Source organism: Pantoea sp. V106_11 (genome assembly GCF_029967885.1).
In the GTDB taxonomy this organism is placed as follows: Bacteria; Pseudomonadota; Gammaproteobacteria; order Enterobacterales; family Enterobacteriaceae; genus Pantoea; species Pantoea ananatis.
The window spans coordinates 230,687-284,390 of record NZ_JASCAK010000023.1; the positions used below are offsets into that span (position 1 = coordinate 230,687).

Below are 53,704 nucleotides of genomic sequence, written 5' to 3' on the forward strand. Positions count from 1 at the left end.
TTAAGGTCATGACGCCGGACGTGACAGCGGCCAACATCCCCGTGCGTATCGGGTTCATTTTGCTACCCAATAATTATTCTTTTTATCAGGTACTTTCAGAAGAAATCAGTCGATGCGCAGAGGGAAAACTGGCGACGAAACCGGCGTTTATGTGGGCCGATATTCACGATGTGGAGAACGTCGTATCGTCTCTGGAAGCGCTGGCAGAACGCGTTGATATCATCGGGCTTGTTGCTCTGGATCATCCCCTTATACGACATACGATTAAGCAGCTTTCCGCCTCAGGTGTGCAAATTTTCACGTTGTTTTCTGATCTCTCCCCCTGTGGTCAGGCGGGCTATATCGGGCTGGATAACCTCAAAGCAGGACGTACGGCGGGATGGTTTGCTGAACGCATGACAGAAAAAGAAAGTGTGATTGGCGTCCTACTGGGTGACCACCGTTTCAACTGCCAGGAAAGCTGTGAAATAAGCTTTCGTTCATACCTGCGTGAAAACAGAAAAGATGCCGTGGTTCTGGAGCCTCTCCAGACGCTTGAATGTATCAATGGGGGCTATCTGGCCGCGACGCAACTGCTGAAAGACAACCCAATCATAACAATGATTTATGCGCCATGTGGTGGTGTGGAAGGGGTGATTAAAGCCGTTTCTGAAAGCCCGCGGGATGATATAAAAATTCTCTGTCATGGCCCCTTTATCGGCGATGAAATGGCGCTGATTGAGGGACAGATCGACATCATGATACGTCACCGCATTGATGCCGTGGCTGAAAAGATCGTCTCTGTTTTTATCAGCAGATATCAAGAGAACGATCGCAATCCGGTTTACGTTACCCTGCCTTTCGATCTCATCACTCGGGAAAATATCTGAATCACTCCGGCTTCTGCCGAAGGCTTGCGCAGACTGCATTTGATGTAAAACAATCAAATAAATGATATAAAAAAATCATGATCGCTATCAAATAACTCACTTCGAAGGGTTGCCGGTGTTAAAAAACCGGCGCAATACTGCGCGCATTGAGCCAGACGATTGCCGTCGGGGCGCTCAGTGTTCATCAGTGTTGCCGCATCCGGAGAAAAAACATCATGACGATTTCCATCGCGACTGCGCCCTGCAGCTGGGGAGTGGATGACCCGAAGAATCCTTTTCTTCCCCCCTGGCAGAGCGTGCTTAAAGAAGCCGCGCTTGCAGGTTATAAAAGCCTGGAACTGGGGCCGTGGGGATATTTGCCCGTCCAGCCGGATGCGCTAAAAGCTGCGCTTGCCGAATTCCAGCTGTCGATCGTTGCTGGCACCCTTTTCGATGATTTGGTGAGTGAAGAGAACTTTCCGGCCATGATCGCGCTGACCCATAAAATCTGTCACAACCTGAGCTTCCTTTCCGAACAGGGCAAACCTACGCCTTATCTCGTCATCATCGATTTCGGCGATCCTGAACGGGCAGCCACCGCAGGCCAGTCTGAAAAAGCGCCACGACTGAACGACAGCGACTGGCAGACCATGATGAGACATATCACCGTTCTGAGTGAGATCGCCTGGAAAGAGTACGGTGTCAGACCGGTCATTCATCCCCATGCAGGCGGCTGCATTGAGTTTGCCGATGAACTGGAAAGGCTGGTTCGCGATATTCCTCATAGCGTTGCCGGCCTTTGTCTGGATACCGGCCATTTGTATTACGCCGGCATGGATCCTGTTGCTGCGCTGGAACGTTACTGGGACCGGATTGATTACCTTCATTTCAAAGACGTCAACGAGGTTGTCTGGCGTCAGGCCATCAAACAAGGGCTGGATTTTTTCACCGCCTGTGCCCAGGGCGTCATGTGCCCACTTGGCAGCGGCGCTATCAACTATCCCGATGTCCACGCATTTCTGCGCCAGCGCCATTATCAAGGCTGGATCACTATTGAACAGGAAAGGGATCCGCGTGATGCAGACACCAGCCTGCGTGACGTCACAGCAAGTCTGCACTATCTGCACTCAGTCGGTTTTTAAGGAGAAAGGTCATGATTAACGGCATTAAACCGCTTAAAAATTCACTGCGGTGGGGCATGGTGGGCGGCGGCGGTACCAGTCAGATTGGCTACATTCACCGTTCATCAGCACTCCGCGATAACACATTTACCTTAGTTGCCGGGGCGTTCGATATTGATGCGGCACGTGGACGCGCCTTTGGTGAAGCTCTGGGCCTTTCCCCGGACCGGTGCTATGCCGACTATGAAACCCTGTTTGCATCAGAAGCAAAACGCGATGATGGCATTCAGGCTGTCTCAATCGCCACACCCAACAACACGCACTTTGCGGTCTGCTGCGCAGCGCTTGAAGCTGGTCTCCATGTGATATGTGAGAAACCGCTGTGCTTTACGGTGGAAGAAGCTGAACATCTGGCGAAGCTGAGCCGGGAGAAAAAGAAGATCGTCGGCGTGACCTACGGTTACACCGGTCATCAGCTCATCCTTCAGGCCAGAGAGATGATCGCGCAGGGATTACTGGGTGACATCCGCATCGTCAACATGCAGTTTGCACACGGTTTTCATCACGAAGCCGTTGAACAGAATAACGCCAGCACCAGCTGGCGCGTCGACCCGCGCTTTGTCGGACCCAGTTATGTTCTGGGTGATTTGGCGACCCATCCGCTGTGTATCGCTGAAACCATGGCACCCGAACTGAAAATCAGACGGCTGCTTTGCTCACGCCAGAGCTTTGTGAAAAGTCGGGCGCCTCTCGAAGACAACGCATTTGTTCTGATGGAATACGAGAACGGCGCAGTGGGAAATCTGTGGGCCTCTGCCGTCAACTGCGGATCAATGCATGGGCAGAAAGTCCGCATCGTGGGCTCCAGAGCCAGTATTGAGTGGTGGGATGAGCAGCCAAACCAGCTGCGTTTCGAAATTCAGGGTGAGCCGGTGCGCATTCTGGAGAGAGGCATGGACTATCTGCACCCGGCTGCTCGTGAAGATGACCGGATAGGCGGCGGTCATCCGGAAGGACTTTTCGAAGCCTGGTCGAATCTCTACCGACGTTTCGCGCTGGCAATGGATGCAACCGATCGGGGCGACGACGCATTCCTGAAAAACTTCTGGTATCCCGATGTCCATGCCGGCCTGGCTGGCGTCAGATGGGTGGAAAACTGTGTCCGTTCAGCCGACTCCGGCTCGGTGTGGGTGGAATGCTGAGGTCCTGGTCGTGAGAACCGGACTCAGCCTGTCACACAGGGTTGACAACGCCTGACATTCGATCCGTTTAATGATTTTCGCTGCCTGAACCCGACTCAGGCAGCAAGAGACAACGCAAAGGTGGCATCAATGAAAATCGCTTTCGATGTAGATGTAATCAAAGATCTGGGCATCACCAAAATGGTCCAACAGGTGTCGGAATGGGGATACAACTACATTGAGCAGTCTCCACATCCGGAAATTAACCCTTTCTATAAGCATCCTCGTGCCAGCCGCGAGATCATGGCTGAGTATAAAAAGGCGCTGCGCGAAACAGGTGTGGAAATTTCATCGTTTATCTGTGTTTATCGCTGGTCTGGTCCCGATGAACTGCGCCGACAGGCGGCCGTTAAAAACTGGAAACGTATGGTGGAGATCGCCGTCGAAATGGGCGTACAGGTCATCAATACCGAACTGGCGGGCGATCCTAATCAACCCGAAATCTGCGATGAAATGTTTTACCGCTCAATGGAAACGCTGCTTCCGCTGTTCGAACGTGAGGGTATCCGTGTTGAAATTCAGGCGCACCCGTGGGACTTCTGTGAAGAGAGCGATGAGACTGTCAATATGGTCAGGTCGTTCAGGAGTGATAACGTTAAATATGTCTACAGCGTTCCTCATACCTTTTTCTATGATAAAGGAAAAGGCGACGTAGAGAAGATGCTCCGTCATGCCGGACACGATCTGTCCCATGTTCTTATTGCCGATACCATGAACCACACGAAGCATTGCCGTTACATCGTTAACCCACCAGGCGTGGATGCCACTATTCATCAACACGTTGGCATCGGCGAAGGCGAAGTAGATTTTGACACGCTGTTCCGAACGTTGCGGGAAATGAAGTTTGCAGAGCAGACGTTCAAAGTAGGGGGAGAGCCTATTGTGGCCGCATCGCTTTTTGGTTATCCGGAAAAAATGAAGTATCAGGCCGTGGAAACCCGCGAGCGGATAGAGCGAGAATTGCTTACGCCTCATCCATGAGTGATGTGCCCGGTGAGATGTAAAATTGCTGCCGGGCTTTTTAAAATAGGCCTTCCCAGTATTTGCATGCCAGCGTCTTCCTGTAGAACAGGCCATAATCAGCACCGTCGGTGCCGCACAAAGGTCGGGTGCCCCTTTGTAGTACTCGCCTGCTTACCGCTGCGTCCATCGATTTTACGCCTTTCTCTCCGGTAATGACGGATGACTTTTTCTCTCACGCCTCACCACAGAAGGCTTAATCAGAATCAGGGAATGAGGGCTGATTTTTACACTGCGCAAATTAAGCTGGCTCAGAAGGGGGCAACCGCCCGGTAGATCACTAACAGATCGTCGCTATGTTGACGAGACAGGCCAATGCAGGCCATGCGCTTTCGCATAGCCTGTCTCTGTGGTCTGCACCGCTACATCATTTGTGGCTGGCGAATAACGTTACCTTTATCAAAGCGTGAGAGCCGGTAGGGGGCAAGGTCGGTATAAACGGGCTTATTCGTCATCATCTGTGCACACAGCAGTCCCGCACCCGGCCCGATGGCAAAACCATGACCACTAAAGCCAGAGGCAATAAACATGCCGGGGATCTGGTTCACTTCATCAATAACCGGCACCAAATCCGGTGTGGTATCAATCCAGCCCGCCCAGGCATAATCGACTTTTGTTCCCTCCAGCGCGGGGAACAAGCGGATTAATTCTGCCAGACCATCATTAACGATGCGTTTATCCGGCGTGGGATCGAGAACCCGGATTTTTTCAAAAGGGGAAGGCGTTTCATGAGACCAACTCCCCGAGGCTTCAGGGCCTGAAAAGAATGAGCCATTCAGCCGGATTTTCAGTTTCTTTGCCACTTTACTGCGGAACATAGGATAAAACTTTGCGGCATATCGGATGTTCTGCGGCGCCAAATCGATCTGGCCCAGGCCCGGAACGGCAACGGTATAACTGCCATCCAGACGGCGACGAACACAGAGTTGCGGCGTGCTCAGACAACCTTTTACAATTTCCGGGGCGGCGGTTGTTTTAAACACCGTGCCCAAAATATTGGCGGCAGGGAGTTCAATCCCATATTGCCTGCAGAAACGCGAATTCCATGCACCACCACAACAGATCACCCGGCTGGCTTTGACTAATCCGCGTTCTGTCCAGACGCCAGAAACACGACCGGCGCTGATATCCAGTGCCCGCACCGCGCAACGCTGAAAAATGCTGGCGCCCAGGTTTTGCGCACCTTTCGCGATGGCCGGTGCGGCCTGTGACGGTTCCGCGCGACCATCCGTCGGTGACCACACGCCGCCTCGCCATGCTGTTTTGTCACCAATGCGTTCCTGGGCCTCACGCGCGGACAACAACTGGCTGGTAAAGCCAATCTGCTTTGCCTGCTGGCCCCATTTTTCCCAACGCGCCAGGTCAGCGTCATTTAGCGTGCCATACAGGATGCCGCTGCGCCTGAAGCCCAGATCCATCCCGATTTCAGTACTGAGTTCATCCCAGCGCTGCAGGCTTCGTATCGCCATCGGCAACTCATGCAAATCACGGTTCTGTTGGCGCACCCAGCCCCAGTTTCTACCTGACTGCTCACCGGCAATCACGCCTTTTTCAAACAACGCAACAGAAACGCCTTGTTTCGCCAGTTCATATGCCGTTGACGTCCCAACAATGCCACCGCCTATCACAACAACATCGACAGAGGTGGGGAAGACGGAACTGTCATTAACGCTATCGACCTTAATTCGCATGAGTTAACCTTGTTTCAAATATGATGTCGGGGCGGAATATGCATAATCCACAACACACGGGCTTCGGTGTCGCTGTCGTTAAAAATGTTATGCGGCAGATGGCTTTTAAACTGAAAGCTGTCGCCCGCTTCGATGAAGGTCGTTTCACCATTCACCTCAAGCGCAAGCCGACCCTCCATGACCACACCTGCTTTTTCACCTTTCCCCGTCAGCATTTCTTCAGAGCGCGTGCGGGGAGGGATGCTGATATACATGAACTGGATATCGTGTTCGCCGGACGGCGATAACATCTCTTTGCTAATGCCCTGCTTGCCAACCTGAAAATGCGGTCGCTCACGCCAGCGACGAACATAGTGTTCAGCACCTGGCCGCATCACCTCATGTTGTTCAAGAAAAGCGGTCAAGGGGACATTCAAGACCACCCGAAGCTGCTCCAGTACCCGTACCGTCGGGTTAGCCAGATTACGTTCAATCTGGCTAATTGCCCCTGCCGACACATTTGCCTGTTGCGCCAGTTCTTTAATAGTCATATTGCGAGACTTGCGTATTAATTTTAACCGTACGCCAATATTGATCTCGACGGCACTCAGATCCTCAGAGTGCATTAACGCTGTTTTCATCACCATGTTCCTTAAGGTTTCGTGCCTCCGTGCATGAAAGCGCGATTAGGGCATTCCCCACTTAGCTTTGATTTTTTGCAAAGTGCCATCCGCTTTCATCGCCGTCAGGGCGGTATTGATATCGGCAAGCAGCTTATCGTTGCCTTTTTTCACACCAAAGGCCATGGGCGCGATATGCTCGGGCTTATAACCATCCACCACATGCATGCCTTTGTACGCACCTGATTTTTCCTGATATTTCATGATCGGGTAATCGTTCATGCCCGCCGCGATACGACCCAGCGACAGATCACGCATCATGTCTGCCGGACTGTCGTACACTTTCACCTCTTTCGGGATACCGCTCTTAATCAGAGCCTGCGTGTAATCGGTGCCTGTCATGGTGCCAACGATGTCACCTTTCAGATCCTGCTGAGAGCGATAGACTTTTTTGTTGTCATCACGCACGACCAACCCGGGTCCGAATGCGGTGACCGGCTGTGAGAACGAGATACGTTTTTCACGCTCGGGTGTTGGTGTCATCCCGGCCACGATCATGTCAATTTTGCCAGCAATCACAGACTGAATAAGCGTAGAGAAGGGCACAGCCGTAAAGTTAACATCCAGGTGCTGACGTTTAGCCACTTCGGCAGCCACATCCGGCATGAAGCCTTCAATCTTACCGGTTTTCGTATCCAGAAATGTCGTTGGCGCACTGGAGGGCGGCGAGCCTGCCGTTAATGTGGCAGCGTGCGCACTGTAAGTGACGCCGAGGGCAACAGACAATAAAGCCATAGTAACGTGCGATCGAATAGACATCACTCACTCCTGATTAACATGCGAACAATTAACTTCACTATAATGAAATTAAATCCCCACCTGTCAATCTTTTCTTTTTAAAAATGCCGCGCCTCACAAATTAACATAAAACCCTTTGATTTCGGGGCAAGGTGAGCCTTCAATCCATTTTATTACATGAATAAGTTAATGCTATGACGTCATCCGATGAAAAGTTTGACAATATTTACGGGTAGCCATATTCATTAAAATGAATTTTAGCCTCACACTCAACACCGGCGGGAGCGCATAATGGACTGGAGCAGTATTCACGTTTACCTTCCCTTTCTTTTGCAAGGGGCGGAAATGACAATTTATATCACGATCTTGTCCTTGCTCATCAGCACGCCGTTAGGTCTGGTGTTTGCTGCCGCAAAAATGTGTCCTTTTAAAATCATCTCCTGGCCCGTGAGCGTCATCATCAATATCACGCGTGCCTTACCGATGATTGTGGTGCTGTTTTATATTTATTTCGTTTTCCCCGATATCGGCATTACCCTGACATCGTTTCAGGCCAGCGTGGTCGGTATCGCTTTCTGCTTTTCTACCTTCCTCGCAGAGATTTTTCGCTCGGGTATTGAATCGGTCGATCGTGGTCAGCTTGAAGCGGCGCGCTCGATGGGCATGAGCTTCTTTAAAGCGATGCGGCGCGTCATCCTGCCTCAGGCTTTTCATGTCGCGCTGCCGCCGTATAGCAATACGCTGGTGATGATGCTGAAAGATTCTGCGCTGGCATCAACGATTGCGGTTACCGAAATGACCCGGCAGGGACAGCTTCTGGCCGCCTCAACCTTTGATAACACCACCGTATATACGCTGGTGGCGTTGCTTTATCTGACCTTGTGCATGCCACTGCTGGCTTTCACTAAGCACCTTGAAAATCGTCAGAAAAAAGGAGCCTGAGATGATTGAAATTCGCGATGTCCATAAGCGGTTCGGTGCTGTCGAAGTGCTGAAAGGGGTAAGTTTCCGCGTCGATGAGGGCGAAGTGGTGTGCCTGGTGGGGCCCTCCGGTTCCGGAAAATCGACTGTGCTGCGCTGTATTAACGGGCTTGAAACCTATGAAAGCGGCACCATTCGCGTGCTCGACCAGCATGTTGACAGTAAAAGTAAAAATATCAATTCGCTTCGTCGCCAGATAGGAATGGTTTTTCAACGATTTAACCTCTTTCCGCACCGTAGCGTGCTGGAAAACGTGATGGAAGGTCCGATTTACGTTAACGGTGAATCGCGCAGTAAAGCCGAAAAGATAGCCAAAGAGTTACTGGAAAGAGTAGGACTGGCCGACAAAGTTTCCGCCTGGCCGTCGCAGCTTTCCGGTGGTCAGCAGCAGCGCGTGGCCATCGCCCGAACGCTGGCATTGCAGCCGAAAGCCATTCTTTTCGACGAACCAACATCAGCACTGGATCCGGAGTTAGTCGGCGAGGTTCTGCAGGTCATGCGCAACCTGGCACAGCAGGGAATGACCATGATCGTGGTCACGCATGAGATGCAGTTTGCAAGAGAGGTCGCCGATCGCGTCTGTTTCCTGCACAGCGGACAAATTGTGGAGCAGGGCCACGCTGAACAGGTGCTGTTGCGCCCTCAGGAGGCGCGCACGCAAGATTTCCTACGGCGGGTTCTGGGAACATCTGCGTCCGAAACAGGATGAGACGGGAGCAATTCTGTCACTCCTGAGACTTTTTAGCGCCTCAAGAAAGGGCATGACGCGCAAACAGCGGATTGATGACGTTACCGTGCAGATACACCCGCCTTGCTGATGGCAACAATCAGCGCGGTTCCGCCGAATCCCCATCCCCAGAATGTTTTCGCAGACTTAATTTTCCTGTCACAAGCGCCTTTAGCATTGTCAGTTCCCTGTCTGAATCCGGTTATATTCGGTCAACGACAGGCTCAAACAGAAACTTTCCTGACATTCTCTTTGAAGACACGCTACCAGACCGAAAGGATGGCCGCGTGTGCGTGAGGCCCGTCAGGTACGGGGAAAGCGTGTCCGGAGAAGGATAACCGTGCAGCTTCCGGATGATGCATTTACCCGGCATCAGTCGTCGGACAAAAAAAGGCCCGTCAGCATGAACGCGACGGGCCAGCACGGAGGCGACGAGAATATTTCTGACAACAGACACATCACAGCGGAGTAACGTTGACCGGTGTTCTGTGAAAGACGTATTTCAGCTGCAGGGAGAGTTTATCGGGGCTTGCTGCCATTCTCTCTGGCCTGGTGCTCCAGGCATCTTATAAAATTCTCTATTATCTGCACAGAGTAAGTTATGGCCAGCAACTCTGCCGTGAGCCGGACATCCATACGCATCAGCGTCTCCATGACGCCGGGCTTGCTGAGGACCGGCTTCATATTTTTTACCCGGTCCATCAGATGTGTCCAGTTATTGATAAAGGTGTCCGGGTCAGCATAGGTTCCATCCCTCAGTTGCGTGTAAATCGCGTCAACATCCGCTTTCATTAGCCTGACGGCCTTAATCAGTCTTTCCTCGTAAGTGGGCTGGTTTTCATCAGACACGGAACGTTTCCACCATACCTCTCAGCGCATGCGCCTGCTCAGACAGTGACTGCGAAGCCGAGGATGACTCCTCGACCAGCGCCGCGTTGTTCTGCGTCACGCCGTCCATCTGACTCACGGCAACACTCACCTGCGAAATGCCCTGCATCTGCTCTGCGGACGCCAGGGAGATGTTATCCATCGCCTCAGCGAGCTCACCGACCAGGCCGACCACCTTCTGGATACTCTGTCCGGTCGATGAAGCTACGCCGACGCCGCTTTCAATCTGATCGACGGCCTGCTCAATCAGCGTCTTGATGTCCTTTGCGGCCGTCGCGCTGCGCTGTGCCAGCGTACGCACCTCTCCGGCTACCACGGCAAATCCGCGTCCCTCTTCACCTGCGCGGGCCGCTTCCACCGCGGCGTTCAGTGCCAGAATGTTGGTCTGGAACGCGATGCCCTCAATCACTGACGTGATGTCGCGGACTTTTGCGGCACTCGCTGAGATGTCCTGCATGGTCACTGACATGCGCTGTACGTCCGACCCTCCTGCGTGAGCCAGCTGCGCGGTCCCACGGGCGGACTCTGCTGTCTGCTGCGCACTGGCCGCGTTGCTCTTCACCGTGGCGGTCAGCTGCTCCATGCTGGCGGCCGTTTCCTGCAGCGCAGCCGCCTGCTGTTCGGTGCGGGATGACAGTTCAGTATTACCCTGCGCGATTTCGTCCGAGGCGAGGGCCACAGAGGCAGAGGTCTCTTTAATCTGCGACACCAGGCCGCGCAGGTTGGCCTGCATGCTGTCAAGCGACGCCAGCAGGCTGGTCGTGTCGTTGCGGCGAAGCACGACCGGCGATGTGAGGTCGCCGGCCGCAATGGTGGCGGCCAGTGCCTGCGCCTGGGCAGGCTCACCGCCCAGCTGGCGCATTAGTACACGGACAACCAATACACAGGCCCCGACACTGATGAAAATGGATGCACCGGCCAGAAGGATCAGGATGAGAGATGAGCGTGAAGTTGAAGTGCTGTTCTCCTTCACCTCAGCAAAGCTTGTCTTCTGCTGTATCCCTGTCACAACCTGCAAATCGCTGAGCATTTTATCCTGCACGGGCTGGACCTCTTTTGTCAGACACTCAAAGAAGTCTTTATCGCGATTGGCCAGGCCAAGCTGACTGGCCTTTGCAAAAATGGCAAAAAAAGAGGCCTCTGTATCGGTCAGTCTCTTGAAAGCGTTCCGTCCTGCCGGAAGAGAATCGATCTTCAGCAAGTCACCAAGAGCCTGGCGGTTAGCGCTATATTGCGCCTGAGTTTTCTGCATGCGCTCTGCTACGGGTTTCATTGCCACAGGATCGCTCAGCAGCCCAAGCGTTCTGACGTCTATGGACATCTCTCTCAGTTCACCGAGCATGTCCTGCGCAATTTGGTACTTTTTCATTTTGATGTTTACGATCCTGTCCATTCCTTCCCGGGCTTTATAGAGCGCATTCAGCGCAGTACCGGTGCAGATGATGAACAGGAAGATAAGCAGGCCGAAACCTGCAGCAAGGCGAGTCGATATTTTCATGTCTTTTCTCGTTATATAGGGCGTTCTGGTGTTGGTTAATCTTTGCCGGACGTCAAGAGCAGTCCGACCGAATTAATCCTAGATGGGTTTTTGCATTTAGTGCTTATTTCGCTCCAATATTACTGAGAATAATCTGAAAAAAATTGTTTCTGCGTACTTCAATTGCCTGCGCAACGGCTTTGCCTGACGTCGGAATCTGTCATCTCAGTCACGTCCTGCCCCACTGATGGGGTTGCCTTCAGAAAACCCTTATGATGAGAAATCCTTCACGCACAATAAGTTGATTGAGAGACTAAACATCCTTTTCCAACAAACATCTCTCCCCGATCGAAAAGCCGCGATTATCCGTGCCATTACTCGACTTACCTGAGTCCGTGACCAGACAATACCAGCTTGACGTGAAATGAATGCCCCTTTTTAGGAGGCGCAGGCCATCTGGGCTGATTGACAGGTGGTCAGTAAAAAGAGGCCTGTTGCATGGTCAACATGACACGTCGTCAGTATGTCAAATTGATTCCAGTGATAAATGATCGACCTGCGTCACAATTAAAGAAAGCAACTATCGTGACGATAACGTTAGGGCGTGATTTGCACGCTTTGACTACAGGGAGTCAACATGGCCGTTATCAACACAAATACGCTGTCACTGGTTACGCAGAATAACCTGACAAAGTCACAGTCTTCACTAGGCACGGCGATTGAGCGCCTGTCTTCCGGTCTGCGCATCAACAGCGCAAAAGATGATGCAGCCGGTGAGGCCATCGCTAACCGTTTCACCTCCAACATCAACGGGATGACCGTTGCCGCCCGCAATGCCAACGACGGTATTTCGCTGTCGCAGACCGCCGAGGGCGCGCTGACTGAAATTAACAATAATCTGCAGCGAGTTCGTGACCTGACCGTTCAGGCGCAGAACAGCTCTAACTCAGCCTCGGATGTCGACTCGATTCAGGCTGAAGTTAACCAGCGCATGCAGGAAATCGACCGCGTTACGAAACAGACTGATTTCAACGGTATCAAAGTGCTGAACACCGGCTCCGGCAGCACCACCTACAATTTCCAGGTGGGCGCAAAAGACGGCGAAACTATTGGTATTGCGCTGAGCTCAAGCGACGGTTTTGACCTGGCTGCAGCGGGCAACGCTTCTACAGGCACCACTCAGAATACCAGTTCTACGACAGGCCAGACGGTCAACGGCAATGCCCGCACCACGTCAGCCATCGGCTTCGACGTGCTGAAAGGGGCTGTCACCGGCGGTTCAGGCGGCACAGCGTCAGGTACCACGCCACTGGCCGACATTGATAAAGCCATCAAAGCGGTCGATAACCAGCGCAGCCTGCTGGGTGCCTCGCAAAACCGTTTCGAGTCCACCATCAGCAACCTGAACAATACCGTGACAAACCTGACCGCGGCCCGCAGCCGTATTCAGGATGCGGATTACGCGACGGAAGTGTCGAACATGTCCCGCGCGCAGATCCTGCAGCAGGCGGGCTCTTCTGTATTGGCCCAGGCCAACCAGGTGCCACAGACCATGCTGTCACTGCTCCGCTAATAAACGCTGAGGAACTGGATGCTGTCTGATGCAGTTCCTCACGATTTCGTCCCGCTCTGTAACCAGAAGCGGGCAAAACCCTGATTCTCGTCGCGGTGGAAATGTCAGGTTGAACATGGGATGTGGGGCGGAGTAGCACTCTGAACACGCCATCAAGATGCTTAAGCAGGGCTATGGACTGATTTAAGAACACCATCTTGCCAAACGCCCGTATTATCGGCTCCCGGCACGAAGCCGTTTTCTTTACTGTTTCATTTTCGAGTGTTAACCGAGGAAAGATAATGAACAATATTAAAATCGGCGTCCGTCTCGGTGCCGGATTTGGCTTTATCCTGCTTCTTCTCATCGTTATTACCCTGGCCGGTTTAATGCGTATCGACTCACTGGGCGACACCGTGGATAAACTGGCCGGCGATCGTTTTGACAAGGCTACCGCTGCCAGTAATCTTCGCTTTTACGTTACTGATATGAGTCGTATGGTTCGCAGCATCGCGCTTGTCGACGATCCGGCGCAAAAAGAAAGACTGAAACAAAATTATGAGCAGGCCCGCACCCGGCTTGAAACGGCTTTCAACAAAGTCGATCACATACTGCACGCTCCCAGAAGTCGCGAGCTGATTGACGTCATGAAAAAAGCAGGGAAACAGTATCTATCTTATTCTGAGCAGGCGGTAAAACTGGGTATGGAAGGCAAGCGGGATGAGGTGACGCAACTACTCACCGGGCCGGCTTATCAGGCTCAGGATGAATACACAACGGCCATCACGGACCTCGCCAACTTCCAGGGGGAGCAGATGAAGACCGCGGGAGCTAAAGCCGCGTCAGAGCAGCGCAACGCCGTAACGTTACTCGTTTCACTCAGCCTGGCTGCCATTGTACTGGCAGCAACGCTCGCCTGGTTTATTACCCGCAGTATCGTCAGGCCCGTCAATATCGCACTTGAAGCGGCGGTAAGGGTTGCTGAAGGTGATCTCACTGCAGAGGTGCCGGTGAGCGGACGAGACGAAACCGGGAAACTGCTTGAAGCTATTCGTGGCATGCAGCATTCCCTGGTGCAAACCGTGAGTGCCGTTCGGGCGAATGCGGAAAGCGTTGCCGCAGCAAGCCTTCAGATAGCTCAGGGAAACACCGATCTGTCACAGCGCACTGAAGAACAAGCCAGCGCGCTGGAACAGACCGCTGCCACGATGGGTGAACTGGGTGTCACGGTCAGGAATAACGCAGATAATGCCAGCCAGGCCGCCACGCTGGCCGTTACGGTACGTGAGATTGCCCGGCAGGGTAATGACATCACTTCAGATATCACCGATACCATGAAGGGCATAGGCGAAAGTTCAGGGCGCATTGCGGATATCACTTCAGTGATAGACAGCATCGCTTTCCAGACCAACATTCTGGCGCTCAATGCCGCCGTCGAAGCTGCCCGCGCGGGTGAGCAGGGTCGCGGCTTTGCCGTTGTCGCTGGTGAAGTTCGTTCACTGGCGCAGCGCAGTGCGACTGCTGCGGGTGAGATTCGTCAGCTCATTGAGGCCAACGCTCAGCGCGTCAGTGAAGGCTCAACGCTGGTAGCGCGCTCTGCTGGCACGATGTCTGCCGTTGTTTCTTCGGTGGGCCAACTCACTGACAGGGTAGAGGAAATTACCGCCGCTACTGCTGAACAGGCGCGCGGCATTGAACAGGTCAGCATAGCGGTGACAGAAATAGATGACGTCACGCAGCAGAATGCTTCACTTGTGGAAGAGTCTGCCTCTGCGGCAGCAAGCCTGCGTGAACAGGCCGATCTGCTAATGCAGTCTGTATCCGTTTTTACACTTTCAGATCATTCATCCTCCGCCGTTAAAACAGCACTTGTTGCGCCCGTAACGGTTACCGCATCCCCGACGACGCATGACAATTCCATGCGATCAAAAGAGACAACGCTGGAAGAAAACTGGACAACATTCTGAGCATGCCCCGATGTGAGGGGGTAAGCAGGCAACGCTACGTGAATTCTGCATAACCCGCAGGGGTTCTGTGCGCCAGTTTTCACGTAGCGCGCTTGGTGATCAACGGGCTTCAGGTCCAGAGGGGACGCAGGTGAGGTGCCGGTGCGTAACCGGGTACGTGTCGGGATGCCTTATTTAACATAATTAGTATTATGCGCACTTATCATGTAACGGCAAAGTTGTAATGTCCGCCTCTGGCTGTATTGAGATGTTTGCATTATCGTCCTTTTTCCAGGGTTACCTGCTGAGGACGTAACTGATGACGGCTTAGGATTCGGAGTGCTGAGAGCATGAACAGACTTTTGGCCCCCATACGTCTTGCCAGCCAACTGCTAAGCGGTATGACCAACATCAGGCCCAGGATATAGACATTACTTATCCATGCCAACTGGCTAACGGCTGGTTGGAGTACTTGCCTCCCCTGTGACATCTCTCACCCCCTGCCAAAACATTTCCGTTTAGTACTGGAAAAATACTCTCTGTATCCGGCCAGACATTGCTGATAATTTGTCCAGACTCTGGTTTAACATAGCTGACAAACGCTTAACGGACGCATCAGAAAACGAACAGCATCAACGTAAGGCTTCGTGCCACGAGGGGCCGTTTCTGACATTTCAAAAAGCGACACGACTAACAGCAAACGAATACCGCTCATCTCCCTTTTCTGGCAACCGTTTCGACGTGAAGAAAGAACGTATTACTGAAACGCGACGCTCTGCCCTTTTGCTTACTAAGTATTCATTGCCCGGATGTTCAGGCGACCGTAAAAATTAACGACACTGGCGAGTAGGGAAAAATGATGAATAAAACGATTCTGGCGCTAGCCGCCGTTGCAAGTGCTTCGGCCATTGTGCCGCTGATGGCTCAGGCATCTTACGCGTATGTGGGAACCTATAATCCCAATGGCGAAGGGGTTTATCGATTTATCCTCAATGCGCAGGGTGAACTGTCGGGAAAAACATTGGTGAGTCAACTGCCCAACCAGGCACAGATGGTGGCGTCAGCGGATGGTAAACATCTTTATGTGGCGAGTGAGACCGAGAAAGGCAGCATCACCGCTTATCAGATTGGTACGGACGGTTCGCTCACGGCATTAAATCAGGTCGACACGCAAGGCAAAGGACCGGTGTACCTGTCCCTGACACCCGATCAGCGTTACCTGATGGTCGCAAATTATGTCAGCGGCAGTATTACAGTGTTTGCGGTGACGCCAGAAGGCAAGCTGAGTGAGGCTGTCGATCATCATCAGGACAGCGGCCCGGCTGGCGCAGGCAAACCGGCCGCAGCGGTAGAAGGCAGCTTTGCCATCAGCGATCACAATGGTCCGCATGCTCATATGGTCGCCAGCGATCCCACGGGCCGGTTTGTTTACTCGACGGATTTGGGGCTGGACCGCATTTACCAATACCACCTGAATAAAGACGGTACGCTGACGCCCGGCAAACCCGCATGGATAAACGCCTCGTCTGCCGGTGCAGGTCCCCGCCATTTCGTTTTTAGCGCTGAGGGTCATGCGCTCTGGTTAGTGAATGAAGAAGCCTCCACGCTCACACATTACCTCATTAATCCGCAAAGCGGTGCTTTGCAGGAAAAGGCCACGGTTTCTACGCTGCCTTCCGGTTATAAAGGCACCAGTTTTGCAGCCGGGTTAGTCATTGATAAGGGCGGGAAAAATCTTTACGTCGCCAACCGTCTGCATGACAGCATTGCGCACTTTGAGGTCAATGCTAACGGCACACTGACGCATAAAGATGATGTGTGGACGCGCGGGGATTACCCCCGAACGCTGACATTATCCCCTGATGGCAGCATGATTTACGTGATGAATCAGCGCAGCGATAACATCACCAGCTTCAGGGTGGATAAAGCGAGTGGTGCCATCAGCTTTACCGGGAACTATGTTGCCGTAGGCGCGCCTTCACAGATGGTTATCGTTCCCTGAAACATTGATGCAGATAACATGCACGTCACGCTGTGGTGCGTGTTACCGACGCAGCGTGCAGGTGCACGAGAAGGTCAGTCTCGCGCACCTGCCCGTTCAAGATCACTAACGGGCATGATCGATAAGCACTCAGGCCCAGCGATTATCGCTGCCAGTGCCAACGCAAAATCAGGTGTTATCCTCCACAATCACCGCAACCCGCTGTCCGGCGCGCACGGCACTGCCTGGCTGTACGTTAACCTGCTGGATGATCCCATCGCAGGGTGCCAGCAACGGAATCTCCATTTTCATGGATTCCAGCACCACCAGAACATCCCCCGCCTGAACCCGACTTCCCACCGTGGTTTGCACTTGCCAAAGGTTGCCGGAAACCGGGCTTTCGACACCCTGCTCGCCCTGCTGTAGCGGTGCATCACCGCCCTCTTCTGCCACGTTCTCCTGGCTGTCGAAATGGGCCTTACCACTGGCGATCCAGCGATCGCGTTCCGCATTGAACGCCTGTTGCTGGTGGTCACGAAACGCCGCGATGCTTTGCGCCTCATGAGCGAGAAACTGCTGATAATCACTCAACCGCAGCGTACTGGGCTCAATGCGCAGCGGATAACGCCCCAGCGGGAAATCGCGGCGGATTTGCACCAGTTCCTCGGCGGATACAGGGTAGAACCGCAGTTGATCAAAGAAGCGCAGCAGCCAGGGTTTCCCCGCAAAATCAGCAACCTCTCGATAGCGATTCCACATCTGAAGCGTGCGCCCCACAAACTGATAGCCGCCAGGTCCTTCCATGCCGTAAACGCAGAGGTAAGCGCCGCCGATACCCACCGAGTTCTCTGCCGTCCAGGTGCGCGCCGGGTTGTATTTTGTGGTGACCAGGCGATGGCGCGGATCCAGCGGTGTCGCAACCGGCGCCCCCAGATAGACATCGCCCAGCCCCATAACCAGATAGCTGGCCTCAAACACCGTCTCCCAGACCGCCTGTTCGTCAGGCAGATCGTTAATGCGGCGAATGAATTCAAGGTTACTGGGGCACCACGGTGCATCAGGGCGTACCGTCGTCATGTACTTTTCAATCGCCTGGCGACAGGCGGGATCGTCCCAGGAAAGCGGCAGATGTACTACGCGAGTTGGCACCTGCAGATCATCACTCAGGCAAACCCTGAGCCACTCGCCGCGTACCCAGTCCAGCAGCGCGTCATGGGTGAGGATTTCAGGCTGAAAATGGATCTGCAACGAACGAATCCCGGGCGTGATATCAATCACCCCGTCTTTTGCATGCACTTCCAGCGCCTGCATCAGGGCATGAATGCGAAAACGCAGAACCAGATCCAGCTCCGGCTCCCCGGCTTCGAGTAGCAGATGCGTATCGCCAGAAAGTCGCGCGACCAGGCGCTTATCGGCCTCACCGCAGGTCATCACGATCGGCGAGGTCAGCGGCGCAGGTTGCCAGGCTGTCGCCTGGCCACAGAGCGTTGCCAGTTCCTGGCCTCGCGCTTTAGCCAACTGGCGCGCGGTGGTTAAATCCACCGAGGTAAAGCGCACTTTATCACCGGCTTTCAACTGCCCTAACTGCCAGAGATCGGCTTCGATGACTGTGACCGGACAAACGAATCCCCCGAGGCTGGGTCCATCCGGGCCCAGAATCACCGGCATATCGCCGGTAAAATCAACCGCACCTACCGCGTACGGATTGTCGTGAATGTTTGACGGATGCAGTCCGGCTTCGCCCCCGCTGTCTCGGCTCCAGATGGGCTTGGGCCCAATCAGGCGGACGCCCGTGCGGCTGGAGTTAAAATGCACTTCCCATTCCGTGGCAAAAAAAGTGGCGATATAGTCCGGCGCGAAGAACTCCGGCGCACCGTGTGGACCATAAATTACCCGTAGGGTGCGGATCTGCGGGAGATCCGTGCGCAATGCCTCAGGAAGTGCCGCGCCAGCTTCCGTTGCTGTCTGTGGGGCCAGGTGCAGCACATCGCCGCTACGCAGTGCGCGTCCGGCGTGGCCGCCAAACTGGCCAAGCGTAAAGGTGCTTTTACTGCCTAAATACGTTGGCACCTGAATGCCGCCGCTCAGGCAGAGATAGCTTCGCACGCCCGCCCCACTCACAGCACCCAGCTTTAACGTCGCCCCGGCGGGAATGGTAAAAACACAATCCATCGGCACGGGCTGGCCATCCAGGATAGCGCTCAGTGGTGCACCGCAGATGACGGCCTGGATGGCGGTATTGAATTTCAGAGTGGGTCCGGTGAGGGTCATTTCCAGTGCGGCTTCCCCCTCATCATTGCCCAGCAGCCGATTGCCTGAACGCAGAGCGCGGTCGTCCATCGGCCCCGATGGCGGTACGCCGACCGCCCAGTAGCCCAGACGGCCCGGATAATCCTGCACGCTGGTTTGCGTACCGGCGCCTAGCACCTCAACCGTCGCTGCCTGATAGCTCAGCTGTTCCAGACAACGGGTCCAGGGTTCTCCCTGAACAAAGGGCGCAAACGCTAAAATTTGCTGCAGATAGAGGCGGTTGGTTTCAACACCGTATAAACGCGTTTCTGCCAGCGCCTGCGCCAGTGTGGCAATGGCCTCCGGGCGGCTGGGCCGCCAGGCAATCGTTTTCGCCAGCAGCGGATCAAAAAAGGGCGGCACTTCGCAACCGGCTTCAATCCAGTGATCAATGCGCAGGCGAGCATCCTGTTGGTCGGGAAAGGCAACGTCTGTCAGCAGGCCCGGTGAAGGCTGAAACTGCCGTCCCGGATCTTCCGCATAAATGCGTGCCTGGATAGCATGGCCTTGTGGCGCAAGCCCGGCAACCAGCTCGCGCAGGGGCGGCAAGGTGTCCGCAGCCAGTTCAATCATCCATTTCACCAGGTCAACGCCCCAGACCTGTTCTGTTACGCCATGCTCGACCTGAAGGCGAGTGTTGACCTCCAGGAAGTAAAATTGTTGGTTCAGGCTGTCATAGACAAACTCCACGGTGCCCGCGCTGCGATAGTTCACTGCTTTACCCAGCGCAACTGCCGCCTCGCAGAGCGCCTGTGCCATGCCTTCAGGCAAATTGGGGGCAGGTGTTTCTTCGATGACCTTCTGGTTACGCCGCTGCACCGAGCAGTCACGCACACCCAGCGCGATAACGTCTCCTTGCCCGTCACCAAAGATTTGCACCTCAAGATGACGTGCGCGTTCGATATAGTTCTCGAGAAACACGCCGGCATCACTAAAGTTGTTCTGCCCCAGCCGCTGCACGGTATCAAACGCTTCCGTCAGTTCATGCGCATCGCGACAAACGCGCATGCCAATCCCGCCGCCACCCGCCGTACTTTTCAGCATCACCGGATAACCAACGGTCTCGGCGACGCGGCAGGCTTCGGCGGCATCGGCCAGTAATTCGCTGCCTTCCAGCAAGGGCACACCTTCAGCTTTCGCCAGAGCACGGGCCGTGTGCTTCAGACCAAAAGTCCGCAACTGCTGTGGCGTTGGGCCAACAAAAATCAGCCCTGCGGCCTCGCAGGCCTCAGCGAACCCGGCGTTTTCAGAGAGAAAACCGTAGCCCGGGTGAATCGCCTGTGCACCGCTTTGCTGCGCTGCGGCAATAATTTTTTCAGCGGCCAGATACGTTTGTGCCGCCGGGCCGTCGCCAAGGGATAACGCTTCATCGGCATCACGAATATGCAGGCTGCCCAGATCGGCCTCGGCATAGACAGCCACCCCCTTGACCTGCATGGCGCGCAGGGTTCGCAAGATGCGGCAGGCGATCGCACCGCGATTAGCAATCAGTAAGGTATCAAACATAAGCGGAACTCTCAGGAAAGCGGGTCGTCCCGCAGAAAGTCGACATGTCCCCTGGGGCCGTCCCCGGGGCTTCTCCTGTTCAGGCGTGCGTATTGTTCAGTCGCACCAGGCTCAGTTCCATACCAATACCTCGGCGGGCGTGGGATTCCAGCCGTTACAGGGGTTATTCAGCTGCGGACAGTTTGAGATTAAGACCACCGCATTACACTCGGCGCGCAGTTCAACATATTTGCCGGCGGCGGAAATACCGTCTTCAAAGGTCAGTCCACCCTGCGGCGTGACGGGAACGTTCATAAAAAAGTTGATGTTGGCGCCGATATCGCGTTTATGCAGGCGACCGTCATGCAGGCAGGCACAAAGAAAATTATCCCGGCAGCTGTGCATATAGCGCTTGTCGTGAGCATAACGTACCGTGTTACTTTCCTGCGCGCAGGCACCGCCCAACGTATCGTGGCGGCCACAGGTATCGGCGACAATGGTCAGCAGCGGATTGCCCATATTCGAGTAAAGTACGCTGCCGGTGGTCAGGTAAGCATTACCCTGACGGCGCAGCGTACGCTGGGGATCGTAACGCTCGCGCGGATTATCTGCGTTGTAGAACAGCGTATCGATCGCCTGATTCCCTTCCAGGTCGAGCAGACGCAATGTTTGCCCTTGTTTGACCTCAAACAGCCAGGGTTCGCCCGCCGGAATCACATGACGGTAAACCGCATCCTCTGGGCGGCGGTCGCTGGAAATAATCATCATCGCTGACTCCTTACAGGGCAAAAAGTTGGGTGTTCTGTATTGCGCGCTGATTTTCATCGCGGATGAACAGCGCTTCGGTGGTAGCCTGTGCGTCATCGGCCTGATACCAGCTCAGCTGGATGGGACGCGGTGCATAGTCAGGGGCAGGATCCATTGGATGGGGGAGCGCGGTCAGGACGATCAGCACGTCCATTGGGGCAAACAGCTCAACAACATCCCCTGCGCGGCTATGTTCGGTATCGAAGCGGAAGCGGCCATCTTCATCGACGGTGACTTTGCTAAAGAAGTTAACGACCATGAGCAGATCTTCAAGACCCAAATCCCATTTGCCCATCTCGACCAGCAGATTATCGACTCCATTGCGGTAAAACCCATTCCGCAGCTCCTGATAGCGCCCTGCGCCATATTTTTCGCGCGTTTCCGCCGCGTTAAGTACGCCACCAAACGGGTCGTGCCAGCCACAACTGTCCGCCACGATCCCGGCGAGTACGCGGCCCATATCGGAATAGAAACAGTGGCCGGTAGTGAGCCGGGCCGTATGCTGGCCCTTCAGCGTATCCGGTAGATTAAGGCGTTCACTTTTCTCATGCGGATTGAGCATCATCATGCTGACATTCGCGCCGCCATCAATATCGGTCAGGCGCAGGATGTGCCCTTTGCGCAGAATGAATGAGGTATGCGCCCCGCCGGGAAGCCGCTCTTCGCGCAGACTGGGGGCTGAGTGAAAACGTGCCGTCATTGCTGTCTCCTTAATGCATAAACGTTGTCTTTACTGTCTGTCATCAGCTGTGCCATTCGCGCCTCATTCAGCGGAATGTCATAGGTGATACGCGCGCCCCAGGCATGAGGGGCCTGGGGATCGTGGCGGACTTTGTCAAATACCAGTAGCCGTGTACCCAGGTTGAAGCCTTCGGTAAGATCGTGGGTGACCATAAAGACCGTCATTCGGGTTTCACTCCACAGTTGAAGCAGCAGCGCGTGCATGTCTTTGCGGATACCGGGATCCAGTGCGCCAAAGGGCTCATCCAACAACAGCACTCGCGGTTGCATGATAAAAGCCTGGGCAATTGCCAGCCTTTGCTGCATTCCGCCGGAGAGCTGTGCCGGATATTTATCCAGCGCATTTCCCAGCCCCACTTTGTCCAGCATCTGTCGTGCCTGCTGCCGGGCCGCGCGTTTTCGGGCACCGAACAGGCGACCCGACAAGGGCGAAGCAGGCAGTTCGAGCCCTATCGCGACGTTATCCAGTACATTGAGATGGGGAAACACGGAATAGCGTTGAAACACGACGCCGCGGCTGCGGTCGGGTTCTGTCGCCAGTGCCTTACCATCCAGGGTGATCTCTCCCCGGGTGGGTTTTTCCTGCCCCAGCAGCAGGCGCAAAAACGTCGACTTCCCGCAGCCCGATGCACCGACCATAGAGCAGAACTCGCCCGCCTTAACCTGCAAATTGATGCGTTCCAGCACCACGTGGTCGCCGTACTCCTGCCAGATATTGTTGATACTGATAAAACTCATTCCCGGCCTCCTTCCGCCCATGGGAAACAGGCGTTGTGCAGCTTGCGCAGGCCCAGATCCATCAGCCAGGCCAGCAGTGTGATCCAGATGACATAGGGGATAATCACATCCATCGCCATGTAGCGACGCACCAGGAAAATGCGATAGCCCAGCCCGGCGGTCGCCGAAATCGCTTCGGAGGAAATTAAAAACAGCCAGGCCGATCCCAGAAGCAGCCGTACCGAGGTGATAAGCCGTGATAACAGCTGCGGCAGCACGACCCGCAGCACGACCGTCCAGCTATTGGCTCCCAGGGTTTGCGCTTTGATTAACAGTTCCGCCGGAATTTCCCGTGCCCGCTGTTCAAGATCGCGTGCCAGCATCGGCGTAATGCCAATGACGATGAGCATGACCTTCGACAGCTCATCCAGGCCGAAAACAATAAACAGCACGGGCAGAATCGCCAGCGGCGGCACCATTGAGACAACCGTCATCAGGGGTGACAGTGCGGCGCGGGACATCGGAAAAACGCCCGCGGCAATGCCGAGGCACAGACCAATCAGCGAGGAGAGCGCCAGCCCCATGAGCAGACGGCTCAGGCTGATAAACGTATCGGCCCACAGCAGGTATTCACCACTGCGCTTATCTGGCGTGAAGGCCATCCGATCAATCGCCTCAATCATCTGCGACAGTCCGGGCAGCAGTTTGTCCTGCGGATTGGCCTCCAGCCGCACCGCTGATCCGATAAACCAGGCGGCGATGATCAGCACGAAGGGCAGCAGCATTAGCGTCAGGCGCATGCCCTGGCGGGGATAGCGGTTGATGTAGCGCATGACATGAACTCCCGTGGTCAGTGGTTACAACTTGCCCGCAGCGGCCAGCTTAAGATAGCTGTCGTCAAAGCGCAGTTTGCTGTTAGCCCTATCGCCAACGGTGACGTTGCCCGGGAATGTCATGCCGATAAAATCAGCGCTCTGTGCGCCCTGACCCAGCAGACCTTTGTCAAACGAGAAGTTCGCCACGCGTTGCATGGTCTTTGGCAGATCAGGCGAAGAAATAAAGGCCAATGTCTCAGCAGGCGTCCAGAACAGATGCGTTGTTTTAAGCTGAGCCTGATAGCCCGCGAGGTCGGTACCGGAATCTGCCGCCATTGCACTCAGCGCTTGTTTATCACCCGCCTGCATTTTTGCCATCATTTCAAACCACGCACCGGTCAGCGCTTTGCCGAGGGCGGGGTTATCTTTCAGCGTTTGGGTGTTCACGACCATCATGTCGATGAGTTCGCCGGGCACTTGGGTGGAGCTAAACACTTCGGTGGTTTGTGGCGTCTTTTTGATGACGGACAACTGCGGGTTCCAGGCTACCGCTGCCCGCACATTGCTGGTGCCAAAGGCCGAGACGATATCCGCATCGGAGGTATTAACCACTTTCACATCTTTTTCCTGCAGCCCGGCTTTTTCCAGTCCGCGAACCAGGAGATAGTGCGATACCGAGAGTTCGGGCAGATAAACCGACATACCTTTCAGATCGCTGAGTTTTTTATTCATCCCTTTTAGCACGACGCCGTCGTTGCCATCGGAATAGCTGCCGGTGATGAGTGCTGTCGAATCTACCCCACCTGCCGCCGGGATAGTCAGCGCATCCATGTTGGTCATGGTGCAGCCGTCAAACTGCCCTGCCGTGTACTGGTTGATGGATTCGATGTAGTCGTTGAGTTGAACAATATTGATTTTGATGCCGTATTTGCTGGCCCATTTATCAATAATTTTTTCATTGCTGATGGTGCCCCAGGGCATCCAGCCCGCATAGATCGTCCAGCAGATGTTGAATTCTTTTTTAACCGTGGCGAAGGAAGAAAAGCTGATCAGCAAGGTGAGTGACAGCAAAAGCGTGCGGATGAACGGCGTTGTTTTCATGGTTAACCTCTGGTTGGCACAAAAAAGGAGCAGCGCGACACCTGACGGTGCTGCTGTCTCCCGGGCTTTTGTCCCGCCGTGTAACCTCTCAGAGGTCGCCAGCTCTCGGACCAGACATTCACCTGCGTGAACCGGAACCCTAGCCAGCTATTTAATTCAGATTATGTGTTGCGCTGCTTACCGATCAGGTTTTTGCAATTGACGTGCCAGAATTAATGACGATAAAAATCAGTAATTTAGCATTATTCCTGGTGACGAAGCACCAGAATGATGAGTGACCGAGGGGCATTGCACACAATCAGTGCTGACTGGAACACGAAATATGCTGTGCAGTCCTTACATAATAAGCATAAGCGCGGTTTTCTGGGCGACGTTGCAGCGGTAGTGTCCATCCTGACGAGGCGTGACGGTATAACGCCTGACGCAATACCGCTGACGGCGCGAGGTGCTTTAATCCTGTAGATGTCGCGCGGCCAAAGGGGAGCCACTATTACGCGATAGCCATCCTTGTAGCTTAAGGGAACGTACACGCTTTTAACGGTGACCATCCGCACTTCTCGTTTGTTGACCCTCCATTACTGCTATAGATGCCCGCACGCGGGTATGGCAGTGGCGTGCTACACAGAGACTGGCTTCGCGTTCTGCCGGTTCTTTAACCCACCATAAACGTCGCGCGTTTTTTGCAGCAGGGTCATCCGGCCTGCACTACAGTTAACTGACTCAGTCACCAGCAAAAACATAACCATGTCCTCTTCCCTTCGCTCAAATCTGTTTGCCCGGTTGCGCCTGCTGATCTCTGTGGTGGCAGGTCTCGTCTGCTATGTTTTACTGCCTGAGCATCTGGGGCAAATGCAGAGACTGTTAATCAGTTGGAACGTGCTGGCATGGCTCTATCTGTGGTTTATCTGGTTTCGCATGTTGCGTACCGCGCCAGATGAGATTAAACGAATCGCCCAGATGCAGGATCAAAGTGCCGCGCTGGTGCTGGGCCTGGTCATCGTGGCCTGTATGATCAGTATGGTGGCCATCATGAGCGAGCTTCCCACGTTAAAAAGCCTGACGGGCTCGTCGCGGGCCCTGCATCTGCTTTTGACTGCCATGACGCTCATCGCCTCATGGGCCTTACTGCCCAGCGCATTTGCCATGCATTATGCCCATCAGCATTACCTGCTTCGCAGCAACAGTATCACGCCGATGATCTTTCCGGAGAAACCGACGCATCCGGGTTACTGGGATTTTCTCTACTTCTCTTTCACCATCGCGGTGGCATCCCAGACGGCGGATGTGGCGACGGGCACGACAGAAATGCGCAAGATCGCCTTGTTGCAGTCGGTTATCTCTTTTATTTTTAATCTGGCGATTCTGGGACTGTCCGTGAATGTGGCAGCCAGTTTGTTAAGTTGAGAGTTTGCCTGCGACGATAGCCAGCAGAGAAGCGCATTGACTGTTACGGGAATTTACCGCTTAAAGCCTGTGCGACGGGAAGCTGCACCCTCTTTGAGAGGGTGCAGAGACAGCGAGAAAAATTAACCGCCCTGCTGCTGTTGCCCTTGCTGTTGACTGGCCGCTTCTTTCTGTTTCTTTTTGGCCATATGATGTCCAACAGCGCAGCCTGCTGCGGCCCCAGCGACACCGTGATGTTTAACATGCCCTGCCACGCCGCCCACGGCCGCGCCCTTCAGACAGCCTTTGGCTTCAGCTTGTGAACTCATCGCCATGAGCAGACCCGCGATAACAAGAACAACTGACAATTTTTTCATCGAATGACTCCCTGATAAATAGCGAATACGCATTAATGTCTACTGAGCATAGTTAATCAGGACGCTTCTGCTGGGCGAAGTCAGTAAATCTTGAAACCGTTTACCCGCCGTTAAGCATTTAACGTTCCGGGAGTGATAGCGATATCATAACAGGCGCTTTTTAGCACAATATTCAGTCCTTAACGCTTATCGATAACGACGGGAAGGAGATGTAAGAGAATATAAAAAACTGCACCTTACTCAGTCAGACGTCCAGCTTTTGAGGTGCAGTTCGTTGAGGGGGTTGAGCATAATTAAAAGGCTAAACAATCAGTTCAGGATGTAAAACCGAGCAGGTTCAGGACATATCATCCTGAGTTTCATCGTGTGGGCAAGGTTCGCCGGTGTCATCACAGGCAGGGTTAATGCGCAAACCGCCTGAAGGCTTTCGATGAGCAGCAAGTTTGATGTTCCCCGCACTGCCCGCATTGTTCTTTTGCAGCGAAGAAGCTGACTGTTGTTGATGTACAGATACAGCCAGTGCTGCATTCTGAAAGGTAATCAAGGTCGCGATGGTGAACGCCGTTGTTTGCAGTGCCACTTTTACGGATAACATTTTCATAACTTGCCCTTTAGAGATTACGCCAGGAAGGACAGAACGGTTAGCCGTTCTGCTCTGTGCTGTATTCAAACTCAGCAGTGTGAAAATAGAATCTTTATATTTCCATTTTAATACGGACCTGATAAATCAGATTAACCCTTGCCAGCCTGATGCAGAGAGCTCCGGGCGTAGGGAAATAATAAAGATTAAAATCATTATCTTATTTACCTCATTCTGCTCGTTGATATTGCAACATCCCCCCTTACTTACACATTTTTCAGATCCTGACTGAGCAGAGCATTAACCAATGACGAGCGGATGAGCGGTAACTGGCTGCACTTTCTCTCAAACTGTCTAAACCTGGCATCGATAGCACCATACTCAAAAACCTGTGCAGGCCGCGGCCAGAAATTTCATGCTTTTAGGGCAATGTATTCTGCGCATAACTTTCATGCCGAAGCGTTTAAGACGTGCTTTGTTTTTCTGTTTTTGTATACGCTGAGGTATCAATTCAGACCACGCTGCATCGTTAACGACTGCTCAGGAAGCATGAAATGAAAGTACAAAAACTTGATCAACCCGCTTCAATCAAGACGCTGGAATCATGGGGGACCGTTGAGGGCCTTCCGGGATCGCCCGAGATTGCACTGGCCGGGCTGCAGACGGTGATCCCCGGCCAAGAGAGTATTGATATGGGCATTTTTGAATGCACGGCGGGCAGTTATCGTCGCGGCGTTAAGCAAGCAGAGATGATGCATTTCCTGTCAGGAACGGGTTCCTTCACAGCGGATGGCGAAGCACCACAGCATTTCAAACCTGGCGATACCTTGTTCTTTGAAGCGAATACAGAAGGGACATGGGTCATGGAGACCACCATGCGCAAGCTTTATGTGATTTTCGACACCCTGTAAAAGTTCGATCACTGATTCATCCCACTGAGGATGAATCAGGACAGCATAAAATCGACGGCATCGTTCGCATGAATGCGCGTTGTATCGAATACCGGTAGCGCGCTTTGTGCTTCTGAAATCAGCAAACCAATTTCCGTGCAGCCAAATATGACTCCTTCTGCACCTTGTGAAGCCAGTTCCTGTATCACCTCAAGATAATACTGGCGGGAGCCTTCCGAAAATTTCCCCATGCAGAGTTCATCAAAAATGATTTGGTTGATGACGTTACGCTGTTCTGCCGGTGGTACCAGGGTAGCAATTGAGAATTGTTTATTCAGGCGGCCCAGATAGAAGTCCTGCTCCATGGTATAACGCGTGCCCAGCAAGGCTACTCGGGTCATGCCTTTGCTCGTTATCGCCCTGCCCGTCGCATCCGCGATATGTAAAAAAGGCAAATGACAGCGAGATTCAATCGCCCCGGCAACCTTGTGCATCGTGTTGGTACATAAGACGATTGCGTCTGCACCGGCACCCGCCAGACCCACGGCCGCTTCAGCCAGTAGTTCACCAGCCCGATCCCAGTCGCCACTGCGCTGGCAGGCTTCAATTTCATGAAAATCCACGCTGTGCAGAAGCAGCTTTGCCGAGTGTAAACCGCCTAATTTGCTTCTGATTCCCTCATTGATCAACCGATAGTAAGGGAGCGTTGATTCCCAGCTCATGCCGCCTATAAGGCCGATTGTTTTCATCACTCTCCTTTGAAATACATCACTGCCAAAGCCTGTCGAGGATAATAAAACTGCGCGTTGCCTGAAAGGATTATGACGGATTAGCCGCGTGTTTTCAGGCGTTGCGCTAACCCGTTACCGCCAGAGCCTTGCCGCCGCCGGGCAGCGGAAATCCACTGCCCGGCAGGGATCTATCATCACGTTTTATTGCCTTTTTCACTCGCCTGCTGCAATGCCGTGATGACGATGCCCGGCGTTAACACCTGAGGCAGGACAACGGGTTTTCCGCCGTCAGCAGGATAAACCACATACAGCGGCAAACCGCCACGGCCAAAATCGCTGAGTGCCTGCTCAACGTCAGGATTGTACTTTGTTGAGTCAGCAATCATATAAATGGTGTTGGTACGCGCCATGGCCGTCTTGACTGCCTGGGTTGACAGCGAGGTACGTTCATTAACCTGACAGGTAATGCACCAGGAGGCGGTAAAGTTCACCAGAACCGGTTTACCCTGGCCTTTTATAGCGTCCACATTTTGGGGCGACCATGCCACCGCAGCCGCTGCCACAACATCCGAAGAATCAGGGGCTGCCGTTGAGGTTTTCAGCGTAAATAACGGTGGTACCAACAGGATAATTACAACAGCTGTGGCGATGTGCAGAGCCCAGTGCCGCCTTCCCATCATCTGCCGCTTCTGAGCCAGGCCATACAGCCAGGCGGCAAAACCCAGCAGCAGGCAGCAGGTCAGTATCGCTGCCAGCGCCGTCGAGCCAGCCTGCCGTTCCAGCACCCAGATTAACCAACCCGCCGCACCCAGCATCGGAAACGCCAGGCCATGTTTTAGGGTGATCATCCAGGCACCCGGCGACGGCAGTATTCGGGCAACGACAGGGAAAAAGGAAATCAAGGTGAAAGGCGCAGCAAAGCCCAACGCCAGAGAAAGAAAGATAATAAAGCTGATAACGGGGGGCTGTACAAGCGCATAACCTATGGCGCTGGCCATAAAGGGCGCGCTGCACGGGGTAGCAACAACAATAGCCAGCGCCCCCGTTAATGCGGACCCGGTCAATCCACCCCGCTCGCCCCCGACTTCGCCGGCCCGCTGAAGTGATAATCCCACCTCGAACAGGCCAAACAGATTAAGTGCGGATGCCAGCATCACCAGAACCAGCAACGCAATCACCAGCGGTGACTGCAGTTGAAAACCCCAGCCCACTGATGACCCACCGAATCTCGCCAGCAACAGCAGACCAACCAGTAACATCATGGTGACCACTACGCCAGCCAGAAAAGCGAGCCCTTCTGCACGAGCCTGTGCGGGCCTGGCGTGATGCCGTATCAGACTCAACGCCTTGAGCGAAATGACCGGGAACACACAGGGCATGAGATTAAGTATGATGCCGCCCAGAAAAGCGGCGGCGATAGCAGTCAACATGATTTATCTGTCCAGATCGGGAATTAAGCCGGGTTGGCCTGGCGGTATTTTTTCACGGCATCCAGCGTTTTCTGAATGTGTGATTCTGGATTTTTATCCGTATAACTCAGCAGGATTTTGCCATCCGGTGCAATAACATAAGACGTACGATCGGAAAGCGTTTTACCTTTCATCTCCATCGTACTTTTGTATTCTGCAGCCACTTTTGCGCCCGGATCGGCAGCAACGGTGAATTTATCGCGGCATTCAAGTTTAGAAAATTTCTCAATCTGGTCAGTATTACCTGCGGTGACGCCGATTACCGTTGCGCCCTCTTTTTTAAAGTCATCTGTCGCTTCTGCAAAGGCATGCGCCTCTAAGGTACAGCCTGCACTAAACGCCGCCGGGAAAAAATATAGAACGACCGGGCCTTTTTGCAGTGCCTGCTGTAAAGAGAAGGTGGTTTCTTTACCTGCCAGTGCGGCTTCCAGTTTGAAATCCGGCGCCTTTGCACCCACCGGCAGTGCCGCGAACGCGGAGGTCATTGGAAGGCTCAGTGCCAGTAATGATGCAGCCGTCAGCATTTTCAGGTGATTCTTGATACGCATTCTCTTTTCTCCGTCGACAAGCAGGCATAAGTGCCCCTTGCACGTTAATACTAGGTTCATTCACTAAAAATGAAAAAGTTTGCGTCATGGAATAACGCGATAGCGTCACCAGAGCGTTAATGCAAACGTGTCTGGCATCTACAGTAAGATAGTCTTACAACCGATCATTTAGATATGCGGTTAGGCGATAATTTTGTGTCAGACGGTAAATATTCAGGGAACAGAGAGATGCCCTACCTGATAACGCTGAAAATGGCCCGAATCTTGCGCGGGCGCCGTTGTCCAGAGACAAAAATCTATGTGGCGCCAGTGAAAGGTATCCAGAGCCGATACGCGTGCTAACGCCCCGGCTTGTTTTGGGGGCTGTGTTAACCCGGCGAGATCGGCGTAAGCAGGAACGGTGCTGACGTCCAGGGAAGCAAAACCGGCTTGAACCATCTCTGGCGACAGCCTGGCCGATAAGACCGGGTAGGTATGCACCTGCGGCCAGCCAAAATCCTCAGTAAGCTTTTTAAAACCTGCCCCAGACAAAAAACAGTGCATGCTCTCTGCGTCCTGCCAAAGATAAAAGGGCGCATACACATTTTCATCCGTGTTTGTGGGACCTTTGGCTTTGCACGCATAAAGCCAGGCTTTGAATATGAGACCAGGAAATCCCGCCATCTTATATCCGTTGTCATCAATCCGGCGTTGAATAATCGTCATGTCGTAATCGGCGGGAAGAACAAAACGGTATTGCATAGCAAGCATGGTTTTCTCCTTAAAGTTGGGGAATATCCACCAGGTCAAACATCTTCCCATGACTAAAAGACCAGTCTTCTGGCTGAGTGAAATGAAGAACGATCATGACATCATGGGGTTTTATACCCATCGATTTTTCAAGACGCCGGATGAGATCCTGATAAAAGGCCTGTTTCTGCTGCGTATTACGCGTTTTACCTGCGGTAATGGTAAACAGAAGAAAGTCATTGCTGCGGCCCGCCTCAGCACCACAAAGATAATGCCGATCAAAAATCCGGCTGTGCGCGTCATAACAATCAAAAAACTGAAAGCAGTCTCCGCGCGGTACGGAAAATGAAGCTTCAAGCGATTGCTGTAACGCAGCAGAAATTTTCTCTCGCCACTGCTGAAAACGCGCTGTTGAGATGGCTATATGGCTTACAGGCATCGGTATCCCTCACTCAGGCTGTGTGTTTTTGAAGACGGTCAACGCGGAAACGGCGTTGGGCCAGCCGCAATAAAAGGCAAGATGCGTTATCACTTCGATAATTTCATCGTCTGAAATGCCATTTTGGCGAGCAAATTCCAGATGCCAGCCCAGCTGTTCATTTCGATACAGTGCAACGAGGGCGCTGACCGTAATCAGACTTCTGTCCCGCGGTGAAAGCCCGTCCCGCTGCCAGATATCGCCAAATAAGACCTCTTCACTGAGACGTGCCAGCTTGGGGGCTATCCCGGCCATATTTTCCCGACTCACCTTTATCGTGTTCATTTTTGTTTCTCCTTGAGGATGTGGTAGAAAGATAGGATGCTTTGACGATCTATAAAATCAGAAATATTGGGACCCTGAATCCCATAAAACGGGATGAAAAATGGCGAAAAGACCGGTTACGTTCGATGCTGAAACATTACGAACCTTTGTCACCGGTATTGAGTTGGGAAGTTTCGCTGCTGCTGCAGAGCGCCTGGGGCGTTCAACATCGGCGGTAAGCGCTCAGCTTAAAAAGCTTGAGCAGCAGGCAGGCGCCGCACTGGTGCAAAAGTCAGGACGACATCTGGTCCTTACTGCCCAGGGGGAAATGATGCTTGCCTATGCGCGCAGGCTGATGAGTCTCAACGACGAAGCTTACCAGGCAGTGAAATCGGTGGGCATCCGTGGCGAGGTTCGGCTGGGATTGCAGGAAGATTTTGGAGAATCACTTCTCCCCTCTCTTCTTGGGCAATTTTCACGTGCGCACCCCGACGTTCAGGTCTCCGCGACCGTGACCCGCAACAAGCCGCTGCTGGATGCAATACGTCACAATGAACTTGATGTTGCCCTGAGCTGGCAGGGTGACGAGAGCACCGCCTACAGCGAGTCGCTCGGGTCATTACCACTCTGCTGGATTGGCGCAAAAGATTTCGATATCGGCGCATTTATCGATCGGAACCGACCTCTGCCGTTACTGGTTTTTGAAGCACCCTGTCTGATGCGTAGCGCGGCGACAGCGGCCCTGGACAGCATGAATATCCCCTGGCGCATTGCGTTTACCAGCAGAAGCCTGAGTGGGATATGGGCGGCCGCGGCGGCCGGGCTCGGAATGACGTTGCGAACACAAACGGGCATGCCGTCATCACTCGCGATATTTGACCAGCAAAAATTGCCAGATACTGGCGCGATTGGCATTCGTCTGCATCAGTCTGAAAAAAACGCATCAGCCGCAGCAGCCTCGCTTTGCCAGATGATAAAAACGCACTTTCGTGGCACATAAGCCAACTACCGCGCCTGAAGAAATCCAGCCAATAGACAGCATCAATCGATGACCGGACAGGCAGGTATTTCTGGCGGTTGAGGCTGAGCACAGGGCTGTCAGATTGTGGTCGTTTAAACAACGCCCTGCTTTTTGTCCGGCCCGGCTTTGGCACCTCTCCTGCTTGCTGCGCTAATCTTGACGCGGGCACCTGAGTAAGGCCACTTAGAGTATGATGTAACTAAAATCGTTACAGAAGATACTGTGCTCACACTTTTGTGACATTCATCGCCAATGCTGTTTACCCCCGGCTTATCTCTCCACCATAGCCTTGTACGCTGAGCGTATCACCGTCTGCTTCCACCCACGCGAAGGGCACAACTGAAGGGCCGTCGAGCATGCCCTTCATGATAAAAAAGTCGGTGTCCAGAATACGGGCATAGCCTCCGCGATGATCGTGTCCGGCAAAACAGGCGCGCACCCGGTAGCGGGTGAATAAATTAACCAGCGCGTCGGCGTTCATTAACATATGCGTATTCCCGGGAGCCAGCGGATAATGCCCGAATACCACGATGCTTTCTCCGCACTGCTGTGCCGCCTGTAACTGCTGCTCTATCCACACCAATTGTTGCGCGCCCACGGCACCGTTCCAGGGCTGCGCGTGGGGTTGATGCTCATGTTGCAGCCGGGCCAGCAACGCTGCCGCCTGTTGGCGATCGGTGCCGTTGAGCGCATTGCAGTAAAGACTCATATCATTGCCATCGTAGACAATGAAGCGCCAGCCGTTAAAACGGAAAGCGTAATAGCTCTTGGGTAGGGGAACCTTACCTTCAAGTCGTGTGGCAATCGTCTGCGCATCATGATTACCCAGCACCACGGCATGGGGATGCTTTAATTCTTGATATACCGGCAATACCGCAGCATAGCTGTACCAGTCGCGATCGACGAGATCGCCCAGGGTCACCACAAAATCGAGCGGCTGCGCGTTGAGCGCCGTGATGGCCTGGTGCAGTTTTTGTAGTCCGTTGCGATAGTAAAGATGGTTGTCAACATCCGGTTCGATATCCGCATATTGCGGGTCGGCGATCAAACCAAAACGAACAACGTTGTTCCGCGCAGGTAAGGGACGCAGCAACGGCGGTTGATACAGCGGTGCGACGTCCGCCAGCAGTTCGCGCTGCTGCAGACTAAGCGAGTGAGGCGTTAACATTGGCGTTCACCTTAACGTATACCGGCACGCATGAAAGACTGAATAAACTGACGCTGAAATATCAGAAAGAGCAGCAAAAGCGGCAGCGTTGTCATCAATGTTGCTGCACCAATAAGCGCCCACTGCACGCCCTGCTCTGGCGCGGAAAATAGCTGCAGCCCGACGGTTAAGGGCCGTACCTTAACCGAGTCGGTAATCACCAGCGGCCAGAGAAAATCATTCCAGTGAAAGCTGACAGAGACTAACGCAAAGGCGATATAAATCGGTCTGGCCAGCGGGATGTAGATCTTACGTAAGATATAAAACCGGCTGGCGCCTTCCACGATCGCCGCCTCTTCCAGCACTAAGGGGATGCTTTTAAACGTCTGGCGCAGCAGGAAGATGGCAAAGGCAGACGCAAAATACGGTAAGGCAATGCCGGTCAATGTATCGCGCAGGCCCAGTGCGCCAATGGTTTTATAGTTATTCAGGATCAGCACATCGGGGCTGATCATGAGCTGCAACAGGATAAGGGCAAACAACATGCCCGAATACTTCAGGCGAAAACGGACCAGTGCGTAAGCCGCCATCGTGGCCAACACCAGCTGGACTGTAACGATCATCATCACCAGCAAAATTGTATTCATGAAGTAACGGGCAAAGGGGGCAGCATGCCAGGCGTTAATAAAATTTTGCAGCGTCAGCGGCGCAAAAAGCCTGAAGCTGCCCTGCTCTGCCGCGGGATGCACCGCAACCCACATCGCCACCAGGATAGGGAGCAGCCATAGCAGCGCCGCTAACCAGATAATCAGATTCAGGCCGAGGCGGCCAACAGAAAAGGAAGGCTTCATTGATAATGGGCTCGTTTATCCATCAACTTAAATTTAACTAGCGCAATCGCCGCCAAAATCAGCAGCAACACCACGGTCATGGCCGCGGCTGCCGGTAAATCCCAGTAACTGAATGCTGTGCGATAGATGTAAAACAGCAGCAGGCTACTGCTGTTGTCCGGGCCGCCATTCGTCATCGCAATAACCTGATCGACAATGCGAAACGCATTCATGGATGCATTGATCAAGACAAATAACGTGGTCGGCATCAGCAATGGCCACTGGACGCGCCGGAAGAAATAGCCCTTTGATGCCCCTTCGATTTCCGCCGCTTCACGCAGGCGCGGATCAATCTGCTGCAGGGCAGCAAGATAGAAAATCATAAAGAAACCGGCCTCACGCCAGACGGAGACCGCCATCAGGCACCACAGGGAGGTGCCCGGCTCGCCAAGCCAGTTAACCGGAGCAATGGAAAACAGCGACAGAAGTTTGTTCAGTAAGCCCAACTGTGGCGTGTAAAAAAACAGCCACAGGTTAGCAATCGCAATCATTGGCAGAAGGGAGGGAATAAAAAAAGCCGCACGTATCACGGCGTTAGCCGCCAGTCGTCGGTTAACGGCCAATGCCATGAGCAGAGCCAGCATCACCGCCAAAGGGATAGTGACCAGGGCATAGAGCAGATTGTTCCACAACGACCGGATAAACACATCGTCATCCAGCAGCGCAGCGTAGTTATCCAGCCCAACAAACTGGGCCGGATGACCGTTACGTGAGGCGCTGAACAGACTTTCCCACACCGTCGCCAGAGCAGGATAATGGGTAAACAGCAATAAAAAACCCAGTGCCGGTAAGATCAGCAAATAGCCGCACAGCTGTAATGATCCGACGCCTGAGCGTAAAGCAGGGGATGCTGTTGCAAGTGTGTTCATCGCCATGGTATTACTGGTAAGCCTTCAGCAAACGATCGGCCTGCTTCTGGGCGGCTTCCAGTGCTTCTGCCGGTGTTTTCGTCTGGGTTATCGCGGCTTCAATGGCGTGGTTCAGCGCCTCCTGAATTTGCACGCTGTTATAGGTCGAGAGTTCTGGCTGGGCATAGTTAAGTTGCTCACGTGCCACCAGCGCCTGCGGAACCTGTTTCACATAGTCTTTCATGGCTGGCGTTTCCCAGGCGGCGGGTGAAGTCGCGACATAACCGGTAGCAATACTCCAGCGAGCAGCCTGTTCAGGGGCGGTGACCCAACGGATAAACGCCATGGCGGCTTTCTGCTGTGCCGGGGATGCATTTTTGAAGACATACAGATTACCGCCACCGGTCGGGCTTCCACGCTGTGTCTTTTCAGGAAGCATCGCGACACCAAACGGGAACGTCGCATTTTTACGCACCACGCTCAGATTACCCGTGGTGGTCACCATCATCGCGGTTTTGCCACTCAAAAAATCTTGTGGCGTGGTGCCCCATGCCACGGCGCCTTTAGGTGAAACGCCCTCTTTCTGACCGAGATCGGTTAGCCACTGCAGCGTTTCAATGTTCCCGGGCGTATTAAAATACACGGCCGTGCCCTTGCCATTATCAAGATGCGCGCCGTTGGTCGCAGCAAACCCCTGAAACACCCAATAGCCATTTGGCGTAGTCGGGATTTCGATGCCCCACTGGCTGACGTTTTGCCCGTCTTTCACGACCAGCTTTTTGCCAAAGTCCACCACCTGCTGCCAGTTCGCAGGCGGCGTATCAGCATCCAGACCCGCTTTTTCAAACGCCTGCTTATTCCAGTACAGCACCACGGTCGAGCGCTGAAAAGGAACGCCCCAGACTTTTCCGTTGATATGGCGTAAGAAAGCAGGATAGAAACTGTCGATCCATTTCTTACCCTCATCGTCTTTGGCCAGATCGCTGGCCGCGACAATCGCCCCCGCATCCATCAGTGAATAAGCTTCGATATCGCCAATAACGGCCATTTGTGGCGCATTACCGCCACGAAAAGCGGTCAATGCTTTGGTCACCGTCGTGGCGTAGTCACCGGTATAGACCGGCTGAATACTGACTTCGGGATGAATTTTTTCGAAATCAGCAACCAGTGCTTCAACGGTGTGGCTGATCGCGCCTCCCACTGCGATGGGATAATACATTTGCAGTTTTACCGGATCGGCAGCAAAAACTGACGCGCTGGTTGCGATAAGCAATGCAGGAAGCAGATGTGACAGACGAATAGCAGACATGATTTTCCCTTAGGTAAAAAGATCGTTAAACCGCGTATTTTTGGACGAAACAGACATCAGCTGTTCTGCATGCAAACAGCGTTTACCGCTATCGGTGGAAAACAGGTATTGCTTATCAGCAGGCCATTGCAGCCCCACAAGGCTTCCCTCACTAAACCGTTTCATTCCTGCTACCGTCACCGTTAATGTTTCGTGGCTGTGAGCAAGCTGACACATTAATAAGGTATCAGCCCCCATATATTCGTAACTCACCACGCTGGCCGTCAGCACCGCGCCATCAGCGTTAATAAGCTGAATATCTTCAGCCCGAATGCCCAGACTGAGTGCACCGGCGGTGAAACCTTCGACGACAGGCTCCCTGAGCGGACTCAGATAGTGGTTCGCGTTGTGGCAGGCGAGCGGCAGGATGTTCATGGGCGGTGCGCCAATAAACTGTGCCGCGAACACGCTGGCAGGGTTGTTGTAAAGATTATCAGGTGTGTCGTGCTGCTCAATTCGTCCCGCGTTCAGCAAAATAATGCTGTCCGCCATGCTCATGGCTTCCGTCTGATCGTGGGTGACATAGATCATTGTCAGACCCAACTTCTTCTGTAAGGCACGGATCTCACGGCGCATGCTTTGGCGTAGCTTGGCATCAAGGTTAGAAAGGGGTTCATCCATCAGGCAGAGCGTATTGTTGGCGATAACGGCTCGCCCCAGTGCCACCCGCTGTTGTTGACCACCGGACAACTGGGACGGCAAGCGATCCAGCAACGCCTCCAGTTCCATCAACTTACTGACCCGACTCAGACGATCGGCAAACGTGAGCTTATCTTCACCGCGGGCTTTTAAGCCAAATAACAAATTTTCTTTAACGCTCAGGTGAGGAAAAAGCGCATAAGACTGAAACACCATGGAGAGCTTGCGTTGGGAAGGGGGCAAATGGGTGATATCCACATGATTGAAACTCACCGAACCCGTGTCGGCCGTCTCCAGGCCGGCAATAGTGCGCAGCAGCGTCGATTTACCACAGCCTGAAGGCCCCAACAGAGCAACGAACGTCCCTTCGGCGGCGTCAAAATGGATATTATCCAGTGCGATTTTCTCGCCCCAGCTCTTGGTGATGTGATGAAGCGCCAGATGGCTCATACATGCGCCGCTTTGCAAATAAGAATTGCAGTAAGCTAGCCGAGAAAAATGAACGATTTATGGCTGAAAAATGACAGAAAAAAGATGCACCCATTGATTAATCATGCGGGCTTATCCTTCCCTGCCTTACCAGGCCGCCGTCGCGACCGTGCTTTTCCTCTTGTTCCTGACAGTGAATGAACGCAGAAAGCGGCATCCTGACAACCTGTCGTGCCCATAAGTGACGTTGAACGTCTTGATTGACCAGCCGAGACTGCATGCGATTATGCTGCACGACAGAGCTGGGGCTAACGTAATACGTTCGGCAGCACCCCGGATGCAATAAGAAATGACCAGACGCGTGCAAAGCGCCAGAGACTCACACAACGTCTCGGAATCCTCGCTGCAGCCACAGAGAAAGGGCTGCAACGACTGTTCACTGCCGGAAACAGACACAGGTTGAATATTTCCGCTTAGTAGGTAGACTGGTATACATACCACTAACAAAGGTTATCGTCATGCCAACTCAATCTGCCAGCGCAGAAACTGCTTATGATAAGTTGCTCAGTGCGGCGCGCGTGCTGTTTTACAACCACGGCATTAACGGGACAGGTATCGATGCCATCGTAAAGCGGGCCGGGGTCGCCAAAAAAAGCTTATATAACAACTTTGCCTCTAAAGATGAGCTGGTCGCGATTTATCTCAGGGTTCGTCACGAGGAATGGCTTGCTTTGTACAAAAATCGTCTGGACCTTGCCATGACGCCGAAAGAACGGGTACTGGCCGTATTCGCGGCTTATGAGGACCATGCTGAATTTGCCTATGAAAACGGGTTTCGCGGATGTGGCCTGCTGAACGCAGCGGCAGAGTTGCCCGCCAGCGCGCCGGGACGACAGGCCGTTCGTGAGCACAAGGAGGAAGTGGAGGCGATTCTGACCGCGCATCTGACAGACCTGATGATGGGTGATGCAGAAAGCGCGCGCAAGATGGCACGGCACTTCGCTTTTCTACTGGAAGGCAGTATTTCACGAGCCGGGCTGGAAGGTAACAGCGACTGCGTGAGTCAGGCCAGTATGATTGCTGAACAACTGATGGAGGCATACTGATGCCTGCATCCGGACACCAAACGGGTGGAGCAACGGCCGTCATTATCGCGGCTGTGCTCTGGGGAACGACCGGTACAGCCGCCACCTTTGCCCCGGCTTTAAGCCCGCTCGCCGTGGGCTCGGTGGCAATGGGTATCGGTGGACTGTTCCAGGGACTTATCGCTGCAACCCCGCTTATTCGACAGCGGCGACTGATTTTTCGACATTGGCCTTTTCTGCTGACGGGCGCCCTCGCAGTGGCGGTTTATCCGCTCGCTTTTTATGCGTCTATGCGCTATGCCGGGGTCACTGTCGGCACTGTCATTTCCATCGGCTCTGCCCCGCTACTGTCAGCCCTCATTGAGTACCGTCTTGAAGGCGTACGCCTCACAAAGCAGTGGGCAGGCGGTGCCGCTACAGGGCTTGCCGGCATGATCCTGCTTTGCCTTGCGGAAAGCGGTGGGCACAGTACTGGACAAGGTTCTGCAATGACGGGCATTACGCTGGGGCTGCTGGCTGGTTTTACCTATGCCCTTTATTCGTGGTCTGCGCGGCGGTTAATGCAGGGCGGCATAGCTCCACGCGCGGCAATGGGGGCGACCTTTGGGGCGGGCGGTATCCTGCTTGTCCCTGTCCTTCTGATGACCGGCGCACCGCTTCTGGAAACCTGGAATAATGCCGCCGTCGGGATATATATGGCGCTGGTTCCAATGTTTCTGGGATATCTCTGCTATGGCTACGGACTGGCGCGCATCCCGGCCAGCATGGCAACCACGATCACGCTGCTGGAGCCGGTCGTCGCCGCTCTGCTGGCCGTTCTGCTTGTCGGGGAAAGGCTGCCACTTTCAGGTTGGGCCGGTGTAGGACTCATTATTGCCTGCCTGGGTGTGATCACCTTTCCAGCGGGCAAGCGCGCCTCCCCTTCAGCCCAACGCCGGGCTGATAACCTTTAATCTGGCGACAGGAAAAAGGAGGAAAAAGCGGCCTTCGATGCATTCTGGGCTCTCGACATACGCACGGGCGCTCTCATTAAGCTTGAGGAAAGCAAAACCCGCCTGGAGAATGATAACTGACTCCGTCCCTGAACCTGAGCAGAGGTGTCCTGTGGCGCCTGTATCAACGATAACGTCCAGGATTTACAGGGCCCCAGGGTAATCTGCATAGTCAATCCGGGTACGATGAAGACAGGACCAAAGAAATCGAATGTTCTGCTGCCTGGCGTCTCCGAGGGTTCAGGCGGGACGATACCTTTCGCTTTTTGCTCATGGCTGACATTACCAACATCAGCAGCGATGTCTCAGCCCTCTCGGTCTGCCCTTATCAAATATAAAACGCCTGTTGCAGGGCATCAGGCGTTTAAAAGCTGCCAGATTTCGATCCTTATCAGAACCTTTTATGGCCTACTTTTATCAGAACTGCTCCCAGTTTTGATCCTGTCCGCCAACCACTGCGGTCTGCGGTTTCTTAAAAACCGGCGACGATACCGCTGCGGCGCGGTTTTGCTCCCGATTATTACTGGCTAACTGACCCGCAAGCGTAATCGTGAAGGCACCCACTAAATGACCCAGCGTGGAGGCCTGATCTATCAGAGAACGCGATGCTGCGGAGGCCTGCTCAACCAGTGCGGCGTTTTGCTGTGTCGCTCCATCCATCTGATTTACGGCCTGATGGACCTGGCTGATGCCTTGCGACTGTTCTCCGGCGGCTACGGATATTTCATCCACCAGATCAGTGACCTGCCGCACCGCATCATTCATGCGTGACATGTTAGAGCCTACCCCTTCCGCCTGCTCAGAACCGGCCTCGACAAAGCCCATTGATGACTCAATCAACTCCTTGATTTCACGAGCTGAAGAGGATGAGCGCTGTGCAAGATTACGAACCTCACCCGCCACGACCGCAAATCCCCGCCCCTGCTCACCAGCACGTGCAGCCTCAACGGCGGCATTCAGCGCCAGGATGTTGGTCTGGAAGGCAATCCCTTCAATGAGTGCAATGATGTCAGTGATTTTGGCTGAGCTTGCCCTGATGTCACTCATAGTGGACAGTAGTGTGCGGACACGACCAGCACTGTCTTCTGAGATATCCCGGGCGTTTTTCGCCAACTGACTGGCAAGACGCGTATTTTCAGCGGTCTGACGGACGGTTTCGCTAAGCTCGGACATACTCGCTGCTGTCTGCTCCAGGGAGGCCGCCTGCTCTTCCGTACGGGAGGACAGGTCTTCATTACCCGCCGAAATCTGTGCAGAAGCAGAGCTTACCGACTGAGCAGAAGCTTCCACCTTAGACAGTGAATCTGAAACATTCTCAATCAGATGGTTGAAGGCCCTTGCCGTCAGGCCGATTTCATCATGACGTGACTCATCAACCCTGAGAGTCAGGTCGAGTTTTTCACTGGCCTCTTCCATGGTCTGACGCATGCCGTTCAACTGACGGCGTATAGACATGATGGTTTTGATCGTGAAAAAACCCAATACAAGGATGACGGCGCCAGAGCCGGCAATCAGTCCCCATAGAGTCGTATAGTAGATATGGGTATTGGTTTCATCCAGTTGAGTGCCGATATCAATATTTATCTGCAGTTGCTTACGGTAACTGCTTGTAAGCGTGCGAATGGCTTCACTCAGATTTTTACTGCTTTCATCTGAGTTCGCCGTCGATGATGACTGGGGAATCCTGTTGGTCTGCAGGAAAGGCAGCAGCCTGTCATGAATGTTTTTAATCATGACGAACGCCTCTTTGGTCAGCCGCAGATCTTCGTCGCTGGATATATCATTCTCAAGATAATGCTGATTGAGGGTATTAAGGCGCTCAACCGTTTTGTTCATTTCTGATTCAATTTGCCCCTGCCTGGCAGGGTCTTTTGCGCCCTGATAGTCGTATAGCTTAATGAGAAGTTCATTGTTCTCATCAATCAGTACGTTTAAGTCGATGATCGAAGGTATGGCGTTAATCTGAACATAGTGAAAGCGATACTGGAAGCCAGTAACGACCACGATGGAAATAATAACCATAGAAACGAGAGAAGCTGAAAGCAGAGAAAACGTAAGATAAAGTCGCTGTGAAATTGTCATAACTCACCCTGTGTGTATTTAAAAAATAAAAAACCAACGCTTAGTAAATCGTCGAAATCAACGAAAACTTGATTTTTTTAGAGAGAGGCTGGTGAGTTATGGAGATGAGTAGAGTGAGAATGTGCAGGGCCTGAACATAAACGTGAATATCGCGTAAAACCCAGGGCTAACAAAGCCGCGAAAGGCTGCTCAAGTTTCGCTTTCTGCTGAATGTGGACATTGCGCAATAAGCTGGCTGTTTTTTGCCTGAATGGGCACGGCTCACCCTTTTCACTCAGTTAGGCTAATGCAGCTTTTCATCGCTTATGATAAAAAAGATAACCCGCACTAAGGAGATTTTTATGTATCTGGATGATATTCCTTCTTCTTTTCGGCAGCATGACATGCTTTATCTGACAGCGCCTGACCTGGGCCGTGCAGAAGAAATGCAACGAAAACTGAATGCGTTCAGCTCACTTCATCATGAGTTCTTACTCTGGTCTCCGGGTTTTCACTCTATTGATTCAGTTGAGAAAAACATGGCAGATGCCGCAGATAACTTCCTGAATGACAGAGACGAATATAAGTTTTTAATCATTGAACGCAAGTCAGATGAACTCTTAGGCTGCATAAGCTTGTTCATCCGCAATCAGGCTATCCCTTACGTCGAAATCGGCTACTGGCTTGCAACCAATGCACTGGGCAAAGGCATCATGCCCGAAGCGTGCAAACTGGCCACTAAAATAGCCTCCGATTTTTTGCACGCAAAGAGAATTGAAATTCGTGTCGCGGGACGTAATGTGCGGAGTCAGTCCGTTGCATTAAAATGCGGTTTCAAACTGGAAGCCAGACTGGTTAACGAGCGCCTCGACAGCATGGGAATGACTGACGATACCTTGATCTACAGATATGGCGGTTGACTCTCCCCATCCTGTGAAGTCAGCCTTTCGCTGAGCGCGGCTCTAGACTGTTACGCATGTCCGCTTTATGCCGGGACGGGTCGTTACCCTCAAATCAACCCATCTGTGTCCTCTCACCCACGGTTTCCCTTTCCGGCGAGCCACAGGAGAAAGAACGAATGATTAAGCGCGCCCAGGGTAAACAGTCAGGCTGCTTATTTGGTGAATGATGAGGAGATTAGTTTGATACCCAGTATGCCCAGGACCGCTGAGGAAACGCGATCAACTGACGTCTTGATACGTAAATATACCTGACGCGGTTTCTCGGCAGACAGCGCGACAGAAACGATGGAGTACCAGACAAAATCGATCAAAAAGCTCATCAGAGGGATGACGACATAAAACAGTAGCGGGATATTTTTAGGCAAAAGGGCACTAAAAATAGAGGCAAAGATAATGGCTGTTTTGGGATTGCTCAGTTGTGTTAATAACCCATCTCTGAATGTTTTTAGCCATGTCTTGCTGTGCCCATTTTGTCCATTCAACGCGAGGTGTACAGGCTGAGATGCACCTTTGAAGATGTTAAAAGCCAGCCATAATAAGTAAAACCCGCCCGCCACCTTCATAACCACAAACAGTTCCGGCACCAAAAGTAGCAGCCTCTGTAGCCCAAGCATCGCGACCAGGGCAAAAATCGCAGCACCAACGCCAGTGCCTAAAGCGGTCACGATTCCGTGAAGACGAGAATGCACAACAGCATTTCTGGCAACATAGATAAAGCTTGGGCCGGGGCTTATCACCCCCATAATCAGAACGGCAGCAATGGCCATAAGGCTTGAAATCAACATCCTGGACCTCGGTAGGGAATAATCAGAGCGGCTATTCTAAAGGAAATGATCCGTTTTCACAGGGTGGATTGTGTTGTCTCCGGGATTCGAAAACGAAACAGGCCCGATGAAGCAGCTTCTTGCTCGTCACTATCGTTCATCGCTCACCACCCAGGCGCATCGGTTTAATACCTTTGCTGGTTACCCACGAACAGCCTGACTCACCTGTTAAATTTGTTATTAATCGGCAGCTTAAAGCCAGTGCGGTTAAAGAGGTGCCAGTCTGTATTTGCTATCCTTGGGAAACGAATTCTTGGGTTACCCTTTTTGGAGCAATAATGAGCGATATTATTAATCTGTTCACCAGCCATAAAAGTGAGCGCAGCTTTACCGATAAACCTGTTGACGATGCCATCCTTGATCGCATTATCAGCACCGCCTATCGCGCCCCTACCTCCGTTAACTCACAACAGGTTTCACTGGTGGTTACGCGGGATGCCGCTCAACGTCAGGCCATTTCAGAGATTGCCGGTGGACAGCCCTGGATTGCCAAAGCGCCCGTTTTTATCACCGTCGTTCTCGATATGCATAAATCCCGGGTCGCCATGGCGGCTGTGGGCAAAGAGCAGGTTGCTCAGGACAGCATTGAAAGTATTGTTTCTGGCGCGACTGACGTAGGCATTGCACTAGGCAGTATTATGGCCGCTGCGCGGGCGGAAGGTTTAGGCATCGTGCCCATCGGGGGAATTCGCCGCGATCCGGACGCGATGATCGAACTGCTTAATTTGCCGGAATATACTTTCCCTGTCGCGGGCGTCGTTATCGGTTACGTCGACCAGCCCGCTTTCCAGAAGCCGCGCCTGCCTCTGCAGACCTTCCGTCACGAAGAAAGCTATCACACCGAAGGTCTGGAACAGCAGATCGCCGCTTACAATGCCGAAATGGTTCAGCACTGGCAAGCCACCGGGCGAGCAGACGGCGAAAGCTGGAGCGATAGCGTGAGCGGATATTACCAGCACATCTATTTCCCAAAAGTCCTGCCTGCACTGCACAAACAGGGATTTGGTAGCGACAAATAACCGTTATTCGTCCGGGCAATGCCCGGGCGATGTCTTTCCCTCTGGCTCAACTCTCACAGGCTAACCCCTTGCCCCGTTTCGCCCCTCGTGTTTGGCACGATAGAGCGCTTCATCCGCCCGTTTAATTAATCGTTCCGCCCTTTCTGGCCCTTCCCCTGCCACCGTTGTTGCCACGCCGGCACTCAGCGTGACGCACCCGGTTTCCAGCCCTGTCGAGCTGTGCGGTATCGCTAACTTCCTGACTGCCTCAACCACGCTTGAGGCTATTTTTAACGCATCCGCGGCGCAGGTGTCGGCTAACACGATGGCAAATTCTTCTCCGCCATAGCGTGCGGCGATATCGATGCGGCGCTGGGCAAACGTCTTCAGTAAGCGTCCTACTTGTTGTAAACAGGCGTCACCCGCGACATGGCCGTAGGTATCGTTGTAGCGTTTGAAATAATCGATATCGAAAAGGATTAATGATACCGGCCCACCGCTACTGCGGCCGTGCAGCAGGCTTTTTATCAGAAAGTGGTCAAAGTACCGGCGGTTAGCCAGCCCCGTGAGCCCATCGCCGTTTGCCAGATTCTCCAGTGAATGATTCGCTTCGGTCAGTTCATCCCTGAGATGGGTTAATTCAATTTGATAGCGTAAGCTACGTTTGGCCTCATGCCGTATCAACATCCACAGCAGAATGATCGCCATCAGAAGCACCAGGCTTAATACTACGCCCTGAACCCGGCTTTCGGCCCAGCTAATCAAAAGCCCCTCTTTGTCAAATCCTGCAGCGACAACCAAGGGGTAACGGCTTGAACTGGCGAAACCAAAAATGCGGGTTACGCCGTCAACCTTCGCTTTCCACTGGCCGCTGCCGCGTTCGGCATTGGCTAACAGCTGGTGAAAAAGCGGGCTGGAGGAGAGATTTTTACCAATGTAGCTGTTCGACAAAGGACGAGCATAGAGCACGGTGCTGTCTGCCAGCATCAGCGCCAGTAAGTCCTTGGGACCAATAACAAAATAATCGTAGTAGTGACGAAAGTAATCGATGCTCACCGTGGCAAGGAGTACACCACGGAATCCCTGGTAGGTATCACTGACGCGCAGCGAAACAGGAATAACGTAGCGGCCCGAACTGCGGCTTCGTAATGCAGGCCCCACGTGCAGGCTGTTGCGTGGATTGTTGCGATGATAGCTGAAATACTCCCGGTCGGCGTTATTTCCTGAAAACGACTGCATTAACGAACTGGCGACCCATCGCCCCTGCGCATCGTAATAGAAAATACCCTCCAGCTGCGGCAGGCGGCTCTGTAACGTCCGCATAATGTCGTTGAGGGTTGAGACATTTCCGCCCGTCTCTGCCTGAGACTCGATTTCACGCTGGACTTCACGCAGCGACAGTTCCGTTTGCAGAAAGGTATCTTCGGCCTGACGGGCCTGAGCCAAAGAAAGATCAATGGCGCGTTCTTCAGTGATACGAACCGTTCTTTGCCAGTCCTGGTAAAGCGTCCAGACATTGATCACAATAACGCCAATCGTCAATAAACTTCCCGCCAGGGTAATGCTTCTGAGCAGTGGTGAAAGGCGCATCATCGCCGCATCTTTTTTTCGACGTAATTCCATGCTGGTTAACCCTTCTCTCGCCACGGGATAATGCAACATATCAGAAACAACGTGTTATCAATAACATCCTGACAGGCCATTTATATCTGCCGTTTTCAGTTTAGATTAAGACAGGAACGCCGGCCTCGCCTTGCGCCTGTTCAGAGTACAGGCAGCAGGCTCTGATAGCAGGCTGATGGTGCCAGCCTCACCGGTCGGGCGTATCGGGGAACTCGCAGATGTCGCGGCAGCCTCCACGTCATCCATGACATGGAGAAGGAGAGGTTAACGTCGGCGGCGCCACCACCAAAACAGCAGCAGTCCGATCATCAGCACAACTACTGCCAACCCTGCGCGGGCTATCGGTAAAAGCAGTGACGGCTCGCCGCCCTGACGCAGTGATTTCACCCGTTCCGGGGTAATGCGCACGGCACTGTTGCCTATATCCTGCATGACATAATTCGTGACGTCGGCAATTTGCGTATTATCCAGCGTATGGGCAAAACCAATCATGCCCTGACCGTTTGCGGGCCAGACACCTTCAAGCACGGCCATGGCAACGTTATCGGCCGTAGGCTTTTCCAGGATCGGATGTTTACTCAGGGCAGGTAAACCATTCAGGCCCTGTCCCTCAAGGTTATGGCAGGCGGCACAGTTGTTGCGGTATACGCGCTCGCCATCCGTTAAATCGGACAGCATGTCTGGCGTATCATCTCCGGTCACCGGCGTGAGTCCGCTAGCCGGTTCCTGAACATCTGAATCCGCGTCAGCCTCGCCTTCTTCCTGATCGGCGGCAGGCATCAGGTAGGTTGCTATGGCCGCCCGATCTTCCGGCGTCATACGCGAAAAACTCTTGTCTATCGCTTCAAGCATCGGCCCCGCTGCCGTCGCACCGTTATCGGCGTGACCGCTCGCCAGATAAGCTGCCAGCGATTCCCGTGACCACTGATCGTCACTCTGTAAGGTATTGGCGGTGATGTCAGGCGCAAACCACGTCCCTAAAGAGGCGCCCTGTAACGATTTGCTCTGCTGCTCAGCCATCAAAAAATTGCGCGGCGTATGGCAGGTGCTGCAGTGCGTTAGCCCTTCGACCAGGTAAGCCCCCCTGTTCCATTCCGCGGACTGGCTGGGATCGGGCTTGAAGGGTTTTGTGTCCAGGAAGAGGAAATTCCACGCCGCCATACTAAAGCGCAGATTAAACGGAAACGGCAAATCGGTTTTTTCTGGCTGGCTATCGACCGCTTTCACACCATGCATAAAGTAAGCATAAAGCGCAGACACATCGCTATCACTCACTTTGGCATAGGCGGTGTAAGGCATAGCCGGATACAAATGACTGCCATCGGCACGAATGCCCCTGCGTAGCGCATCGGCAAACTGTTTTTCAGTATAGTGACCAATACCGGCTGTTTTCGAGGGCGTGATATTGGTGCTAAAAATAATGCCTAAAGGGCTACCGATGGCATGGCCGCCGCTGAACGGCGCTTTGCCTTCCTCTGTGTGGCAGGCCGCACAATCCCCAGCCACAGCAAGATATTCCCCTCGTTTTATGAGGTCAGTCTGGCTTTCCGCCCACGCGCTACTCTGAGTTGCAGTCAGCATTAGCAGCGTGGCGGGCAGCAATCGGCTCAATCGCTTACCCATGCTGTGTCTCCTGCAAAATCTTATCAGCGGTACGCAGCGCAAGCGCCATGGCGGTGAGCGTGACATTACAGGTGCCGACCGTTGGCATCACGCCGGTACCGACCATAAACAGGTTTTCATGATCGTGCGCCCGTCCCCAGACATCGGTTACGCTGGTTGCCGGATCGAGTCCCATCGACAACGTACCGATGATATGTTGACGGTTCGAAAATTTACCGCTTTTGCTGTGTCGGATATTGGTCGCACCCAGTTTTGCCGCTATCGCATCGTAGCACTCTCGCGTTTTTTCCGTGCCCTTCTGCACATAGTCATCCACATCCCAGAACAGCGCAGGCGTGGGTAATCCTAATGCATCTTTATTGCTGCTCAGGGTCACGCGGTTATCGGGATTGGGGAGCTGTTCCAGCGCATTTTTAATGCTCAGACGGCGGGCCGCACGAAAACGAACCTGCTCCTGGAGTTTTTTACCAAAGTACCCCTCTTCCAGCACTTCCTTCGTCACCGCCGCCACCTGTGATGCATTGGAGATATCCAGACGGAATGGCGCATGTTCGCGGCGGAATTCGCCGTCTCTGAACTGCCCTATTGAACAGGGACTGACAGGCCCCCGTCCAGGCCAAATCTCTTCATCCACGTCGAAGGTGACGCCAATGGCGGGATGGTCGCAGAGATTACGACCAACATTGTCACGGGCATTGCCAATCCCGTGCGGAAATTTATCGCTGGTCGACATCAGTAAAAGCTTTGGCGTTTCAATCGCATTGGCCGCCAGAACAAATGTCTGCGCCGTAATGCGATGGCTGGTTTTATTCCAGTCATAATAGTGGGCGGCAACAATTCTACCCTGCGCGTCATGCTCAAGCTTATACACGACCGCCTCGGTGATCACCTGAACGCCTGTGTCCTCAGCCTGCTGAGCGGCCAGACCGCCGTGATACTGAGCATCAATCGGACACACCGGCATACAGTTGTTGTTACCGCAGCAGGCCGGGCGACCATCGTAACTGCGACTGTTGCGTCCCGTGCTGTCGTCCAGCACGGTGAAGTCGGGTGCCAGTCTGGCCGTGACGCGTTGCTGAAGCCATGAAGCCGGCACGCGCGCCATCGGAAACGGTTTACTGCGTGGCGAGCCGTTATCAGGCGAACCGCCGACGCCAGCAATGACCTCTGCCTCATAGTAATAGGGCTCCAAATCCTGATAGCCGATCGGCCAGTCTTTGCCCACGCCATAAAGGGTGTGTTGCTGAAAATCATTTGGCACAAAGCGCCACAGCTGAGCAGCCCAGTGCCAGCTGGTGCCGCCAAAAATACGGATGTATTGCGCATTAAACGCCTGCGGACCGAGCTGTTGCAGATAATCATTAGGCTCAGGCGTATAGCGTGGCTGAGGTGCCATGGGAGAAAAGGGATAAGGTGACATAAAGTCAGACTTAAAGGCGGAACTGCGAAAGCGCTCGACCAGCTCATCGCGCCCAATTTTCGGCCCGGACTCAAGTAATACAACGGATTTACCCGCTTTGGCCAGTCGGGTAGCCAGCAAAGCGCCATTTACGCCCGCGCCTATCACAACGACACCCGCCGACTCATTCTTCTTCATTGATGACATTACTCATAAAAAGGATCACGGTTGACTCGCCCAGCTGCCGCAGACGCCATAGGAGAAGCTCGGCGGTACCAGTTTGTCATTCACAATTTGATTCGCGAGCGTGTTAATGTAGGTGATGTAGCGTGCATTTTTGCCTTTGCCCACAACCCCGGTGTACCAGCCGCTCAGGATAGTGCTCGCCAGCTTCGCGCTACCTGCGTCACTCTCAGCAAACGGCAGGCGTTCCTGTTGCAACAGATCGGGCTGATGTGCCAGCAGACTACTCAAACGCAAAAGCGCAGAGGAGAAATTCTTTTGGGTCTGACTCAACGTGTCATAAAGCGCAGCACCCACGGTTTCGTTAAGTTCATCCTGCTGAGTAAGCTGCTGAGAAACCTGCATAAAGATATCCAGCTCATCTGTCTGGGCATCGGGTTGGGCGGCGTTGAGGCGAGCAAGAGGGAGCAGATGTCCGGCAGCGCTGGTTACAGCAACCAGACCGACCATCTTCAGCACGCGTCGGCGTGAATAGTGATTCATCATATCTTCCAGTAAAAGCCACCTGTCGCTGGCAGCAAATCAGCCTGCGTAATACGGATTATTATGCTGGCAGCGCGCATAATATTTGGGCCAGGATTCACAGCCATTCCCTGCCGTGTTCGCACCTGAAGCCGCTGGTTAAGCGCCAATTCAACAGCATAATGGTTGGTGAGTCTGCCATCTGCCGCTTTCAGTCTGCGGGATCATGAACGTCTCTTTCTCAATGATCCACTGGTAATTAACTAAATGTTAACAATCCGCTGAGGATAAACCAGATAGTTGCTTGGGTTATAAATATATTAAATCGATATTAAACAAATTTGATACGAAGCGGAACTGAGAGCACGCTGGCCCATGTGGCATTTTCAGGCTATGGAGGGCGATCGTTGTCTTTGAAGCGGAGTGAAGTAAACTGCCATTCTGCCCTGCTGCAGCAGCACACGTTCTCAAGCAAACGGAGTTGATCATGCCCCCATTACGTTTACTGTTATCAGAATCGAACGATCCCTGGTTTAACCTGGCGGTAGAAGAGTGTATTTTTCGCCAGATGCCGGCTAACCAGCGCGTACTGTTTTTGTGGCGTAATGCGGAAACGGTGGTCTTATGATATGATTCACACATGATAAAAATTCTCATTTGACAGGCTCGCGTTGATGACCAAAGTTCACATCTACACAAGAGTTCAAAGGCTTACCAACAAGAAGGAAGCGGAATTGACGAGCAATTGTCCCGCATCAACAGCTACATTGAATCAAAACCAGAACTGAAAAATGGTGAACTTACACACTGGCAAGACATTGGCTTGAGTGCATACAAGAATAAAAACATTGTCGATGGCGAGCTTGGAAAAATCGTACAGTTAGTAGAATCTGGTGATATTGGTGTTGGACATTATTTGGTGATTTACAGTCTCGACAGGTTATCTCGCCGTTCTTCTTGGGATGAAGATACCATCCAAAAAATAGTTAAAAGTGGCGTAGTCATCCATGATGTATCAACCCCGGTGATTCTTAATAAGGACGAACCTTTTTCCAAAATTTTGATGGAACTTATAATTTCAAGGGTAAATAATGAGAGTAAAATCAAATCTGAACGCTCTATAGCAGGATGGGAAAAGAGGCTAACCGATACTTTAAAAGACGGTAAGGTGTTTACTAAGAAATTACCTCGATGGTTAAGTACTGATGATAACGGTTATACTCTGATAACTGAGCAAGTAGATATTATCAACAGAATATTCACTGAATACACAAATGGATTAACAAGCCCAATGATAGCCCGCCGTCTGAATGAGGAAGGTATAAAATCGACTGGCAGTTCTTTATGGCGACTTGGAACCATTACTAAGTTAATAAAAGATGAACGTCTTAGGGGTAAACTTAAACGTAATAGTGACGGCACATTAATTCCGAATGTATTTCCAGAGGTGATTGGAGAAGAAATATTCAAAATCGCCAATGATATACTTAAAGTTAACTCCGCTGGCGCTAAAGGACGCCCTAGTGAGAATGAAGCAAATAGAGAAGTACACAACATTTTAACTGGTATGATACGTTGTGGAAAATGTGGTTCAAGAGTCACAACATCAAAAAATACACGGGATGTTAGGTATGTTGTCTGCCGGAATCGACTCAATTTTAGAACTTGTGGGCAAGGTAGTAAGAGGTTAGATCTTCTTGAAAAAACCATAATCAGTCACATCAAACAGATTGATCTAACGAAAGTGCTTTCTCAAGAAGAATTTGACACATCTAAAGAAACCAAACTCAAAGTTGAATTGATTGCTTTAGAAGCCGATGCAGAACTTTACAATCAGAAGATTAAAAAACGTAAAGAAGATAAACTTATACCTTCCCTTCCATATGCTGAAGCGTTGACTGAAATCGAAGACAGAATACAAGAAATAAAAAACAAACTGTCACAAGCCCAACCCAACGAGCCTTTGGTTGATATTAAAGAGTTTGATATTGCTATGCTTATGGACTATGAAAATGTTGAACTCAGAATGAGCTTAAGGAAACTACTACTTCAAGTAGTAGACCGGATTACTTTTAGAAGTATTGACGATAAAAACTTAGTAGAGATAAAGTACAATCGAGATACTTATAGGCATGTCTTCCTGCTTGATAAAAAGCTTACGGAGGTAGAGCATGAAATCTCAATCAATAAGATCGGTAATGTGATTGAATACACTACTGATAGTTTTAAAATAGTTGAACATCTCGAAGACGCTATATGTACGTTTTCTAACATTATGAATGCGAAGACTGAAGACTATATTATACTCGCTGGATATATTAACGGACTAGCGGGTAAAAGCTGGATTGCTGATATCATGTATCATCCTGATAATTTAAAGATAGTAACTTCAAATTGAAAACTAAAGCCCCATTAGGGGGCTTTAGTACTCAACAGTAACTACCTCACATACAACATTAGTACCATGCCACTGATCCCGGTAAATCGAAGTATCGATACCGCAACCTGCTTCAAATACATACCCTGTCTGCTCTGAAAACTTCTTGTACTTCATGCTCTCTCTACGGTCATAGTACTGAGCACCGCTATATACGAACCCTGCACTAGCTTGTGGAACAATCCATACGCCATACCAAGCTAACGATGCACCATGAGTGATTACCTTGTACTCAAATTCGCCACCACTGTAACTGCCAGTTTGGATAGTACTTGTAGAGATCTTTGACCTGCTCCCCGTTGATTAATACACCGTGATGTTAGTAATGTCTTCATAAGCCACATGAGGACATCCCCATGAAGAAGCGATTTTCCGACGAACAGATCATCAGTATTCTCC

Annotated in this window: 47 protein-coding genes, 2 pseudogenes and 1 riboswitch (1 of these 50 only partly in view); of the genes and pseudogenes, 18 read left to right on the plus strand and 31 right to left on the minus strand. The window is 52.7% G+C overall.

The window, feature by feature from the left end:
* From QLG08_RS07055 to QLG08_RS07070, 4 genes are all read left to right on the plus strand, one after another.
* Positions 1-869, plus strand: the 3' portion of a protein-coding gene (locus tag QLG08_RS07055; protein WP_112900541.1) for a LacI family DNA-binding transcriptional regulator. It extends 154 nt beyond the left edge of the window; the window shows 869 of its 1,023 coding nt (coding positions 155-1,023); its start codon lies beyond the left edge, outside the window; the stop codon is at positions 867-869.
* 215 nt (positions 870-1,084) lie between these two features.
* Positions 1,085-1,990 carry a TIM barrel protein gene (locus QLG08_RS07060; RefSeq protein WP_014604639.1) on the plus strand — a complete coding sequence of 302 codons (906 nt, stop codon included), beginning with the start codon at positions 1,085-1,087 and terminating at the stop codon, positions 1,988-1,990.
* Between the two features lie 11 nt (positions 1,991-2,001).
* Positions 2,002-3,171: a Gfo/Idh/MocA family oxidoreductase gene (locus tag QLG08_RS07065; protein WP_024472086.1), complete on the plus strand. Its 1,170-nt coding sequence runs from the start codon at positions 2,002-2,004 to the stop codon at positions 3,169-3,171.
* Between the two features lie 129 nt (positions 3,172-3,300).
* Complete coding sequence (locus QLG08_RS07070) at positions 3,301-4,191, plus strand: sugar phosphate isomerase/epimerase (protein WP_014598320.1); 891 nt, start codon at positions 3,301-3,303, stop codon at positions 4,189-4,191.
* A 401-nt stretch (positions 4,192-4,592) separates the two neighbouring features.
* Here QLG08_RS07070 and QLG08_RS07075 read toward each other — a convergent pair whose 3' ends face one another.
* The 3 genes from QLG08_RS07075 to QLG08_RS07085 are packed head-to-tail and all read right to left on the minus strand — an operon-like array spanning position 4,593 to position 7,339.
* Complete coding sequence (locus tag QLG08_RS07075; protein ID WP_022622871.1) at positions 4,593-5,921, minus strand: FAD-binding oxidoreductase; 1,329 nt, start codon at positions 5,919-5,921, stop codon at positions 4,593-4,595.
* Between the two features lie 14 nt (positions 5,922-5,935).
* Positions 5,936-6,541 (minus strand): cupin domain-containing protein, encoded by a 606-nt coding sequence (locus QLG08_RS07080; protein ID WP_282472867.1) that lies wholly within the window; start codon positions 6,539-6,541, stop codon positions 5,936-5,938.
* A gap of 45 nt (positions 6,542-6,586) precedes the next feature.
* The gene (locus tag QLG08_RS07085; RefSeq protein WP_014333166.1) at positions 6,587-7,339 is read right to left on the minus strand and encodes an ABC transporter substrate-binding protein; all 753 of its coding nucleotides are present in this window, start codon (positions 7,337-7,339) and stop codon (positions 6,587-6,589) included.
* 270 nt (positions 7,340-7,609) lie between these two features.
* Here QLG08_RS07085 and QLG08_RS07090 point away from each other — a divergent pair, with 270 nt between their 5' ends.
* Positions 7,610-8,260: an amino acid ABC transporter permease gene (locus tag QLG08_RS07090; protein WP_013027890.1), complete on the plus strand. Its 651-nt coding sequence runs from the start codon at positions 7,610-7,612 to the stop codon at positions 8,258-8,260.
* A 1-nt stretch (position 8,261) separates the two neighbouring features.
* Positions 8,262-9,008: an amino acid ABC transporter ATP-binding protein gene (locus QLG08_RS07095; protein WP_105082601.1), complete on the plus strand. Its 747-nt coding sequence runs from the start codon at positions 8,262-8,264 to the stop codon at positions 9,006-9,008.
* 537 nt (positions 9,009-9,545) lie between these two features.
* On the opposite strand, the gene QLG08_RS07100 is transcribed toward QLG08_RS07095, so the two are convergent.
* Both QLG08_RS07100 and QLG08_RS07105 read right to left on the minus strand, forming a co-directional pair.
* Positions 9,546-9,875 carry a hypothetical protein gene (locus QLG08_RS07100; protein ID WP_024472083.1) on the minus strand — a complete coding sequence of 110 codons (330 nt, stop codon included), beginning with the start codon at positions 9,873-9,875 and terminating at the stop codon, positions 9,546-9,548.
* Positions 9,868-11,412 (minus strand): methyl-accepting chemotaxis protein, encoded by a 1,545-nt coding sequence (locus tag QLG08_RS07105; RefSeq protein WP_014604643.1) that lies wholly within the window; start codon positions 11,410-11,412, stop codon positions 9,868-9,870. Before QLG08_RS07105 ends, QLG08_RS07100 begins: the two co-directional genes overlap by 8 nt.
* A gap of 616 nt (positions 11,413-12,028) precedes the next feature.
* Here QLG08_RS07105 and QLG08_RS07110 point away from each other — a divergent pair.
* On the plus strand, positions 12,029-12,964 hold the full coding sequence (locus QLG08_RS07110; RefSeq protein ID WP_013027894.1) for a flagellin: 936 nt from the start codon (positions 12,029-12,031) through the stop codon (positions 12,962-12,964).
* Positions 12,965-13,245: 281 nt separating this feature from the next.
* Positions 13,246-14,910 (plus strand): methyl-accepting chemotaxis protein, encoded by a 1,665-nt coding sequence (locus QLG08_RS07115; RefSeq protein ID WP_014333172.1) that lies wholly within the window; start codon positions 13,246-13,248, stop codon positions 14,908-14,910.
* A gap of 322 nt (positions 14,911-15,232) precedes the next feature.
* On the opposite strand, the pseudogene QLG08_RS07120 reads toward QLG08_RS07115, so the two are convergent.
* Positions 15,233-15,379, minus strand: a pseudogene (locus QLG08_RS07120) (hypothetical protein); the annotation flags it as partial.
* A 366-nt stretch (positions 15,380-15,745) separates the two neighbouring features.
* On the opposite strand from QLG08_RS07120, the gene QLG08_RS07125 reads away from it, so the two are divergent.
* Positions 15,746-16,891 carry a lactonase family protein gene (locus tag QLG08_RS07125; RefSeq protein WP_272847693.1) on the plus strand — a complete coding sequence of 382 codons (1,146 nt, stop codon included), beginning with the start codon at positions 15,746-15,748 and terminating at the stop codon, positions 16,889-16,891.
* Positions 16,892-17,059: 168 nt separating this feature from the next.
* Here QLG08_RS07125 and uca read toward each other — a convergent pair whose 3' ends face one another.
* From uca to QLG08_RS07155, 6 genes are all read right to left on the minus strand, one after another.
* Entirely contained in the window at positions 17,060-20,665 is a 3,606-nt protein-coding gene (gene uca / locus QLG08_RS07130; protein WP_282472868.1) for an urea carboxylase, read from the minus strand.
* A gap of 111 nt (positions 20,666-20,776) precedes the next feature.
* On the minus strand, positions 20,777-21,412 hold the full coding sequence (locus tag QLG08_RS07135) for an urea amidolyase associated protein UAAP2 (RefSeq protein WP_014333187.1): 636 nt from the start codon (positions 21,410-21,412) through the stop codon (positions 20,777-20,779).
* Between the two features lie 10 nt (positions 21,413-21,422).
* Complete coding sequence (locus QLG08_RS07140) at positions 21,423-22,151, minus strand: urea amidolyase associated protein UAAP1 (protein ID WP_072139157.1); 729 nt, start codon at positions 22,149-22,151, stop codon at positions 21,423-21,425.
* On the minus strand, positions 22,148-22,930 hold the full coding sequence (locus QLG08_RS07145; RefSeq protein WP_014333189.1) for an ABC transporter ATP-binding protein: 783 nt from the start codon (positions 22,928-22,930) through the stop codon (positions 22,148-22,150). Before QLG08_RS07145 ends, QLG08_RS07140 begins: the two co-directional genes overlap by 4 nt.
* Entirely contained in the window at positions 22,927-23,742 is an 816-nt protein-coding gene (locus QLG08_RS07150) for an ABC transporter permease (protein WP_013027909.1), read from the minus strand. Before QLG08_RS07150 ends, QLG08_RS07145 begins: the two co-directional genes overlap by 4 nt.
* Before the next feature lie 24 nt (positions 23,743-23,766).
* The gene (locus QLG08_RS07155) at positions 23,767-24,825 is read right to left on the minus strand and encodes a putative urea ABC transporter substrate-binding protein (RefSeq protein WP_014604647.1); all 1,059 of its coding nucleotides are present in this window, start codon (positions 24,823-24,825) and stop codon (positions 23,767-23,769) included.
* A 55-nt stretch (positions 24,826-24,880) separates the two neighbouring features.
* A riboswitch (guanidine-I (ykkC/yxkD leader) is annotated at positions 24,881-24,979 on the minus strand.
* A 590-nt stretch (positions 24,980-25,569) separates the two neighbouring features.
* Between QLG08_RS07155 and QLG08_RS07160 the strand changes: the two genes are divergently transcribed.
* Positions 25,570-26,229: a DUF1345 domain-containing protein gene (locus tag QLG08_RS07160; RefSeq protein WP_013027911.1), complete on the plus strand. Its 660-nt coding sequence runs from the start codon at positions 25,570-25,572 to the stop codon at positions 26,227-26,229.
* 122 nt (positions 26,230-26,351) lie between these two features.
* On the opposite strand, the gene QLG08_RS07165 is transcribed toward QLG08_RS07160, so the two are convergent.
* Positions 26,352-26,585 carry a hypothetical protein gene (locus QLG08_RS07165; protein ID WP_019105930.1) on the minus strand — a complete coding sequence of 78 codons (234 nt, stop codon included), beginning with the start codon at positions 26,583-26,585 and terminating at the stop codon, positions 26,352-26,354.
* A gap of 337 nt (positions 26,586-26,922) precedes the next feature.
* Entirely contained in the window at positions 26,923-27,186 is a 264-nt protein-coding gene (locus QLG08_RS07170; RefSeq protein WP_019105929.1) for a hypothetical protein, read from the minus strand.
* Between the two features lie 533 nt (positions 27,187-27,719).
* On the opposite strand from QLG08_RS07170, the gene QLG08_RS07175 reads away from it, so the two are divergent.
* Complete coding sequence (locus tag QLG08_RS07175) at positions 27,720-28,076, plus strand: cupin domain-containing protein (RefSeq protein ID WP_105077547.1); 357 nt, start codon at positions 27,720-27,722, stop codon at positions 28,074-28,076.
* Positions 28,077-28,111: 35 nt separating this feature from the next.
* Here QLG08_RS07175 and QLG08_RS07180 read toward each other — a convergent pair whose 3' ends face one another.
* The 6 genes from QLG08_RS07180 to QLG08_RS07205 form a co-directional block, all read right to left on the minus strand.
* Entirely contained in the window at positions 28,112-28,804 is a 693-nt protein-coding gene (locus tag QLG08_RS07180; RefSeq protein WP_210450265.1) for an aspartate/glutamate racemase, read from the minus strand.
* 176 nt (positions 28,805-28,980) lie between these two features.
* Complete coding sequence (locus QLG08_RS07185) at positions 28,981-30,216, minus strand: thioredoxin family protein (RefSeq protein WP_013027917.1); 1,236 nt, start codon at positions 30,214-30,216, stop codon at positions 28,981-28,983.
* Positions 30,217-30,239: 23 nt separating this feature from the next.
* The gene (locus tag QLG08_RS07190; RefSeq protein ID WP_014333199.1) at positions 30,240-30,803 is read right to left on the minus strand and encodes a peroxiredoxin; all 564 of its coding nucleotides are present in this window, start codon (positions 30,801-30,803) and stop codon (positions 30,240-30,242) included.
* Positions 30,804-31,016: 213 nt separating this feature from the next.
* A complete protein-coding gene (locus QLG08_RS07195; RefSeq protein ID WP_029571372.1) occupies positions 31,017-31,553 on the minus strand; it encodes a DUF4865 family protein in 537 nt (178 codons plus the stop codon).
* Positions 31,554-31,563: 10 nt separating this feature from the next.
* Positions 31,564-31,971, minus strand: a complete 408-nt coding sequence (locus QLG08_RS07200) for a tautomerase family protein (RefSeq protein ID WP_014604655.1) — start codon at positions 31,969-31,971, stop codon at positions 31,564-31,566.
* Between the two features lie 9 nt (positions 31,972-31,980).
* On the minus strand, positions 31,981-32,295 hold the full coding sequence (locus QLG08_RS07205; protein ID WP_013027921.1) for a carboxymuconolactone decarboxylase family protein: 315 nt from the start codon (positions 32,293-32,295) through the stop codon (positions 31,981-31,983).
* Between the two features lie 100 nt (positions 32,296-32,395).
* Between QLG08_RS07205 and QLG08_RS07210 the strand changes: the two genes are divergently transcribed.
* Positions 32,396-33,274 carry a LysR substrate-binding domain-containing protein gene (locus QLG08_RS07210; RefSeq protein ID WP_282472870.1) on the plus strand — a complete coding sequence of 293 codons (879 nt, stop codon included), beginning with the start codon at positions 32,396-32,398 and terminating at the stop codon, positions 33,272-33,274.
* Positions 33,275-33,554: 280 nt separating this feature from the next.
* Here QLG08_RS07210 and QLG08_RS07215 read toward each other — a convergent pair whose 3' ends face one another.
* Genes QLG08_RS07215 through QLG08_RS07235 form a run of 5 tightly spaced genes read right to left on the minus strand, consistent with a single transcriptional unit; the run spans position 33,555 to position 38,617 of the window.
* Positions 33,555-34,463: a metallophosphoesterase gene (locus QLG08_RS07215; RefSeq protein ID WP_104933842.1), complete on the minus strand. Its 909-nt coding sequence runs from the start codon at positions 34,461-34,463 to the stop codon at positions 33,555-33,557.
* Between the two features lie 11 nt (positions 34,464-34,474).
* Positions 34,475-35,293 (minus strand): carbohydrate ABC transporter permease, encoded by an 819-nt coding sequence (locus tag QLG08_RS07220; protein WP_282472871.1) that lies wholly within the window; start codon positions 35,291-35,293, stop codon positions 34,475-34,477.
* The gene (locus tag QLG08_RS07225; RefSeq protein ID WP_022622853.1) at positions 35,290-36,207 is read right to left on the minus strand and encodes a sugar ABC transporter permease; all 918 of its coding nucleotides are present in this window, start codon (positions 36,205-36,207) and stop codon (positions 35,290-35,292) included. The genes QLG08_RS07220 and QLG08_RS07225 overlap by 4 nt, the downstream gene beginning before the upstream one ends.
* Positions 36,208-36,211: 4 nt before the next feature.
* Positions 36,212-37,489 (minus strand): ABC transporter substrate-binding protein, encoded by a 1,278-nt coding sequence (locus QLG08_RS07230; RefSeq protein ID WP_072139163.1) that lies wholly within the window; start codon positions 37,487-37,489, stop codon positions 36,212-36,214.
* A gap of 9 nt (positions 37,490-37,498) precedes the next feature.
* Positions 37,499-38,617, minus strand: a complete 1,119-nt coding sequence (locus QLG08_RS07235; RefSeq protein ID WP_282472872.1) for an ABC transporter ATP-binding protein — start codon at positions 38,615-38,617, stop codon at positions 37,499-37,501.
* A gap of 497 nt (positions 38,618-39,114) precedes the next feature.
* Between QLG08_RS07235 and QLG08_RS07240 the strand changes: the two genes are divergently transcribed.
* Positions 39,115-39,702, plus strand: coding sequence for a TetR/AcrR family transcriptional regulator (locus QLG08_RS07240; protein WP_014598291.1), 588 nt, complete (start codon positions 39,115-39,117; stop codon positions 39,700-39,702).
* The gene (locus QLG08_RS07245) at positions 39,702-40,634 is read left to right on the plus strand and encodes an EamA family transporter (RefSeq protein WP_014333212.1); all 933 of its coding nucleotides are present in this window, start codon (positions 39,702-39,704) and stop codon (positions 40,632-40,634) included. The genes QLG08_RS07240 and QLG08_RS07245 overlap by 1 nt, the downstream gene beginning before the upstream one ends.
* A gap of 456 nt (positions 40,635-41,090) precedes the next feature.
* On the opposite strand, the gene QLG08_RS07250 is transcribed toward QLG08_RS07245, so the two are convergent.
* Positions 41,091-42,755, minus strand: a complete 1,665-nt coding sequence (locus QLG08_RS07250; protein WP_019105917.1) for a methyl-accepting chemotaxis protein — start codon at positions 42,753-42,755, stop codon at positions 41,091-41,093.
* Positions 42,756-43,096: 341 nt separating this feature from the next.
* On the opposite strand from QLG08_RS07250, the gene QLG08_RS07255 reads away from it, so the two are divergent.
* Positions 43,097-43,654 (plus strand): GNAT family N-acetyltransferase, encoded by a 558-nt coding sequence (locus QLG08_RS07255; RefSeq protein WP_014333214.1) that lies wholly within the window; start codon positions 43,097-43,099, stop codon positions 43,652-43,654.
* 194 nt (positions 43,655-43,848) lie between these two features.
* Here QLG08_RS07255 and QLG08_RS07260 read toward each other — a convergent pair whose 3' ends face one another.
* On the minus strand, positions 43,849-44,481 hold the full coding sequence (locus QLG08_RS07260; protein WP_013027933.1) for a LysE family transporter: 633 nt from the start codon (positions 44,479-44,481) through the stop codon (positions 43,849-43,851).
* A 317-nt stretch (positions 44,482-44,798) separates the two neighbouring features.
* On the opposite strand from QLG08_RS07260, the gene QLG08_RS07265 reads away from it, so the two are divergent.
* Entirely contained in the window at positions 44,799-45,539 is a 741-nt protein-coding gene (locus QLG08_RS07265) for a nitroreductase family protein (RefSeq protein WP_029569646.1), read from the plus strand.
* Between the two features lie 60 nt (positions 45,540-45,599).
* On the opposite strand, the gene QLG08_RS07270 is transcribed toward QLG08_RS07265, so the two are convergent.
* The 4 genes from QLG08_RS07270 to QLG08_RS07285 all read right to left on the minus strand — a co-directional run bounded on the left by QLG08_RS07270 (position 45,600) and on the right by QLG08_RS07285 (position 50,889).
* Entirely contained in the window at positions 45,600-47,141 is a 1,542-nt protein-coding gene (locus QLG08_RS07270; protein WP_194761662.1) for a sensor domain-containing diguanylate cyclase, read from the minus strand.
* Between the two features lie 264 nt (positions 47,142-47,405).
* Entirely contained in the window at positions 47,406-48,764 is a 1,359-nt protein-coding gene (locus QLG08_RS07275) for a cytochrome c (protein ID WP_110015508.1), read from the minus strand.
* A complete protein-coding gene (locus QLG08_RS07280) occupies positions 48,757-50,361 on the minus strand; it encodes a GMC family oxidoreductase (protein ID WP_282472873.1) in 1,605 nt (534 codons plus the stop codon). Before QLG08_RS07280 ends, QLG08_RS07275 begins: the two co-directional genes overlap by 8 nt.
* 24 nt (positions 50,362-50,385) lie before the next feature.
* Positions 50,386-50,889 carry a sugar dehydrogenase complex small subunit gene (locus QLG08_RS07285; protein WP_210484796.1) on the minus strand — a complete coding sequence of 168 codons (504 nt, stop codon included), beginning with the start codon at positions 50,887-50,889 and terminating at the stop codon, positions 50,386-50,388.
* Positions 50,890-51,355: 466 nt separating this feature from the next.
* On the opposite strand from QLG08_RS07285, the pseudogene lplA reads away from it, so the two are divergent.
* Together lplA and QLG08_RS07295 are read left to right on the plus strand one after the other, a co-directional pair.
* Positions 51,356-51,493: pseudogene (lplA, locus tag QLG08_RS07290) on the plus strand (lipoate--protein ligase LplA); the annotation flags it as partial.
* A 108-nt stretch (positions 51,494-51,601) separates the two neighbouring features.
* Positions 51,602-53,266: a recombinase family protein gene (locus QLG08_RS07295; protein WP_174261146.1), complete on the plus strand. Its 1,665-nt coding sequence runs from the start codon at positions 51,602-51,604 to the stop codon at positions 53,264-53,266.
* Positions 53,267-53,704 lie beyond the last annotated feature (438 nt).

Excerpts from the sequence above, each read along its gene's own strand:
- QLG08_RS07085 (WP_014333166.1), bottom strand. The coding sequence starts at position 7,339 with ATGTCTATTCGATCGCACGTTACTATGGCTTTATTGTCTGTTGCCCTC.
- QLG08_RS07125 (WP_272847693.1), top strand. The coding sequence starts at position 15,746 with ATGATGAATAAAACGATTCTGGCGCTAGCCGCCGTTGCAAGTGCTTCG.
- QLG08_RS07260 (WP_013027933.1), bottom strand. The coding sequence starts at position 44,481 with ATGTTGATTTCAAGCCTTATGGCCATTGCTGCCGTTCTGATTATGGGG.
- QLG08_RS07155 (WP_014604647.1), bottom strand. The coding sequence starts at position 24,825 with ATGAAAACAACGCCGTTCATCCGCACGCTTTTGCTGTCACTCACCTTG.
- QLG08_RS07170 (WP_019105929.1), bottom strand. The coding sequence starts at position 27,186 with ATGAAAATGTTATCCGTAAAAGTGGCACTGCAAACAACGGCGTTCACC.
- QLG08_RS07135 (WP_014333187.1), bottom strand. The coding sequence starts at position 21,412 with ATGATGATTATTTCCAGCGACCGCCGCCCAGAGGATGCGGTTTACCGT.
- QLG08_RS07165 (WP_019105930.1), bottom strand. The coding sequence starts at position 26,585 with ATGAAAAAATTGTCAGTTGTTCTTGTTATCGCGGGTCTGCTCATGGCG.
- QLG08_RS07240 (WP_014598291.1), top strand. The coding sequence starts at position 39,115 with ATGCCAACTCAATCTGCCAGCGCAGAAACTGCTTATGATAAGTTGCTC.
- QLG08_RS07060 (WP_014604639.1), top strand. The coding sequence starts at position 1,085 with ATGACGATTTCCATCGCGACTGCGCCCTGCAGCTGGGGAGTGGATGAC.
- QLG08_RS07145 (WP_014333189.1), bottom strand. The coding sequence starts at position 22,930 with ATGAGTTTTATCAGTATCAACAATATCTGGCAGGAGTACGGCGACCAC.
- QLG08_RS07245 (WP_014333212.1), top strand. The coding sequence starts at position 39,702 with ATGCCTGCATCCGGACACCAAACGGGTGGAGCAACGGCCGTCATTATC.
- QLG08_RS07200 (WP_014604655.1), bottom strand. The coding sequence starts at position 31,971 with ATGCCTGTAAGCCATATAGCCATCTCAACAGCGCGTTTTCAGCAGTGG.
- QLG08_RS07265 (WP_029569646.1), top strand. The coding sequence starts at position 44,799 with ATGAGCGATATTATTAATCTGTTCACCAGCCATAAAAGTGAGCGCAGC.
- QLG08_RS07255 (WP_014333214.1), top strand. The coding sequence starts at position 43,097 with ATGTATCTGGATGATATTCCTTCTTCTTTTCGGCAGCATGACATGCTT.
- QLG08_RS07175 (WP_105077547.1), top strand. The coding sequence starts at position 27,720 with ATGAAAGTACAAAAACTTGATCAACCCGCTTCAATCAAGACGCTGGAA.
- QLG08_RS07230 (WP_072139163.1), bottom strand. The coding sequence starts at position 37,489 with ATGTCTGCTATTCGTCTGTCACATCTGCTTCCTGCATTGCTTATCGCA.
- QLG08_RS07250 (WP_019105917.1), bottom strand. The coding sequence starts at position 42,755 with ATGACAATTTCACAGCGACTTTATCTTACGTTTTCTCTGCTTTCAGCT.
- QLG08_RS07150 (WP_013027909.1), bottom strand. The coding sequence starts at position 23,742 with ATGCGCTACATCAACCGCTATCCCCGCCAGGGCATGCGCCTGACGCTA.
- QLG08_RS07075 (WP_022622871.1), bottom strand. The coding sequence starts at position 5,921 with ATGCGAATTAAGGTCGATAGCGTTAATGACAGTTCCGTCTTCCCCACC.
- QLG08_RS07065 (WP_024472086.1), top strand. The coding sequence starts at position 2,002 with ATGATTAACGGCATTAAACCGCTTAAAAATTCACTGCGGTGGGGCATG.
- QLG08_RS07115 (WP_014333172.1), top strand. The coding sequence starts at position 13,246 with ATGAACAATATTAAAATCGGCGTCCGTCTCGGTGCCGGATTTGGCTTT.
- QLG08_RS07285 (WP_210484796.1), bottom strand. The coding sequence starts at position 50,889 with ATGAATCACTATTCACGCCGACGCGTGCTGAAGATGGTCGGTCTGGTT.
- QLG08_RS07080 (WP_282472867.1), bottom strand. The coding sequence starts at position 6,541 with ATGAAAACAGCGTTAATGCACTCTGAGGATCTGAGTGCCGTCGAGATC.
- QLG08_RS07270 (WP_194761662.1), bottom strand. The coding sequence starts at position 47,141 with ATGGAATTACGTCGAAAAAAAGATGCGGCGATGATGCGCCTTTCACCA.
- uca (WP_282472868.1), bottom strand. The coding sequence starts at position 20,665 with ATGTTTGATACCTTACTGATTGCTAATCGCGGTGCGATCGCCTGCCGC.
- QLG08_RS07105 (WP_014604643.1), bottom strand. The coding sequence starts at position 11,412 with ATGAAAATATCGACTCGCCTTGCTGCAGGTTTCGGCCTGCTTATCTTC.
- QLG08_RS07095 (WP_105082601.1), top strand. The coding sequence starts at position 8,262 with ATGATTGAAATTCGCGATGTCCATAAGCGGTTCGGTGCTGTCGAAGTG.
- QLG08_RS07070 (WP_014598320.1), top strand. The coding sequence starts at position 3,301 with ATGAAAATCGCTTTCGATGTAGATGTAATCAAAGATCTGGGCATCACC.
- QLG08_RS07140 (WP_072139157.1), bottom strand. The coding sequence starts at position 22,151 with ATGACGGCACGTTTTCACTCAGCCCCCAGTCTGCGCGAAGAGCGGCTT.
- QLG08_RS07280 (WP_282472873.1), bottom strand. The coding sequence starts at position 50,361 with ATGAAGAAGAATGAGTCGGCGGGTGTCGTTGTGATAGGCGCGGGCGTA.
- QLG08_RS07110 (WP_013027894.1), top strand. The coding sequence starts at position 12,029 with ATGGCCGTTATCAACACAAATACGCTGTCACTGGTTACGCAGAATAAC.
- QLG08_RS07235 (WP_282472872.1), bottom strand. The coding sequence starts at position 38,617 with ATGAGCCATCTGGCGCTTCATCACATCACCAAGAGCTGGGGCGAGAAA.
- QLG08_RS07195 (WP_029571372.1), bottom strand. The coding sequence starts at position 31,553 with ATGCTTGCTATGCAATACCGTTTTGTTCTTCCCGCCGATTACGACATG.
- QLG08_RS07180 (WP_210450265.1), bottom strand. The coding sequence starts at position 28,804 with ATGAAAACAATCGGCCTTATAGGCGGCATGAGCTGGGAATCAACGCTC.
- QLG08_RS07190 (WP_014333199.1), bottom strand. The coding sequence starts at position 30,803 with ATGCGTATCAAGAATCACCTGAAAATGCTGACGGCTGCATCATTACTG.
- QLG08_RS07210 (WP_282472870.1), top strand. The coding sequence starts at position 32,396 with ATGGCGAAAAGACCGGTTACGTTCGATGCTGAAACATTACGAACCTTT.
- QLG08_RS07205 (WP_013027921.1), bottom strand. The coding sequence starts at position 32,295 with ATGAACACGATAAAGGTGAGTCGGGAAAATATGGCCGGGATAGCCCCC.
- QLG08_RS07185 (WP_013027917.1), bottom strand. The coding sequence starts at position 30,216 with ATGTTGACTGCTATCGCCGCCGCTTTTCTGGGCGGCATCATACTTAAT.
- QLG08_RS07275 (WP_110015508.1), bottom strand. The coding sequence starts at position 48,764 with ATGGGTAAGCGATTGAGCCGATTGCTGCCCGCCACGCTGCTAATGCTG.
- QLG08_RS07225 (WP_022622853.1), bottom strand. The coding sequence starts at position 36,207 with ATGGCGATGAACACACTTGCAACAGCATCCCCTGCTTTACGCTCAGGC.
- QLG08_RS07215 (WP_104933842.1), bottom strand. The coding sequence starts at position 34,463 with ATGTTAACGCCTCACTCGCTTAGTCTGCAGCAGCGCGAACTGCTGGCG.
- QLG08_RS07220 (WP_282472871.1), bottom strand. The coding sequence starts at position 35,293 with ATGAAGCCTTCCTTTTCTGTTGGCCGCCTCGGCCTGAATCTGATTATC.
- QLG08_RS07160 (WP_013027911.1), top strand. The coding sequence starts at position 25,570 with ATGTCCTCTTCCCTTCGCTCAAATCTGTTTGCCCGGTTGCGCCTGCTG.
- QLG08_RS07090 (WP_013027890.1), top strand. The coding sequence starts at position 7,610 with ATGGACTGGAGCAGTATTCACGTTTACCTTCCCTTTCTTTTGCAAGGG.